Origin of the sequence: Lactococcus muris (genome assembly GCF_042849115.1) — a bacterium.
Taxonomy (GTDB): domain Bacteria; phylum Bacillota; class Bacilli; order Lactobacillales; family Streptococcaceae; genus Lactococcus; species Lactococcus muris.
In genome coordinates this window covers 1-57671 of record NZ_BAAFQO010000013.1, presented here as the reverse complement: position 1 = coordinate 57671, position 57671 = coordinate 1, and the positions used below count along the sequence as shown (strand labels likewise).

The 57671-nt window shown below is 37.8% G+C and carries 52 protein-coding genes, 8 tRNA genes, 1 rRNA gene, 1 pseudogene and 1 other annotated feature (1 of these 63 running past the window's edge); of the genes and pseudogenes, 17 read left to right on the top strand and 45 right to left on the bottom strand.

Annotated elements, in window-relative coordinates:
• A protein-coding gene (locus tag ACGHCK_RS08615) for a 1-phosphofructokinase family hexose kinase (RefSeq protein WP_251420461.1) crosses the window boundary here: on the top strand, positions 1-310 show its 3' portion. 641 nt of this gene lie to the left of the window's left edge; only the last 310 of its 951 coding nucleotides appear in the window; its start codon lies off the left edge, out of view; its stop codon occupies positions 308-310.
• Positions 311-351: 41 nt separating this feature from the next.
• Here the strand turns inward: ACGHCK_RS08615 and ACGHCK_RS08610 are convergent, their stop codons facing one another.
• The gene (locus ACGHCK_RS08610; RefSeq protein WP_251420464.1) at positions 352-1089 is read right to left on the bottom strand and encodes a MerR family transcriptional regulator; all 738 of its coding nucleotides are present in this window, start codon (positions 1087-1089) and stop codon (positions 352-354) included.
• 83 nt (positions 1090-1172) lie between these two features.
• Positions 1173-1658, bottom strand: a complete 486-nt coding sequence (locus ACGHCK_RS08605; protein ID WP_251420467.1) for a YkgJ family cysteine cluster protein — start codon at positions 1656-1658, stop codon at positions 1173-1175.
• A gap of 269 nt (positions 1659-1927) precedes the next feature.
• Between ACGHCK_RS08605 and ACGHCK_RS08600 the strand changes: the two genes are divergently transcribed.
• The 3 genes from ACGHCK_RS08600 to plsX all read left to right on the top strand — a co-directional run bounded on the left by ACGHCK_RS08600 (position 1928) and on the right by plsX (position 5549).
• Positions 1928-3556: an ABC-F family ATP-binding cassette domain-containing protein gene (locus ACGHCK_RS08600; protein WP_202230089.1), complete on the top strand. Its 1629-nt coding sequence runs from the start codon at positions 1928-1930 to the stop codon at positions 3554-3556.
• 75 nt (positions 3557-3631) lie between these two features.
• A complete protein-coding gene (locus tag ACGHCK_RS08595) occupies positions 3632-4441 on the top strand; it encodes a Cof-type HAD-IIB family hydrolase (RefSeq protein WP_251420470.1) in 810 nt (269 codons plus the stop codon).
• A gap of 115 nt (positions 4442-4556) precedes the next feature.
• Positions 4557-5549 (top strand): phosphate acyltransferase PlsX, encoded by a 993-nt coding sequence (gene plsX, locus ACGHCK_RS08590; protein ID WP_202230091.1) that lies wholly within the window; start codon positions 4557-4559, stop codon positions 5547-5549.
• 120 nt (positions 5550-5669) lie between these two features.
• Here plsX and mgtA read toward each other — a convergent pair whose 3' ends face one another.
• Positions 5670-8267: a magnesium-translocating P-type ATPase gene (mgtA, locus tag ACGHCK_RS08585; RefSeq protein WP_271328094.1), complete on the bottom strand. Its 2598-nt coding sequence runs from the start codon at positions 8265-8267 to the stop codon at positions 5670-5672.
• Between the two features lie 386 nt (positions 8268-8653).
• Positions 8654-9094 carry an OsmC family protein gene (locus ACGHCK_RS08580; protein WP_251420476.1) on the bottom strand — a complete coding sequence of 147 codons (441 nt, stop codon included), beginning with the start codon at positions 9092-9094 and terminating at the stop codon, positions 8654-8656.
• A 125-nt stretch (positions 9095-9219) separates the two neighbouring features.
• Positions 9220-9442, top strand: a binding site (T-box leader).
• A gap of 68 nt (positions 9443-9510) precedes the next feature.
• Here ACGHCK_RS08580 and trpS point away from each other — a divergent pair.
• The 8 genes from trpS to lpdA all read left to right on the top strand — a co-directional run bounded on the left by trpS (position 9511) and on the right by lpdA (position 18352).
• Entirely contained in the window at positions 9511-10542 is a 1032-nt protein-coding gene (gene trpS, locus ACGHCK_RS08575) for a tryptophan--tRNA ligase (RefSeq protein ID WP_251420479.1), read from the top strand.
• A gap of 16 nt (positions 10543-10558) precedes the next feature.
• Entirely contained in the window at positions 10559-11197 is a 639-nt protein-coding gene (locus ACGHCK_RS08570; RefSeq protein ID WP_251420481.1) for an HD domain-containing protein, read from the top strand.
• Positions 11198-11216: 19 nt separating this feature from the next.
• Positions 11217-11984 carry a glycerophosphodiester phosphodiesterase gene (locus tag ACGHCK_RS08565; RefSeq protein WP_271328095.1) on the top strand — a complete coding sequence of 256 codons (768 nt, stop codon included), beginning with the start codon at positions 11217-11219 and terminating at the stop codon, positions 11982-11984.
• A 207-nt stretch (positions 11985-12191) separates the two neighbouring features.
• Positions 12192-13187: a lipoate--protein ligase gene (locus ACGHCK_RS08560; RefSeq protein WP_202230097.1), complete on the top strand. Its 996-nt coding sequence runs from the start codon at positions 12192-12194 to the stop codon at positions 13185-13187.
• A gap of 33 nt (positions 13188-13220) precedes the next feature.
• Positions 13221-14345 (top strand): thiamine pyrophosphate-dependent dehydrogenase E1 component subunit alpha, encoded by a 1125-nt coding sequence (locus ACGHCK_RS08555; protein WP_251420483.1) that lies wholly within the window; start codon positions 13221-13223, stop codon positions 14343-14345.
• Positions 14346-14347: 2 nt separating this feature from the next.
• Positions 14348-15328, top strand: coding sequence for an alpha-ketoacid dehydrogenase subunit beta (locus tag ACGHCK_RS08550; RefSeq protein ID WP_251420485.1), 981 nt, complete (start codon positions 14348-14350; stop codon positions 15326-15328).
• The gene (locus ACGHCK_RS08545; RefSeq protein ID WP_271328096.1) at positions 15321-16907 is read left to right on the top strand and encodes a 2-oxo acid dehydrogenase subunit E2; all 1587 of its coding nucleotides are present in this window, start codon (positions 15321-15323) and stop codon (positions 16905-16907) included. The genes ACGHCK_RS08550 and ACGHCK_RS08545 overlap by 8 nt, the downstream gene beginning before the upstream one ends.
• Positions 16908-16930: 23 nt before the next feature.
• A complete protein-coding gene (gene lpdA / locus ACGHCK_RS08540; protein ID WP_202230101.1) occupies positions 16931-18352 on the top strand; it encodes a dihydrolipoyl dehydrogenase in 1422 nt (473 codons plus the stop codon).
• 31 nt (positions 18353-18383) lie between these two features.
• Here lpdA and recO read toward each other — a convergent pair whose 3' ends face one another.
• The 16 genes from recO to ACGHCK_RS08460 form a co-directional block, all read right to left on the bottom strand.
• Positions 18384-19151 (bottom strand): DNA repair protein RecO, encoded by a 768-nt coding sequence (recO, locus tag ACGHCK_RS08535; protein ID WP_251422133.1) that lies wholly within the window; start codon positions 19149-19151, stop codon positions 18384-18386.
• Between the two features lie 277 nt (positions 19152-19428).
• Positions 19429-19821 (bottom strand): DUF722 domain-containing protein, encoded by a 393-nt coding sequence (locus ACGHCK_RS08530; RefSeq protein ID WP_251422136.1) that lies wholly within the window; start codon positions 19819-19821, stop codon positions 19429-19431.
• Positions 19822-19910: 89 nt separating this feature from the next.
• On the bottom strand, positions 19911-20210 hold the full coding sequence (locus ACGHCK_RS08525) for a hypothetical protein (RefSeq protein ID WP_251422139.1): 300 nt from the start codon (positions 20208-20210) through the stop codon (positions 19911-19913).
• Between the two features lie 182 nt (positions 20211-20392).
• On the bottom strand, positions 20393-20836 hold the full coding sequence (locus tag ACGHCK_RS08520; RefSeq protein WP_251422142.1) for a hypothetical protein: 444 nt from the start codon (positions 20834-20836) through the stop codon (positions 20393-20395).
• Positions 20837-20841: 5 nt separating this feature from the next.
• Positions 20842-21447, bottom strand: coding sequence for a hypothetical protein (locus tag ACGHCK_RS08515; RefSeq protein WP_251422145.1), 606 nt, complete (start codon positions 21445-21447; stop codon positions 20842-20844).
• A gap of 184 nt (positions 21448-21631) precedes the next feature.
• A complete protein-coding gene (locus ACGHCK_RS08510) occupies positions 21632-21775 on the bottom strand; it encodes a hypothetical protein (RefSeq protein WP_251422148.1) in 144 nt (47 codons plus the stop codon).
• Positions 21776-21861: 86 nt separating this feature from the next.
• Complete coding sequence (locus ACGHCK_RS08505) at positions 21862-22308, bottom strand: hypothetical protein (protein WP_251422151.1); 447 nt, start codon at positions 22306-22308, stop codon at positions 21862-21864.
• A 543-nt stretch (positions 22309-22851) separates the two neighbouring features.
• The gene (locus tag ACGHCK_RS08500) at positions 22852-24276 is read right to left on the bottom strand and encodes a VapE domain-containing protein (protein WP_271328097.1); all 1425 of its coding nucleotides are present in this window, start codon (positions 24274-24276) and stop codon (positions 22852-22854) included.
• Positions 24277-24284: 8 nt separating this feature from the next.
• Positions 24285-25058 carry a bifunctional DNA primase/polymerase gene (locus ACGHCK_RS08495; protein ID WP_251422157.1) on the bottom strand — a complete coding sequence of 258 codons (774 nt, stop codon included), beginning with the start codon at positions 25056-25058 and terminating at the stop codon, positions 24285-24287.
• A complete protein-coding gene (locus ACGHCK_RS08490) occupies positions 25055-25384 on the bottom strand; it encodes a hypothetical protein (RefSeq protein ID WP_251422160.1) in 330 nt (109 codons plus the stop codon). Before ACGHCK_RS08490 ends, ACGHCK_RS08495 begins: the two co-directional genes overlap by 4 nt.
• Positions 25381-25572 (bottom strand): hypothetical protein, encoded by a 192-nt coding sequence (locus tag ACGHCK_RS08485; RefSeq protein WP_251422163.1) that lies wholly within the window; start codon positions 25570-25572, stop codon positions 25381-25383. The genes ACGHCK_RS08490 and ACGHCK_RS08485 overlap by 4 nt, the downstream gene beginning before the upstream one ends.
• 203 nt (positions 25573-25775) lie before the next feature.
• Complete coding sequence (locus ACGHCK_RS08480) at positions 25776-26045, bottom strand: transcriptional regulator (protein WP_251422166.1); 270 nt, start codon at positions 26043-26045, stop codon at positions 25776-25778.
• A complete protein-coding gene (locus ACGHCK_RS08475; protein ID WP_251422169.1) occupies positions 26042-26191 on the bottom strand; it encodes a hypothetical protein in 150 nt (49 codons plus the stop codon). Before ACGHCK_RS08475 ends, ACGHCK_RS08480 begins: the two co-directional genes overlap by 4 nt.
• Positions 26188-26367 carry a DUF1655 domain-containing protein gene (locus ACGHCK_RS08470; protein ID WP_271328098.1) on the bottom strand — a complete coding sequence of 60 codons (180 nt, stop codon included), beginning with the start codon at positions 26365-26367 and terminating at the stop codon, positions 26188-26190. The genes ACGHCK_RS08475 and ACGHCK_RS08470 overlap by 4 nt, the downstream gene beginning before the upstream one ends.
• Before the next feature lie 73 nt (positions 26368-26440).
• Positions 26441-27130 (bottom strand): BRO-N domain-containing protein, encoded by a 690-nt coding sequence (locus ACGHCK_RS08465; protein ID WP_251422172.1) that lies wholly within the window; start codon positions 27128-27130, stop codon positions 26441-26443.
• 75 nt (positions 27131-27205) lie between these two features.
• Complete coding sequence (locus ACGHCK_RS08460) at positions 27206-27403, bottom strand: hypothetical protein (protein ID WP_251422175.1); 198 nt, start codon at positions 27401-27403, stop codon at positions 27206-27208.
• A 262-nt stretch (positions 27404-27665) separates the two neighbouring features.
• Between ACGHCK_RS08460 and ACGHCK_RS08455 the strand changes: the two are divergent.
• The 5 genes and pseudogenes from ACGHCK_RS08455 to ACGHCK_RS08435 all read left to right on the top strand — a co-directional run.
• Positions 27666-27851 (top strand): annotated as a pseudogene (locus tag ACGHCK_RS08455) (helix-turn-helix domain-containing protein); the annotation flags it as partial.
• Between the two features lie 681 nt (positions 27852-28532).
• On the top strand, positions 28533-28772 hold the full coding sequence (locus ACGHCK_RS08450; protein ID WP_251422178.1) for a hypothetical protein: 240 nt from the start codon (positions 28533-28535) through the stop codon (positions 28770-28772).
• Between the two features lie 69 nt (positions 28773-28841).
• On the top strand, positions 28842-29714 hold the full coding sequence (locus ACGHCK_RS08445) for a KilA-N domain-containing protein (RefSeq protein WP_271328099.1): 873 nt from the start codon (positions 28842-28844) through the stop codon (positions 29712-29714).
• A gap of 719 nt (positions 29715-30433) precedes the next feature.
• Positions 30434-31615: a tyrosine-type recombinase/integrase gene (locus ACGHCK_RS08440; protein ID WP_251422184.1), complete on the top strand. Its 1182-nt coding sequence runs from the start codon at positions 30434-30436 to the stop codon at positions 31613-31615.
• Between the two features lie 270 nt (positions 31616-31885).
• Positions 31886-32518, top strand: coding sequence for an ABC transporter ATP-binding protein (locus tag ACGHCK_RS08435; RefSeq protein ID WP_251422188.1), 633 nt, complete (start codon positions 31886-31888; stop codon positions 32516-32518).
• Between the two features lie 289 nt (positions 32519-32807).
• Here ACGHCK_RS08435 and ACGHCK_RS08430 read toward each other — a convergent pair.
• The 25 genes from ACGHCK_RS08430 to ACGHCK_RS08305 all read right to left on the bottom strand — a co-directional run bounded on the left by ACGHCK_RS08430 (position 32808) and on the right by ACGHCK_RS08305 (position 57404).
• Positions 32808-32880, bottom strand: a tRNA-Lys gene (locus ACGHCK_RS08430).
• A 650-nt stretch (positions 32881-33530) separates the two neighbouring features.
• Positions 33531-33604 (bottom strand) — tRNA-Asn (locus tag ACGHCK_RS08420).
• Positions 33605-33606: 2 nt separating this feature from the next.
• Positions 33607-33722 (bottom strand): 5S ribosomal RNA (gene rrf / locus ACGHCK_RS08415).
• Between the two features lie 2 nt (positions 33723-33724).
• A tRNA-Ile gene (locus tag ACGHCK_RS08410) sits at positions 33725-33798 on the bottom strand.
• 41 nt (positions 33799-33839) lie between these two features.
• Positions 33840-33910 (bottom strand) — tRNA-Gly (locus ACGHCK_RS08405).
• A 3-nt stretch (positions 33911-33913) separates the two neighbouring features.
• A tRNA-Phe gene (locus tag ACGHCK_RS08400) sits at positions 33914-33986 on the bottom strand.
• A 16-nt stretch (positions 33987-34002) separates the two neighbouring features.
• Positions 34003-34076: transfer RNA gene (locus ACGHCK_RS08395), tRNA-Met, on the bottom strand.
• A gap of 9 nt (positions 34077-34085) precedes the next feature.
• Positions 34086-34175 (bottom strand) — tRNA-Ser (locus tag ACGHCK_RS08390).
• A gap of 10 nt (positions 34176-34185) precedes the next feature.
• A tRNA-Glu gene (locus ACGHCK_RS08385) sits at positions 34186-34257 on the bottom strand.
• Positions 34258-34673: 416 nt separating this feature from the next.
• A complete protein-coding gene (ftsH, locus tag ACGHCK_RS08380; protein ID WP_202230104.1) occupies positions 34674-36713 on the bottom strand; it encodes an ATP-dependent zinc metalloprotease FtsH in 2040 nt (679 codons plus the stop codon).
• Between the two features lie 96 nt (positions 36714-36809).
• Positions 36810-37364 (bottom strand): hypoxanthine phosphoribosyltransferase, encoded by a 555-nt coding sequence (hpt, locus tag ACGHCK_RS08375; RefSeq protein WP_202230105.1) that lies wholly within the window; start codon positions 37362-37364, stop codon positions 36810-36812.
• Positions 37357-38607 carry a tRNA lysidine(34) synthetase TilS gene (gene tilS / locus ACGHCK_RS08370; RefSeq protein WP_251422191.1) on the bottom strand — a complete coding sequence of 417 codons (1251 nt, stop codon included), beginning with the start codon at positions 38605-38607 and terminating at the stop codon, positions 37357-37359. The genes hpt and tilS overlap by 8 nt, the downstream gene beginning before the upstream one ends.
• The gene (locus ACGHCK_RS08365; protein WP_251422194.1) at positions 38604-39905 is read right to left on the bottom strand and encodes a class A beta-lactamase-related serine hydrolase; all 1302 of its coding nucleotides are present in this window, start codon (positions 39903-39905) and stop codon (positions 38604-38606) included. The genes tilS and ACGHCK_RS08365 overlap by 4 nt, the downstream gene beginning before the upstream one ends.
• Before the next feature lie 186 nt (positions 39906-40091).
• Positions 40092-40373 (bottom strand): S1 RNA-binding domain-containing protein, encoded by a 282-nt coding sequence (locus ACGHCK_RS08360; RefSeq protein WP_251422197.1) that lies wholly within the window; start codon positions 40371-40373, stop codon positions 40092-40094.
• Positions 40370-40741, bottom strand: a complete 372-nt coding sequence (locus tag ACGHCK_RS08355) for a septum formation initiator family protein (RefSeq protein WP_202230109.1) — start codon at positions 40739-40741, stop codon at positions 40370-40372. Before ACGHCK_RS08355 ends, ACGHCK_RS08360 begins: the two co-directional genes overlap by 4 nt.
• Positions 40742-40768: 27 nt before the next feature.
• Positions 40769-41041 carry an RNA-binding S4 domain-containing protein gene (locus tag ACGHCK_RS08350; protein ID WP_202230110.1) on the bottom strand — a complete coding sequence of 91 codons (273 nt, stop codon included), beginning with the start codon at positions 41039-41041 and terminating at the stop codon, positions 40769-40771.
• A 123-nt stretch (positions 41042-41164) separates the two neighbouring features.
• A complete protein-coding gene (gene mfd, locus ACGHCK_RS08345; protein ID WP_251422200.1) occupies positions 41165-44650 on the bottom strand; it encodes a transcription-repair coupling factor in 3486 nt (1161 codons plus the stop codon).
• Positions 44647-45219, bottom strand: coding sequence for an aminoacyl-tRNA hydrolase (pth, locus tag ACGHCK_RS08340; protein ID WP_251422203.1), 573 nt, complete (start codon positions 45217-45219; stop codon positions 44647-44649). The genes mfd and pth overlap by 4 nt, the downstream gene beginning before the upstream one ends.
• A gap of 109 nt (positions 45220-45328) precedes the next feature.
• A complete protein-coding gene (ychF, locus tag ACGHCK_RS08335; RefSeq protein ID WP_251422206.1) occupies positions 45329-46444 on the bottom strand; it encodes a redox-regulated ATPase YchF in 1116 nt (371 codons plus the stop codon).
• Between the two features lie 118 nt (positions 46445-46562).
• Positions 46563-46766 carry a DUF951 domain-containing protein gene (locus ACGHCK_RS08330; RefSeq protein ID WP_251422209.1) on the bottom strand — a complete coding sequence of 68 codons (204 nt, stop codon included), beginning with the start codon at positions 46764-46766 and terminating at the stop codon, positions 46563-46565.
• Between the two features lie 2 nt (positions 46767-46768).
• Positions 46769-50332, bottom strand: coding sequence for a helicase-exonuclease AddAB subunit AddA (gene addA, locus ACGHCK_RS08325; RefSeq protein ID WP_271328100.1), 3564 nt, complete (start codon positions 50330-50332; stop codon positions 46769-46771).
• The gene (gene rexB / locus ACGHCK_RS08320) at positions 50332-53649 is read right to left on the bottom strand and encodes an ATP-dependent nuclease subunit B (protein ID WP_271328101.1); all 3318 of its coding nucleotides are present in this window, start codon (positions 53647-53649) and stop codon (positions 50332-50334) included. The genes addA and rexB overlap by 1 nt, the downstream gene beginning before the upstream one ends.
• Before the next feature lie 43 nt (positions 53650-53692).
• On the bottom strand, positions 53693-54835 hold the full coding sequence (gene dnaN, locus ACGHCK_RS08315; protein ID WP_251422218.1) for a DNA polymerase III subunit beta: 1143 nt from the start codon (positions 54833-54835) through the stop codon (positions 53693-53695).
• Between the two features lie 166 nt (positions 54836-55001).
• Positions 55002-56360, bottom strand: a complete 1359-nt coding sequence (gene dnaA, locus ACGHCK_RS08310; protein ID WP_202230118.1) for a chromosomal replication initiator protein DnaA — start codon at positions 56358-56360, stop codon at positions 55002-55004.
• A gap of 258 nt (positions 56361-56618) precedes the next feature.
• Positions 56619-57404: a ParB/RepB/Spo0J family partition protein gene (locus ACGHCK_RS08305; protein ID WP_251422221.1), complete on the bottom strand. Its 786-nt coding sequence runs from the start codon at positions 57402-57404 to the stop codon at positions 56619-56621.
• Positions 57405-57671: the final 267 nt, after the last annotated feature.

The following is a 57671-nucleotide window of genomic DNA, read 5'->3' as shown; positions in this document are numbered from 1 at the left end:
GCACCACTCTTGTTTTGATGGGATTAAATTTGTCATTGCTTCTCTTGGCGAACAAGGCGCCGTATGTCGAATTAATGATATTTACTATGATGTCCGCATCCCCAAAATTGAAATCAAGAGCACAACGGGTTCAGGAGATGCAACGGTTGGGGGCTTTGCTTATGCCTTGGAGCAAAACTTCGATACTAAGCAAATGCTGAAGTACGCTATGGCTTGCGGGATGTCTAATGCCCAACATGAAGAATCAGGTAAAATTTGTCAAGAAGATGTGTTAGCTTTCACTCAATTCATCGAGGTTACAACCATCTAACACAATAAAAAATACACAGACAAAATTCTGTGTATTTTTTATTATTTATAGTGGTTTTGGATAGCCTGAAGAAAGTACTCAGGCAACTGCTCGTGTTTTTGGTTATAATTCGCTCGAAAACGTTCGTCTGCTACATACATCTGTCCCAGATTGATATGTGCTTCTGGACTGATCGTTTCTTCTGGCCAAAAAAGTTCCAAGATTTCCTTGTGGAGGAGAATAGCTTGGTCTGCCAAGTCTTCATCCTGCGTTTCATAAGCCTTTTCTAACATTTGCACGACTTGAGCATGAGATTCTTGCCAGTGCTTAATCTTCTCTTGATCGGCTTGAGCATATTTTTTATAGGATTGTTCCACGCGCTCATCGCCCCATTTTTGCCGGATTTCACTCCCGTATTTTTCTTCATTTTCTTTAAGTTGTTTACTTTTTAACAGTTCAAAATCTTTTTCATTCATGTGATATTCTCCTTTATCTAACTTCAATGATAAATGTTCCACCAATTTTTCCAAACGACTCATTTGTTCATTCAACCGCTTTAGATGTTGACTCAAAGCTTCCTTTTCATTTAATCCTTCCGACAACACAGCTTTAATCCGCTCGAGAGGAAGATCAAATTCTCGTAAACTCATGATATAAAATATACGCGCAATATCTGTATCAGAATATAAACGATAATCGTTCTCATCCCTTTGGGGCTCCAGAAGTCCAACAGCTTCCCAGTACCGTAAAGTTTTAGAGGTTAAACCAGTCATTTTTGTGACGCTTTTTATGTTTTTCATAGGCCTCCTTTCAGCTTATAAATTCATTATATATCTTGACCTAAGGTCAAGGTCAAATAAAAAAGACTCCAACTGAGACTTTTTTACTCTATTTTCTTCCGTAGTCTTTCTACAAAAAGATAGGCAGCCGGGCAGGTCACTGTATTTTTTAAAGTCAGATGATTGATTTGATAAATCTTTTTCCTATCTGTATGGGGAAATTCACGGCAAGCTTTGGGACGTACTTCATAAATGCTACAGAGGTTATCACTGCCAAGGAAAGGGCAGGGCATCGTTTGAAAAACTTTGTCACCATCTTCATCTACCCGTAGATATTGGGCTTCAAAATCGGCGGCTTTCATGCGAAGGTACTTCGAGATGCGGGTAATATCGGCTTCTGTAAAAAGTGGGCCTAAGCTCTTACAGCAATTTGCACAAGCCGTGCAATCTATTTCAGAAAAAACTTCTTCATGAGTTTCCTTGACGATGTAATCTAGATTTTTAGGTGCTTTTTTCTTCAATGTTCCTAAAAACTTTTTATGCTCCTTCTTTTTTTGGAGCGCAAGGTCTTTGTAATATTCGATATCCATTTCTGCTTCATTATAACAAAAAATGCTTCGGGAAGTCCGAAACACTCTTTGCTTTTTAGGAGTAGGTTTTATGAAAAATTTTATTGGAATAAGGATATTATAATGGACACGACTTAAGCTAGGCTAAAGCCACACTGAAATAAAACTAAATGTGGACTTTCTCCCAAATTACGCTGTTTCAAAAAGACTGAAAATATGATAGAATAAGGCGATACCTTTATAAAAGTTAACTTTTATAAACCAATATATCCTAGGAGAAAAATATATCCATGCTTACAGTTTCTGATGTTTCATTACAATTTTCTGACCGCAAGCTTTTTGATGACGTTAACATTAAGTTTACGGCAGGAAACTGCTATGGTTTGATCGGTGCCAACGGTGCCGGTAAATCAACTTTCTTAAAAATCTTGGACGGTGAGATCCAACCCACAACTGGTCACGTTTCAATGGGACCGAACGAGCGTATGTCTGTCCTTCGTCAAAATCACTATGACTATGAAGATCAAACACCGCTTGATGTTGTCATGATGGGTAACGAAAAACTTTATGCCATCGCCCAAGAAAAGAATGCCATCTATATGAAAGAAAACTTTTCTGACGAAGATGGGATGCGTGCTGCTGAACTCGAAGCAGAATTTGGTGAAATGGGCGGTTATGAAGCCGAAGCCGAAGCCGCTCAACTCCTTCAAAGCTTAGGCATTAAGACTGAACAACACTATGACCTCATGGCGAATTTGACAGCTGGCGAACACGTTAAAGTCCTTCTGGCACGCGCTCTTTTCGGTAAGCCGGATGTTCTTCTCTTAGACGAGCCAACCAATGGTTTGGATATCCAAGCGATCAGCTGGTTGGAAGAATTTTTGATTAATTTTGAAAATACAGTTATTGTCGTCTCTCACGACCGTCACTTCCTCAATAACGTATGTACATACATGGCAGACCTTGATTACGGTAAAATCAAACTTTACCCTGGTAACTACGATTTTTGGAAAGAATCTTCTGAACTTGCCCTCCGCCTCCAAAACGATGCCAACCGTAAAGCCGAAGAAAAAATCAAGGAATTGCAAGACTTTATCGCCCGCTTCTCTGCCAACGCTTCGAAGTCAAAACAAGCGACATCACGTAAGAAAATGTTGGATAAAATTGAAGTTGAAACTTTTGTCCCTTCTTCACGTAAATATCCATTTATAGGTTTTGAGCAAGAGCGCGAAATCGGAAATGACCTGCTCCGCGTTGAAAACTTATCTGTGGAAATCGATGGCGAAAAAGTCATCGACAACATCAGCTTCATCTTGGCACCTGGTGACAAAACTGCCTTTATCGGTCAAAATGACATCCAAACGACTGCTTTGATTCGTGCCTTGATGGGCGATATCGAATATACAGGTGAAATTAAATGGGGGGTAACTTCATCACGTTCTTACCTTCCAAAAGACAACAGCCGTGATTTTGCGACAGACGAGTCTATCTTGGACTGGCTTCGCCAATTTGTCTTGACTAAAGAAGAAGACGATAATACTTATCTCCGTGGTTTCTTGGGGCGTATGCTCTTTAAAGGGGAAGAATCACTCAAATCTGTTTCTGTCCTTTCAGGGGGGGAAAAAGTTCGTGTCATGCTTTCTAAAATGATGTTACAGCGTGCAAATGTTTTAGTTCTTGATGATCCAACCAATCACTTGGATTTGGAATCAATTTCAGCACTTAATGATGGACTGAAAAAATTCAAAGGCAGCATTATCTTTGCTTCACATGACCATGAATTTATCAATACATTAGCAAACCACATCGTCGTTATTTCTAAGAACGGTGTCATCGACCGTATCGGAGAAACTTACGATGACTTCTTGGCTAATGATGAAGTCCAAGCTAAAGTTAAAAAACTTTGGTCTGAAGACTAAGATAAACTTCAAAAGAAAAAATTGTTGCTCCGCCAAGATTATCTTGAAGCGGAGTATTTTTGGTAAGGGGACAAAATGAATAAGCAATTAAAAGTATTTGCGACAGATATGGATGGCACTTTTCTCGATGAGAACCGTTCCTACGATAAAAGTCGTCTACGTGATATCTTAAAAGAATTTAAAAAGAGAAACTATCTTTTTTGTGCAGCAAGTGGTCGTCAACTCTTGGCTTTAGAAGAGCTCTTTGACGAGTTCCAAGATCAAGTCGCCTTCTGTGCGGAAAACGGCGCACTGGTTAAATACCAAGGCGAGATTCTCTACAGCAGCATTTTAGGACAAGATAAAGCCAACAAACTCGTTGATCTTGTCCGTCAAAATCCTCATATGCACCGTGATGTTGTTCTCTTTTCAGGACTGAATGGTGCTTATGCCCTTCAAACCGCTGATCCGCAATTTGTCGAATTTGCCAATATTTATTATTCTGATTTGAAATTAGTAAAATCCGTCCATGATATCGAAGATGAAATCTTAAAAGTCTGTGTGGAGTTTCCACCAGAAAAAATCCGTGAATGTGAAGACTGGATAAATGCACAAATGACTGATATTCGTGCAACAACGACTGGTTTCCGTTCTATTGACATCATGTCCGCAGGAATCAGCAAGGCAACAGGTCTCTCTCACTTACTCACACACCTCCAATCAAGTCCGGAGGCACTTACAGCCTTTGGCGATCAAAGCAACGACTTAGAGATGTTAGAATTAGCAGGTACCGCTATTGCTGTTGAGAATGCTATTCCTGAGGTATTACAAATTTCCGATAAGGTTATCGGTCACAATCGTGATGCGGCTGTCTTGAGTGAGCTTGAGGCTATTTTGACACATTAATCAAGAGTATGAGCCGTGTCTCATACTCTTTTGAGTGTTTTCAACCTCAATCAATATTGGCTAAAACAAGAGATTTTCGTTATAATTGAACAGAGAAATTATCGGAGGATAAACTATGAGAATCGCAATTGATGCTATGGGTGGCGACTTTGCACCCGAGTCAATCGTTAAAGGAATCAATTTAGCAAAAAAAGAATTTCCAAATATTGAGTTTCAGCTCTACGGAGAACCTGAGGCTATTAAAGCACATCTAGAAGATGAAAAAAATGTAAAAATCATCGCAACAACTGAGCTTATCGACTTCCACGATGAGCCAGTAAAAGCCATTCGCAAGAAAAAAGATAGCTCTCTCGTCCGTGCGGTTAAAGCAGTCAAAGATGGTGAAGCTGATGCTGTTCTTTCCGCTGGAAATACCGGAGCTCTACTTGCTGCTGGCTTATTTATTGTCGGCCGTATCAAACAAATCGACCGTCCTGCGCTTATGAGTACCCTCCCTACTGCAGATGCTACAGGCTTTGATATGTTAGATTTAGGTGCTAACGCTGAAAATAAACCTGAACATCTGGCTGACTTCGCTGTTTTAGGAAGCTACTATGCAGCCAATGTACGTGGTGTTAAAAATCCTCGTGTAGCTCTTCTCTCCAACGGTGCTGAAGAATCTAAAGGATCCACAATGATCAAAGAAGCACACGCTTTGCTCTCAGATATTGAAGATATTAATTTCATTGGTAATATTGAATCGCGTGACATCTTGACTGGAGCAGCTGATGTCGTTGTCGCTGATGGTTTCACGGGAAACGCTGTGCTTAAAGCCATTGAAGGTACCGCAAGTGTTCTGATGCGCCAAATTAAAAACGGCATCATGAATGGAGGCTTTATCACTAAAATCGGTGGTGCTCTTGTGAAAAAGGAACTCAGCAAGCTCAAAGATACGATGAGTACAGATAGCGCAGGCGGTGCAGCTTTAGTAGGTGTCAAAGCACCAGTTATCAAAGCCCACGGTAATTCTAGCCCTGAAGCTATCGTTTCAACGATTCGCCAAATCCATCGGATGCTCGAAACAGATGTTACTGGCCAACTGGTCAAACATTTTGAAGATAAAGAATAATAAAAGAGTCTGGGACAAAGGTCCAAAACTAAAAAATCAAAATCGCTCAACCACGACATTCTTAATGACCGTGATTGAGCGATTTTCCATTATTTTGGACTTTTTTCCTAGCCTCTTTTGCTAGTTGTAGCTCTTATAATATAAATTTTTGACAATCTGTAAAGACAAGAGGTAAGCAAGGATAATGATGAACCAGTAGAAGAAGAATTGAACAGGCAAGTGTGCCAAATCAATAATTGATCCATATGAACTTAAAATCAATGTAAAGCCAACGACGAATGCGCCAATTGTGGAAAGGATAACCGGCAACGAAGGCTTACTTTGTAAGAAGGGGACTTTTTTGGTACGCAAGATATGGAAAGCCAAAGCTTGTGTGCCTAAGCTAACTGCGAACCAACCTGCTTGGAAAAGGTTAGCATGGGCAACTGTATTAAAGCCAAAGACATACCACAATACAAGGAAAGTGATGATGTCAAAGATAGAAGACACGGGTCCAACAATAAATGCAAAACGGGCAAGACCTTTAGTTTGCCATTTCACTGGACGAGCAATGTCTTCTTCGTCAACATTATCCCAAGGGATTGAAAGTTGACTCATGTCATAAATCAGATTCAAAGTTAAGATTTGTAAACTGAGCATGGGCAAGAAAGGCAAAAAGGCGCTGGCCACCAAAACGGAAAAGACATTCCCAAAGTTTGAAGACAAAGTGATACGAATATACTTCATCATGTTTGTAAAGACTTTACGTCCTTCAGTTACACCAGTTTCCAAGACCTGTAAACTTTTCTCGAGTAGGATAATATTTGAGGCATCTTTAGTGATGTCGGCTGCAGTGTCAACTGAAATCCCGATATCTGCCGCACGTAAACTTGGGGCGTCATTTATTCCATCTCCCATAAAGCCGACAGTATGAACCTTACGGATAAGCTCAATAATACGTGCTTTTTGCATTGGATTTAATTTTGCAAAAAGATGCACTTCCATAGCCGTGTTGAACAGTTCCTCATCATCCATAAGATCAATCTCACTTCCGATACAATAACGGTCAACTGGAATTCCAACATCTTCACAAACCTTTTGCGCGACAATGGCGTTATCACCTGTCAACACTTTTACAGTTACACCGTGATTTTGTAAACTATGGATTGCTTTTGCTGCAGATTCTTTGGCTGGATCAAGGAAACCGATAAAACCGACAAGGGTCATATCACGCTCACTGGCAGCATCAAAATCTTCGAGTTCTTCATCTGAAATGATTCGCTCCGCAATGGTGAGAACACGCATGCCTTGCATATTCATTTCACGGTTAACTTCTTTCATCTCTGCTAAACGCTCTTCCGTAATTTCAACACGTTTCCCGTCTTCCATCACATGCGTACAGATGGCTTGCATCTCCTCAACTGCGCCTTTTGTGACCATCAAGTTTTTATTGTCAGTTTTCACAACGACAGACAAAAGACGGCGTGAGAAATCAAAAGGTATCTCATCAACTTTTGTAATATTTTCATCGGGAAATTCGCGTCCTAGTTTTTTGAAATAGTCAATCACAGCAACGTCCATCAGATTTTTCCAGCCAGTTTGGAAGTTAGAATTGATAAAGGCTGAATTTAATACTTCATCTGCCTTATTGCCACGTGAGTTTACATATTCAACCATGACGACACGGTCTTCTGTAATCGTACCTGTCTTGTCTGTACAGAGGATATCCATTGAGCCGAGATTTTGAATAGCCGATAAATTTTTGACAATAACTTTTTCTTTACTGAGTGCTACTGCGCCTTTAGCCAAGTTGGCATTGACAATCATTGGCAGCATTTCGGGTGTAAGACCGACAGCTACAGCGATTGCAAAGAAGAATGATGTTTCAAAATCTCCCTTAGTTACCCAGTTCAAAATTAATACGATAGGAAACATGATAGCAACCATGGTCAAAAGCATGCGGCTCACACGGCTCAAACCTTTATCAAAGGATGATTCAACCTTTGTAGTAGTTGCCTTACTGGCAATATCGCCAAACATAGTTGAAGCACCAGTTTTAACGATTAAAATCTCTCCATTTCCTGATAAGACATCGGTCCCCATAAAGAGAACATTGGGCGCATCAAGCGCAGAGATTACTTTCCAGTCAATTTGCTCGTCTTCATCTAAATCTTCGGGTAAACGCTTCTCCACAGGGAAAGATTCACCGGTTAAAGAGGCTTGATTGATAAAGAGGTCACGGTGTGAGAGAAGAATAGCATCCGCTGGAATCATATCTCCCGTTTGAAGCTGAATGATATCTCCTGGGACAACTTCATCCATGGGGATTTCAAAACTCTCCGCTCCGCGCTTAACATTTGTAGTGTTCTCAATCATCTCACGCAGAGCAATTGAAGCCTTTTGTGATTTGTATTCCTGCACAAAACTTACACCAGCAGATACGGTAATCATGAGCAACATATAAAGTGCCCCCTCCATATCTCCTGTCAATGCCGAAACAGCTGCTAAAAAAGCAAGGACAAGAACAAAAGGATTTTTAAAAGCATGAAGCAGTATGATATACCAGGGAATGGGTTGCTGACTCGCAACCACGTTCGGTCCATATTCGTCTAAACGTTCCTCAGCCTGTTCAGCGTTCAAACCCGTAAAGCTCGTGTTTAAACGTTCAAAAAGCTCGTCACGCTTCAACTGTGCCAACTCTTTAAGCACTTCGTTTTTGTTTGTTTTCATTTTTTGCATACGTGCACCTCCCTCATCTCTAGGGCGTAAACCTTTAAAAAGTTTACTTTTCTTTTTTTATGGTGTGGTTTGCGAAATTCCTCTCTCTATTCTACTATAAATATCGAAAAAATATTGAGAAGTCCTCTTATGAATATTAAGGAAACAGTCTGATTTTATCTCCAAAAGCCTCCTTATGCTCTTAAATTCGGTACACAAAAATAAAAAAGCACTATTACTAGTACTTTTAATTACAATTTATCTGTCACTTCTTTATGAAGTACTTACTGTAAATTAGGTTAACACTTGATTGACAGTCTGCAACATATTTCTAACTCTCTGACAACGGTGCAAAACTCCTTTTTTATCTGCCGTTTCCTATCTTACCTGCAGTTGGTCACTCTAAACTAGGAGAGCAATTCTGCTTCCAACTCGATAGGAACTGAAATCAAAGCTTTAGAAACCGGACATGTTGCTTCGATTTCTTTTGCTAACTTTTGAAATTCGTCATCAGAAATCCCAGCAATTTTCGATTGGTTTTTCAGATGAATCTTTGTAATTGCAGGACCGTCTGCTGTTACCGCAAAGGTCACATCTGCTTGGGTGTAAATGTTATCGACTTTGTAACCTTTTTCGCTTAAAAGCAATGAGAATGCCATGCTAAAACAAGCGGCATGAGCTGCACCCAGAAGTTCTTCAGGTGTTGTTATGGATGCTGAATGCTCTGCACGCGCTTCAAAATTATAGGGCGTATCAGTAAATACCTGTGAAGAGTCTAGACTGATGGTACCTGAACCATTTTCTAAATCCCCTTGCCATTGTGCGGATGCTGTGGATACATTTGCCATATATTTCTCCTTTTCATATTATAAATAGTTGGATAGCCTATAGCCCAAGTATAGGATTTTATTATGGCCTTTTCAAGAGATTGGACTCAGACATATTTGACATTATGTGAAAATAAATGTAGAATTTGAACTATCAGAAGAGTAACTTTTCAAAGAATTCTTTAGGAAGTTGGCGGTAGTGCAAGCCAGTGTTTTCAGAAAAGTGAATGGACTGATAATAACAAAATGATTTTAAGCAATATAAATCACGGCTGCTCCCGTTAACAAAGCACTCGTTTCTATGACGAGCTCGAGGAAATTCTTAAAGAATTTCGAATTACGGTGGTACCGCGTGATAACGCCCGTAAAGTATTTTTACAATGCTTTACGGGCGTTTTTGTTACAAAAATTTGTACCTCAAAAAGGAGAGAACTATCATGAATAAACCTACAATCCTAACTGGCGATCGTCCTACGGGCAAACTCCATATCGGACATTATGTTGGCTCACTTAAAAATCGTGTGCTACTACAAAACACAGGAAAATATAACATGTTTGTTTTCCTTGCCGACCAACAAGCTCTCACCGACCATGCCAAGGAACCTGAAAAAATTATCCAATCTGTTGGAGACGTGGCTTTAGATTATTTGGCTGCTGGTCTCGATCCAGAAAAATCAACCATTTTTATCCAGTCCCAAATTCCTGAACTGGCTGAACTTTCAATGTATTACATGAATTTGGTTTCCCTAGCACGACTTGAACGTAACCCTACCGTTAAAACAGAAATTGCGCAAAAAGCCTTTGGCGAATCCATTCCTGCCGGTTTCTTAGTTTATCCTATCGCTCAAGCCGCAGATATTACAGCCTTTAAAGCCAATCTGGTTCCTGTAGGGAACGACCAGAAACCAATGATTGAACAATGTCGCGAAATTGTACGCTCTTTCAATAATGCATACAACTGTGATGTCTTGGTTGAACCTGAAGGACTTTATCCAGAAAATGAATCGGCAGGACGTCTTCCTGGCCTTGACGGGAATGCAAAAATGTCTAAATCGCTTGGTAATGGCATATATCTGGCTGATGATATGGATACGCTTAAAAAGAAAGTGATGAGCATGTATACAGATCCCGACCATATCAAGGTTGAGGATCCAGGTAAAATTGAGGGCAATATGGTCTTCCATTATCTTGATGTCTTTGGACGTGAGGAAGACGCTACTACTATCGCTGAGATGAAAGAGCATTATCAAGCGGGCGGCTTAGGAGACGTAAAAACTAAACGCTATTTATTAGACATTCTCGACCGTGAACTCTCTCCAATTCGTGAACGCCGCATCGAATTCGCTAAAGACATGGGGGCTGTTTATGACATGCTTAAAGATGGCTCTGAAAAAGCACGTGCTGTTGCTGCAAATACCTTATCTGAAGTAAAATCAGCGATGGGCCTTAACTACTTTGATGCCAAATAAAAGAACACAAAAACTTATGACAACTCAAGAAAAAATTGCTGCCTTTGCCAAAAAAATCTATGAGAACAACTATGACGGACATGGCTTTGATCACGTCAGTCGTGTTGTCAAGCTCGCAAAACAAATCCTTGCTACGGAACCCCTTGCAGATTCTGATTTAGTTATTGCTGCTGCTTACCTGCACGATACCTATGATGAAAAGATCTGCTCCGATGTCGCCCAACAAAAACAAGAGGTTGCAGCCTTCTTAACCTCCTTAGATTTTTCTAAAGAGAAACAGGATAAAATCTTTTACATCATTGATAATATGAGTTATTCTGCCAATCTTTTAGAGAAAAAAGAACTCGACATCAATGGTCAAATCGTCCAAGATGCCGACCGCATTGATGCGATGGGCGCTTGGGGCATTGTGCGGACTTTAGAATATGGCTGGTCCAAAGGTCGCACCTTATATGACCCCACCATAAAACCTCAACATTTTTCTAGTAAAAGCAACTATCATCAAAGTGAAGGGACAACGCTCAATCATTTTTACGAAAAGCTCTTTCTGCTCAAAGATTTATTGAATACAGCGCATGCTAAAAAATTAGCCCAGAAGAGAGATAAAATTATGCGTGATTTTGTCACTGCTATTGAGGAAGAATATGATAGCTAGAAAGGCAGATGTTTTAACTGTGAATTTTGAAAAAAACTCTCCTCCTCAGGGCACGTGTCTTATCTTTGCCCATAGAGGTTCAAAATGTAATCGACCTGAAAACACTTTGGCAGCTTTTCAGGAAGCTCTGCATGTAAACTCAGACGGTATCGAACTCGATGTCCACCTGTCTAAAGATAATCATCTGGTCGTCATTCATGACGAAAAAGTTAATCGAACAACTTCTGGAAGAGGCCGTGTTTGTGATATGACCCTAGCCCAATTAAAACAACTCGATGCTGGCTCTTGGTTTGACAAGGCTTTCTACAAAGAAAAAATACCCACTTTAGAAGAAGTTCTGAATTTGCTGCTAAAGGAAAACTTTGCAGGTTATCTGAACATAGAGATTAAGACCGATATCATAAATTATCCTGGTATTGAAAAACAGCTCTTTACTTTGATGAACACTCAAACTTTTCCCTTTAAAGTCATCTACTCTTCTTTTAATGTAAACACACTTCGCAACTTACACGCACTAGGCATTAAAGACGAAATCGCCTATCTTGCAGGAAAAACTTTTCAAAGAGTGGATCTCTCCGTAGTAGGAAGCTTTATCACAAGCCTTCATTTGAAAAAAAATTATGTTTTTAGACATAAGAAACTATTAGCACCGGGCAGTAAACCGATTCGGCTTTGGGGAATTCATTCAGAAAAAGACATGTACTCAGCTTTTCAGCATAACATATCTGGAATTTTCACAGACTTTCCTGAAAAAGCGCTCAAAATTCGAAAAATCAGTCAAAAGTAAGATAAAACTCCTCTCATTGTAAACATGCTCTACGCATGTTTTTTATATCCAGAAAAAATTCACAAACTTTATCATAAAATTGTACAATAGTCGCTTATGATAGCGGAGTCATTTTCCTTTACTTTCTATTTCACAAGGGATATAATGAGTTTGTATGTGTTAAATGGGAAATACATTTGACATATATTTCTAATGAAAGGAGAATCTATGCAATATATTAATTATCTCGGGCAGGATGCCTATACCAACATTGCGATGGATTCTTGGTTATTAAATAATCTGAAGGCAGAGGAGCCTGTTTTTGCCCTTTGGCAAAACAAGCGTGCTGTTATCGTCGGACGTAACCAAAATACTTTTGCTGAGATAAATCAAGATTATATTGATCAACATGATGTGCAAGTTGTACGGCGCGTATCTGGTGGCGGTGCTGTCTATCATGACGAGGGAAATATTTGTTTTACATTTTTTGTCCCTGTAGCCAGTTCAGCCCAAGTTAACTTTCATCAATTCGTGAAACCCATGTATGATGCGCTTCGTTCTCTTGGTATTGAAGCTGAAATTACTGGAAGAAATGATCTTGAAATTGCTGGAAAGAAAGTTTCTGGTAATGCACAGCGTTACGCCGGTGGTTACCTTATGCATCATGGTACTTTGCTCTGGGATACTGACGTGGAGGCGATGATTCGTTCACTCAATGTCTCTGATGAAAAGTTTGTCTCTAAGGCTGCTAAATCTGTACGCGCACGTGTCGGAAATATCAAGGACTTTGCACCTGATTTGAATTTAGATACTTTTATTGATGCACTCAAATATTACTTAACCAATCAGGGTAAGGATGGCGAATATGTTCTGAATGATGAACAGCTGGCGGGTATAAAAGCTGCACGTGATGAGCAATTTTCGACTTGGGATTGGAATTACGGTGAAAGTCCTAAGTTCAGTTTCAATAACCACGCCAAATTTACTGGTGGATCAATTGATATCCAAGTTGATGTCAATAATGGTCTGATTACTGATATTAATTTCTTGGGGGATTTCTTGGGTGTCCGCGATTGGCGTGACATCAAACAAGACTTTATAGGTCTTCCGTTTAATCCAGATGCTGTACTTAAGGTTCTAGAAAAGAATAAAGAAGGACAATATTTTGGAACAATTGAAAACAATGAACTTTCACAGCTTTTCAAGGCTGATGAATTGGTTTAAAAAAACGAGAATGAAGAAGAAAGGGAGATATTTATGTCAAACAGCACAAAAATCCTCGATTTCAAAAAACAATTAGAATTACAAGACAGCGCGTTTCCGACGCTCCAAATCTTAGACGAAAACGGAAAAATCGTTGACGAAGAGGGTCTTAAGCGCGCCGATCTTTCAGATAAAGATTTAGTAGAACTCTTTAAAAACATGCTGCTTAGCCGTCAAATCGACATCCGTTGCATGAAACTTGCAAAACAAGGTCGTATGGGATTCTTTGGACCCACTGCAGGTCAAGAAGCTTCTCAAATGGCTTCTGCTTTTGCATTCACTGATGAAGACTGGCTTTTCCCAGGTTACCGTGACTTGCCACAGATTTATGCTAAAGGCTGGCCAATCTGGAAAGGGCTCCTCTGGTCTCGTGGACACCAACTCGGTAACGAGTATACAACAGACGAAGGCGCTGAAGTAAAATCTTGGTTCCCACAAATCATTATCGGTGCACAATATATTGAAGCGGCTGGTGTCGCTTTAGGACTGAAAAAGCGTAAAAAAGATGCCGTTGCCTTTGTTTACACTGGTGATGGTGGTTCTTCTCAAGGGGACACTTATGAAGGGATTAACTTTGCTTCTGCTTACAAAGCACCACTTGTTGCCTTTATCCAAAATAATGGCTATGCAATTTCAACACCACGTGAACTCCAAACAGCGGCGCCTCACTTGGCAGCTAAAGGTTGGGCAGCTGGTGCACCATCTATCGTTGTCGATGGTAACGATGCTATTGCGATGTACTTGGCAGCTAAAGAAGCACGCGCTTGGGCTGTTGCTGGTAACGGTCCAGTCGTTATTGAAGCCCTTACTAACCGCTTGGAGCCTCACTCAACAGCTGGTGATGACCCACTTCGTTACCGTAGCCAAGAAGGCCTTGATGCTTGGTGGGCGAAAGAGCCATTGCTCCGTATGCGCACTTACTTGACTGAAAAAGGTATCTGGGATGAGGCTCAAGAAGAAGCTTATATCGCTGAACTTGATGCGCGTATCGATGCAGACATCAAGAAAGCAAACAATGTTGAAAAACAAAAAATATCAAGTTTTTTGAAAAATACACTCGAAGTACCTAGCCAAGTAATGGTTGAGCAAATTGCAAAATTTGAAAGTGAGGGCAAGTAAACATGGCAGTAAAAACTTATATTGCAGCAATCACAGAAGCGCTTGACTTGGCGCTTGAACGTGACGAAAATACATTAATCTTCGGTGAAGACGTTGGGCAAAATGGTGGGGTATTCCGTGCAACTGATGGACTCCAAGCAAAATATGGTGAAGACCGTGTCTTCAATACACCACTTGCCGAATCTGGTATTGGTGGTTTGGCAATTGGTCTCTCAACTCAAGGCTTCCGTCCAATCATGGAAATCCAGTTTGGTACATTTGTTTATGAAGTTTTTGACTCCATTGCTGGACAAATGTCTCGTACACGTTACCGTTTCAACAATACACGTCATAACCCAATTGTTATCCGTACACCTTATGGCATCGGTACAAAAACACCTGAAATGCACGCCGACTCTATCGAAGGGCTCTTTGCTCAAATTCCTGGACTTCGTGTCGTTATGCCATCAAATCCAGCAGATGCTAAAGGACTTCTTTTGGCTGCCATTGAAAACAATGATCCAGTAATGTACCTCGAAAACTTGCACCTTTACCGTTCTATGAAAGGAGAAGTTCCGGAAGGCTACTATACAACACCTTTGGATCAAGCAGTCGTTGCCAAAGAAGGTTCAGATGTTTCGATTATCGCTTACGGTGGTACAGTTCCTCTGGCTATCAAGGCTGCTGAACAACTCGAAAAAGAAGGGATTAGCGCTGAAGTTCTTGATTTGCGTACCGTATCGCCTCTTGATATCAAATCAATCGGTGAGACAGTAGAAAAAACCGGACGTGTTGTTGTCGTTCAAGAAGCACAACGTACAGCGGGTATTGCTGCTAACGTTATGGCGGAAATCTCAGAACGCTTTGTTCTGTCACTTAAAGCACCTATCGGCCGTGTAGCTGGGCCAGATTCTATCTTCCCATTTGCTCAAGCCGAAAATGACTGGGCAGTTAAAGCAGACGATATTGTGAACAAAGTGAAAGAGGTAGTAAATTATGACTGAAATTTTTAAAATGCCTGATATCGGCGAAGGCATGCATGAAGGCGATATCGCTAACTGGCTTGTAAAAGTCGGAGATGTCGTTAAAGAAGATGATCCTGTGGCTGAAGTACAAAACGACAAATTGATGCAAGAAATCTTGTCTCCTTACTCTGGTACGGTAACAAAACTTTTCGTTGAAGCTGGAACAACTGTTGAAGTGGGTGCTCCGCTTATCGAATATGATGGAGATGGCTCAAGCGAAGTTGATACTGCTGAAGCGGCACCCGCTGCTGCTTCTGAAGCTCCTTCAGGTGAGACTCAAATCTTCACCATGCCTGATATCGGTGAAGGTATGCACGAAGGTGACATCGCTAACTGGCTTGTAAAAGTTGGAGACGATGTCAAAGAAGATGATCCTGTGGCTGAAGTACAAAACGACAAATTGATGCAAGAAATCTTGTCTCCTTACTCTGGTAAAGTTACAAAACTCTTTGTTGAGGCTGGAACAACTGTTGAAGTCGGCGCTCCACTTATCGAATACAACGGTAATGGTGCTACAGCCGCTCCTACATCAGCTCCGCAAGCAGCTCCAACAGCAACTGCCGATACAGCAGCTTCTGCTCCTAAAACTGAGGGTGGTGCTACAACACGTACGACTGCAGACGGCCGTGTTCTTGCGATGCCATCTGTACGTCACTATGCGCGTGAACACGGTATTGATTTAACTCAAGTTCAAGCTACAGGTCGTCATGGCCATACAACCTTGGCAGATGTCAAAGCCTTTGCTTCTGGCGCAGCTGCTCCTAAAGCTGCAGCTTCCGCTGAAGCTAGACCAGCTCCTAAGGCTGATGCAGCTAAACCTGTTGCTCCTAAACCAGCTCCAGCCCCTGTACAAGCAGCCGAAGGCGATCGTCGTGAGCCAATGACACCAACGCGTAAAGCTATCTCAAACGCGATGAGTACACAAAATGCAAATATCCCTGCGGTTACTAACTTTGACCAAGTGGAAGTCTCTAAACTTGTTGCTCACCGTAAAGAGTACAAAGAAATTGCGGCTAAACAAGACGTTAAACTTACTTACCTTGCTTACGTGACTAAAGCCTTGGCTGCTACAGCTAAGAAATTCCCAGAAATTAACGCTTCTATCGATGGTACAGATATCGTTTACCATAATGATGTAAACATCGGTATCGCCGTAAATGCGCCAAGCGGACTTTATGTGCCTGTGATTAAAAATGCCGATAAGAAATCAATCTTTACCATTGCTAAAGAAATTTCTGAACTTGCTGAAGCGGTACGTACAGGTTCTATCAAACCAGACCAAATGCGTGGCTCAACAATCACAATCTCAAATATTGGTTCTGCCCGCGGCACTTGGTTTACACCAATTATCAATGGCTCTGACGTTATGATTCTCGGTCTTGGTTCAATCGTTAAAGAACCTATCGTTAACGCTGAAGGTGAACTAGCTGTTGGTCAAAACATGAAGCTTTCTGTGAGCTATGACCACCGTCTCATCGATGGTATGCTCGGACAAGGTTCATTGAACTATCTTAAGAGTCTTTTGGCTGACCCAGCTTACATGCTCATGGAAGTTTAAGAAGAAAAGAGGAAAGAATAATTATGGTTGTTGGTGCACAAGCCACTGAAGTAGATACAGTTGTCATCGGATCAGGCCCTGGCGGTTACGTTGCGGCCATCCGTGCGGCTGAACTCGGTAAAAAAGTTGTTGTTATCGAAAAAGATAACGTAGGTGGGGTCTGCCTTAATATTGGTTGTATCCCTTCAAAAGCCTTGATTAATGTGGGTCACCACTATCAAGACGCCCTTAAACAAGAAGCAGGCAAAAGTCCGTTTGGGCTTTCTAACGGTGAAGTAAATCTTGATTGGGCAGCTGCTCAAGCATGGAAAGATGAAAAAGTTGTGAAGCAACTCACTGGCGGTATCGCAATGCTTCTGAAAAAGCATAAAATTGAGTTGATTAAAGGAACTGCTGAATTCATTGATAATGAAACAATCAACGTAGAACAAGAAGACGGTTTCCAACTCTTGAACTTCCAAAATGCAATTATTGCTACAGGTTCACGTCCAATTGAAATCCCAAGCTTCCCTTACGGCGGACGCATTATTGACTCTACAGGTGCGCTTAACCTTAAGGAAATTCCTAAACACCTTATCATCGTTGGTGGTGGTGTTATCGGTTCTGAACTTGGTGGGGCCTACCGTATGTTGGGTTCTAAAATCACTATCGTTGAAGGCTTAGACCACATCTTAAATGGTTTTGATAAAGAAATGTCAGACATCATTGCTAACCGCGTAAAAACTGCTGGTTCAGAAATCTTCACTTCTGCTATGGCAAAATCTGCGACTCAAACAGATACAGATGTTACTTTAACTTTCGAAGTAGACGGTAAAGAACAAACAGTTACTGGTGACTACTTGCTCGTATCAGTAGGTCGTCGTCCAAATACTGACATGTTAGGTCTTAACAATACTGACGTTAAGTTGACAGATCGTGGACTTATCGAAGTCGACGATTCATTCCAAACTTCTGTACCACACATCTATGCTATCGGTGACGTTGTTCCTGGACCAATGCTCGCACACAAAGCATCATTCCAAGCAAAGATTGCTGCTGCTGCCATTGCGGGCGGAGAAGACGCTGTTGACTTGCATATCGCCCTCCCTGCTGTTGCTTATACCACAACAGAGTTGGCTACTGTAGGTGAAACACCTGAATCTGTAAAAGATCGCATGGATCAAGTTAAAATCAGCAAATTCCCATTTGCAGCTAACGGTCGTGCTATCTCAATGGATGATACAACTGGTTTCATCCGTTTGATTACAGACAATAAAGAAGGTGCCGTTATCGGTGCTCAAATCGTTGGTCCTGGGGCTTCTGACTTGATTTCAGGTCTTGCTCTTGCGATCGAAAACGGCTTGACTTCGAAAGATATCTCATTGACTATCCAACCTCACCCAACACTTGGTGAAGCGATTATGGATACAGCTGAGATTGCTGACGGATTACCTATACATATCTAAGTACATAAAAAAGCATCGAATTGATGCTTTTTTATGTAGGTCCGTTTTTCATAACATCGGCCCAATCTTTCATACTGTCTAAAAATTTCTTAGATTTCAAATGAATCCCCACATATTCATCATAGAGTCCATCAATAAATAAACGAATTTTCTGCTTCATCTCCTCCTTAACAGAGATTTTTTCAAGCTGATCTAAAGATATTTCTTGAAAAAGGTTGACCAAGTAAATAACATTAGGATCCAGCTGCAAGCGTCGCATATCCTCATCAAAATGATTTTTGCAAAGGCAAGCATTAAACTTATAGGAATAATCAAAAGGACCTTGCTGACTATGACAAAAAGCACATTCCTTACAGTTCAAACTAACCCCAAAACGATTTAAAACTTGTAACTCAAAAATATTCGTAATAATTTCCTTATCAAATCCTTGGTTCAGCAAATCCAAACATTTAATCAAAAAACCATATAAGGCTGAATCATATTGGTTATCAGGTATAGCTGCATCAGCCAAACTAATGATATAGGAAGCATGAGCATTAAGAAAAATATCCTCGCTGATATGCTTGTACATGACTGTTTCACCTACATCATCAAGAAAAGAAAGACCTACATCATTGATTGTCCCTGTAAAATTAGAGGAAGTAAAATTTTGAAGACTACTAGAATACTTAGAATGCGCGAAATTTTTGACAAAAAACATGCGCTTGCCAAAAGACTCTGTAAAAATCTTGACCAACTTGTCCTTTTCACGATAATTTTTAGTATACAGGACAAGCCCGCGGGTTTCAACACTCTTCATTCTTATATTTTACCACACCACTAAAATAAGGTCTAATGAGTGTCACTAAACGTAAAATATCGGTGATAATGCAAAATTAAGTCTAAATAACATACAATGAATTTCAACTAAAACGTAGTTAAAAACGTAACTATTTTTTGTCAGGCAAGGGGCTGTATATCGTTGATATACGGCTTTTTTCATACACAAATCACGCGCATTTTTATTTTTCTAAATATGGCTTTCTAATCTAACATAGATAAGCAAGTCAGCACAGGAATTAAAATCGGAAGCCTGCTCAAATACTTAAAAGGTCTCTGATACTGTCTTTGAATTTGCAGTTAATTTTGTACAACGCTTTTCGGCTGATATACATTTCAATTGATACACCAGACCAGTTTAGCCCGCGCTTATGGTAAAGAGCGAGAGCCTCCTTTGTATCCTCGTCAGCTATTGACCAATAAATATCCAAGATTTCCTTTTGATACTTCAATTCAGCTAAACGATCGTCACTTTCCACACGTATATAGGCTGCTTCTTGCGGTGCGGTATTGTTGCGCTGAACTTGCACACCTAAGCTATCTTGGTGTTTTGGCCGTCTCAAATAAAGCTCACGCATCTTAATTGCTGCATCAAGCCGTCCAGTTAGATAGTCGCCTATCAAGCGATCAAGTTTATCTACTTTTGGCATCGTTACCTCCTCAAAAATGGTATAATAGATTTACAGTTTTTCGATGAAAGGACGTCGCCCATTGCGTGAGGGGTGGCGTTTTTTACGCCTTATTGTCTACCGTTCAATCGGCAGGCTGGGCTACAATAGACAGCCTCAGCTTTCACAGGCTCACCACACATGCGGCATTTCTTGGATTCAGTCGCTGAGGTAGATTTACCCTTTTCGGGACGTTGACCATTGCCTGAGCGACGTTCTCGCATATACTGCCTCATGTAATCAGGGTTTTTATTTTCCCAATTCTTGCGGACAGATTTTCTTGCTTCCTTACGGCAGGCATTGCTACAGTAGCGTTCTTGTCTGCCTGTAAAGAACAATTTCCCGCATATTTTGCACGGTCTTTGGCTCATTTTCGGGCCTCCTTTGTTAATGTTAAACACACGCATGAGAAAAAATGTACAGTGACGGCGTGAAGCTCGGGCTCATCCCAGGGGAGGGTGGTATCCCCCCCTCTTTTTGTTTTTTCTGAGTCGGTTTCAAGATTTTTAACGTGCCATTTTTTGAATGCTTAACAAAAATATTTTTTTAATAATTATTTTTTAAAAAGATTTTCTGTAAAGTTGCGATAAGCCTTATCTTTGTTAGTCTCATACGATTCAGACTCTGGAACTGGATCGGTTGAACCTGTAAGCAGTTTGCGATAAGCTGCGTCTCTGATTTTCTCAGCCTCAGACTTAACGCCTTGGTCATTATACTTGGCTTCAATCTCAGCAGTCATTCGCTGCTTCTCAAGTGCCATCTCCTCGGCTCGCTTGACCTCGGCTTCCTTGCGCTCAGATTCAAAGGCTTTTCGTGATAGTTCAATTACATCAGACCGTTCTTTTGTGTGCTTATCACTGAGTTTTTTGAAGTGATTGTGCATGCTTTCAGTCTGCTTTGTCTCGCGCTCCTTGCGCTCAGCTTCTGCATTTTTAAATAGGACAGGGATATTAATTTCAACTGACCCATCTTGATTCTGTTTAAGTGATGTTGCCATAATAATTACCCCCAGTATTTATTGTTACTATCGTTCTCGGTCTCGCCATTACGTTTGCCAAGATAGGATAGTTTAATTTTGGCTTTATAAAACTGATGTACCGTTTCATTTGGCTTGTACTCTTTGGGTTGAGTGAAGCGCCGACCATTCTTCGTGATAAAGCCTGCTTGATCTTTGTAAAGATCGTACTGCACTGTGTGCATGAGTTCATTTGCCTTTGAGGTAACTGATCGCGATTGGCCTGCAAGTGATTGCAGCTCGGCAACTAGGGCAGCAGCTTTTACATTCAATTCCTCTTGCATGTTGTCCGCGGTCTCTTTGATAACGTTCAGCATAGAAGTGTATTCATCTTTACCGACAAGCATCTCGTTTTCGAGTTTGCTCTTTTGCTTTTGATACAATTCTTTTGCGTGCTTAGCAGACCAGATTTCATCCTTAGCTTTGTTGTAAGCCGCAACGTCCACCACTTCCTCGGCAGCAAGTAAGGCTTTATCTGCTTTGGTTTGAGCTTGCTCAGCTTTTAGGATATTATCCGTTGCTACTTGAATAGCTGTTTGGTTTTCTGTTTTCAATGCTGAAAAGTGATTCTCAATTTGTTCAAAGTCATTCATTTATGTTTTCTCCATTTTTCTATTATTTTTGGTGTTCTTCAATATGTGTAGGTTCTCTCACTCTCATATCTGCTCTCTTTCTTATGGTAAGTATATAGTATAATCGGAAGTCGCTTAACAAGCTGTAACTCCTTTTGCTCACTGTATTTATAGCCCTTTAATAAAAATCATTAAAACAGCCTATTTATTCGAAAAGTTTTACCTCTCCTCCCTCTGTCTCACCCTCATATCGAACTCCATTCTTGCGTTGTAAAGGTCTTGCTCTAAAGCCCAAGAAAGAGTTATCGGCATTGAGTGGATCGCGCTTGTCTATCTGTTTCTGTGGCAATGGCTGGAACTCCTCAGCGAGTTGTTCCAGCCCTCGACTTGGTATGCCTGTGATGAAGTCACAGACTCTAATTATCTTGTCTATGATTATTCCTCCACTTTAGCGATGTATTTTTTTCTTTTGAACAGTCGCCAGTAGATGCTGATGATTTCTAGGATTGGACGTAATCCAATAACTAGCGGATTAGGATTGTGTGAATAAAGCCAATCCATGAAGCTATGGGCTTCTTGTTGGTCCATTCGGAGACGTTGAGCAATCTTTGAAACGCTTTTTTCATAGTGGGCTTTAAGCGCTGAATATTCTGCCTCTAATTGCTCCGTTTTTGCTCGTGTTTGCTCTAGCCGTTGCTTCAAATATTCACTTTCTGTTATTAGAAAGTCCTTGTAATCTTGCTCTTTGATGTATACAAGTTTGGGATGTTCTGCAAGTATCAACTCCATGACCTCCTTGTCAGCTCCACCAGATTTCACTGCATCGATTATTTTCAAATAGAGTTTGTCTTTCTGTTCTTGGGTTAGGTCTGTAAGTTCCATTGGTGTAATTTCCTTTTTTCTAATTTTTTTAATTTGCTAAGTGCGCTAAATGTTAACTTTTGTTAAGTCCTCGCAAATGACAGGTTTTGACAAGTTGCTAAAAATATGTGGTTTTCTGAGGTTGCTGACATCTATAAGCGCCTGCCTATTCTCACGTTCCCATAGTCATCTATACTAATTTCTGCCATATATTGCATAGCGGTAGAGATTTCTTCTAAGTTCTGGTTTAATGCGCTCATTTCTTCAAGAATTTTTTTCAAATTCAGTCATTTCTATTTTCCTTTCAATTACCCACCCCCTTGCCCTTTAATCCTGATATTGTTCCCACTCCCTACCAACACTACTACCTCTATAAAACCAGTAATTATAAGGTTTCAAAGGGTGTCGGTAGGAAGTAGGAGTATTTTCTCTATATATAAGGTATATTTTGGTATTTTAGTATATTAATATATATATAATTATTACTACTTTCCTACTAATAGCACGTAACCCCTTGCGTTTACTGGTTTTACAGTGGTGGGAAGAAATGATAAAAAGTAGGAATTATCGCAAATATCCGCTTGTAACTCGTTCACCAAACTTTATATTTTTCTTGTACTCCCAGCCATGGGAAGAATAATAAAGACGGATAGCATTATCTAGCTTTGAGTCTTTAATGTCTGGAAAAGCTTCGTGTTTTACATCTTTGATGTTGATGCGGTCACGTTTTTCTGTACCGACGATTTGCTCTGCCTTCTCTCTATCTTTATAGGCAACCCCACGGATTAATACTTGCTGGATATAATCATGCCTATCCCATTGCTCCCAACCGTGAAAACCTTTCGGCAAAAGGATAGATGTGTACTCGTCTAAGGTTTCGGTCACTTCATTGGAAGCTTTGAAATTGTCGCGGTTAGACTCAATAAGTTCGAGTTGCTCACTGCTTAAGTCAAAACTTGGGTTCTCTTTATATCGCGCTACCATACCACCCCAAAATTGCTCAAGTGCTTCTGTAGTCAGTTCAGAAAATTTCTTTTTATAACTGATTGATCGCTTGACAAGTATAGGGAGAAAACGGCGGTCGCCTGTACTGTCTCGTAAATGCTGTAAATTGTTGGTCGTACGTGCAATTACAAAATTTTTCATGACTTTAATTGTTTTTGCAGCATAGGGAGGACGGAACTCTATTTCAATCTGTGTGATGAATTTCTTTGTTTTCTCGAAAAGTGATTTTTTGCTTGCTGTCATTTCATCATCATTTGCTAGCCAGCTCTTTACCATGAGTGCAAAGTCATCCTTTTCATGAAATGTATAGAAGCCGTCAGTATAGTAAGGATTGAAAACTCGTGTCAGAAAATCAGTTTTCCCTGTACCTTGGTCTCCGACTAAATCCAGTACAAAATCAAATTTTTCATGAGGGTTAAAAACTTTAGCCACCGCCCCACGGAAGAATATATCGGTAACAAGACGTGTATACTCGGTTTCTTCAACTCCTAGGTAATCGCTAATAATTGTCAGTGGGTCACTCTTGCCGTCATATTTCTGGTAACAATTATTCAAATAGTCTTTAAGAGGATTGTAACTCCTTTCTCGTGACACGGTTTCTAATGTATCTTGTAAGATATGCTTTTTAAAGTCAACATAATAATTCTCAGCAATATATAAAATTACTGCTTTTGTGAAACTATCGTCAATTTTTCCCTTTTGAAAATGCACAGCCCCGACTTTAATCGATTGAGTCAGTTCAATATCATAAGTAAATTCATTATAAGCTAGACTATTCTTTAATGCGGGGTCATTCCGTAAGATGGTAGCTAAATTTCTAATATTTATCTTGACTGTATCTTTTTCGGTCAAGTCTAACAAATTTTCAATGACGTATTGAACCGTTCCTTGTTGCGCGGGTGGATGCTTTTTCTTTAGTTCGTCAGCTTCAAGTATTTCTGCACTTAAATCTATGGTTTGAACTTTTTCTTTATTTTCTTCCAAACTGTCTCCTATCTCCAAACACTTCGCCAAATAGTCTTGATTTCATCTTCATTAAGTGGTGGGGTATTGTGATTATTGAATATATTTATCAAATCTGCACAACTTTTAGGTTCTATCCCTACCTTTCGCCAATAGTGCAAAAGCTTGTTTGTGCTGTGGTTTCTCGCACCTTCAGGAGCTCCCTTTATAAAGAGTTCCCACATTTGGGAAGCGTAGGTCTTGCTAAAGTCGTTTTTAGCTCTCCAGTTGCTCTTGTCATAGCCTTTGCCCTCCATGATGTCCGATACTAACTGCATAGGCGCGGTGGCTATAGGTGTTTGATTGAGCCATTCATAAGCGCCTTTATCTGTCTTACTTGGCGCGACTAAGAAATAGTTATTTTTAGAAGCCTTGACATCCACACCAGGCAACCAACCTATGATTTGTTGTATTTTCATATCTTCACGTTTCAGATAAATTAGATGTTTCCCACCGCTTGCAGTCTTTGCTTCAAGTGTTGGAGGAAGTAAATGCTTATTTGGATATTTTTCTATGGAATCATAACCATTTACCCCCTCGCTGTGTCCTACATCAATATCAATAACAAAGAGCTTGTCCGTTGTGATGGCAATATTTGCAGTCGGGTATTTCGTCCACATTTGAATAACTTCCTCTCGGCTGAAGTACTTGTCTTTAAACTTAACAAGTGGTGTTTTATTCTTTGATGTGGATATAGGGATCACGTTTAACCCTTTATCATGGTAAAAGAGTGCCCAGTCTTTCATAGTTTTAGCTTCTGTCATACATTGCCCTCTAATTCCTCGAGCCAATCCAAACTTGCCATTCTATAGCCCATGACTGCTTTTTGAATAGAGAAACCTGTTTGTTCCTTTTTCGTAATTCCTGCAGTACGCTCTGCTTCATCAACTGGGATAAAATATCCGTTATCAATTGAGCCAATGGCGCACCCCATACTTTGCAATACCTCAATTCTTAATTGTAAGCCCCGCTCTGTAAGTCCAAGTTGTTGGGCTAAGGTATTAAGTTTAATGGCTCTATCAATGCCAATATGTGCCTTCATAGCCGAGATAATATTCTGGTCTGTCTTTGGAAAGTCTTTTAATTTCATTGTTTTACCTCCGCGTTTCGTTCCCAAATCTCATCAATCTTTGCATATAAAGCATTCGTAAATTCATCAGCCGTCCTATTCATGGCTTCGTACGTGCCTTCTGTGAAAGTTGTTCGTTTTTTCATAGATGTTAATGTCTTAAAAAACAACTTTTTTATATCTTTAATTTCTTCGTCTGCCATATTCATGTTGAGTTACCTCTTAATTTCGATTTCTACTCCGTACAAGTCCATGAGATGAACTTATACAGATTTCTAAACTGTATCTAGTATTATTTATCGCCTAACAATGACAATCGCCAAATTTGCCATAATACGATAGTTTTTGCCGTGTGTTTTCTATACTTACTTTTTGTGTTCAAATTCTCTTAACTTTGCCTTGCCTGTTAAAGTTAATAATTAAATCGGTGTAATTCTTCTAAAAGATAGAAGATTGAACCACCTCTTACAATGCGATTTAGTCCGTTATTTTCCCATTTCGCCAAAGTATTGGGGGATATACCTAAATCTTCGAGTAGTTCACTTTGTCTGATCTCTCCTGTCTTGCTTTCACGCTTCAGCAGTTGTCTTTGTAGGTCTAGGCTCTCATTTAGCTTTTGACTTACTTCATCAACTAAGCCACGCGCCACCAATGCAGTTAAAGGATCGTGTTGTGTGCTCATGAAACACCGCCTTTTACAAGTTTGTACTTGAACTGTGGGCGCTTATCGGGATTGACTGCCATAACATACTTAAAAAGCGGGTGTGTCGGTCTCATCCACCAAACAGAAAGCGGTGCTGTGTATACTTCCATTGTCTTAAATTTCATTTCACACCTCCGATGCATTCGACTTGGTAACAATCGCCCATAAATGTAAATATAATTATGCTACGACCATCAAACAGCTTGTCTGTGTTGTCGTCCACTTCGATATGGTGGCGGGCTTTAGATAAGCACTGAGTGAATAATATTTTCGCTTCGTCTATGTTTATAAATTGTGTCATTGTAAAATTCTCCCATTGTGGTAAAATAAGAGCATGAAAGCACGTTGGCGCGTGAGTTCATGCTAAATCTAAATTAATCGGCTTCTGTGGTGGTTGACCGATTTTCTTTTGTCAAAAATTCAGCAATTTCATGATAATCAAATCCTAAATCGAGTAAGTGAGTAATGCTGGTTTCATATTTCTGTAAATTCTGCAAGTCTTCGGGACTGTCCAACATTTGTTTTAACTTTGCCTTAGGTCTTCCTAGGGCTTTTCTCATACCTACAACGCTGTTATATTTGCCATTGCTTACTAATTTAGCGAGAAGATTAGAGAAAATAATGTGATACTTTTGTTCAAAGTGTGGACTTTCATTGATTGCTTCTGCCAGAGTACGTCTAGTTCCAGTAGCTTTTGCCATTTCCTTAGCTTTGACTAGCTCGCCCTTGTAATAAGCATTAAGTACATTTCGTGTCCATTCACGGAACTTTCTAGCTGTTTCACTTTTTGGAGCAAGAAATAATATTTCCTTAATTCCTTCAAACGTGAATAAGCGGGTATCGTATTGTTTGCCGTCAGTTGCTGTCAATTTGGCACTAACTGAAAATTCTCTGTTTTTGAGATACTTATTTTTCTGTACTAGTTTTGTAATACCATATCTAGTTTGATATCCAATACATTGAGCGAGTTGTTCAGTAGTCATAAAAATTTCATGATTATCGTTTCGCCAAACATCACAAGTAATACCATTAAATAGTTCTTGATTGACTTTAATTAAGTTCATTTTTCCTCATTTCTAGCACAATCACGCGCGTGGTTCTCTGTTCGGACATAGCGCTTATAGCCTGCTGGGCTGTAATTAGTAGTTCTCAGCAATTACAGATACAACCGCAGTGAATACTTTATTTTTGACCTCTTGCGGTTCATTATCTCGTGTTAGACTTTGAGCAGTCTTTTCGGTTACGCCTAGCACGTTAGCTAGGTCTTTTTTAGTCATGAACTTATCAGCCTGTACACGGCGTAAAGCTCGCTTCATTTCTGGGGTTAATTGGGGCATTTGATACCTTCTTTCTTTTTGGATTTTACACTCTTAAATATTCTTTATTGACTTTTTCTATCCAAAAGAGTAAAATGTAAGTGCAATAAAAACCACAACGATCAAATTTATAAACCTGCTGGGGAGCTAGTCGAAAATTTGTCGGTGCAATATTTATTAAATGTCTTAACAAAATCAATTCTACTCTATTAGATAAAACAAGTCAAGTGTTTCTATCCAAAAAAGTAGAAAATGTTTTTATTGTATCATGAAAGGGCTTGATATGACTATATTTGAGAGAATAAAAAAACTTGCCGATAAGCAAGGGAAATCACTCCAAAAAGTATCCGCAGACCTAGGGTTTGGGGAAAATTATTTCTATACTTTGAAAAAACAGCAACCTAAAGCCGACAAACTCTCTCTGATTGCTGATTATTTCGGTGTTTCTGTCGATTACTTATTAGGGCGTAATACTCCTGACTTTATAATTGAAGATGTCCCTTTTACTATTGAGGTAAAAAGAAGATATAATTTCTCAAGTAATCAGAAAAAAGCAATAGACTTATCTATTACAGTAAATTATGATGAAGCAAAAGCAAGTAAAGAGCTAAATCTTCAAATTAAAAACTTAATCAAAACAGCGGAAGAACATTCAGATAGCCTATTTGAAAAATATAGTCATGACACAGACTTGTCATTGCAAGTAGAGTTTTATTTGGTTGCCGAGTTAATTGGTTTTGGATTTCCTGTTGAAATAGTTGGCCATGCAAAAGCCGAGGCATTTAATAGAGAATGGAATCAAGAAACCAAGAATGATTTACCCCACAAAAATACAACCATGTTAAATAATCCTGCATGGGTTCAGAATGTTTTGAGTTCTTTGGATTCAAAACAACTCTCTCAAATCACTAATATTTTCAATATTTTTTCTAACTTATCAGAAAAAAGCCAAGACGAACTTTTAAGTTACGCTGAGTACTTAGCCGTAAAAAGAGTGAATAGAGATTTAAGCTTTAATGAATATGATGGACTCTAGAATTTAAACGCGATAAACGTCCCACCTCAAGCGTGAGCTAATTGTTGGGGTAAACGAGATTATCTTGCTTTGACTTTTAAATTCTTACTCTAGCAAACAAAGAAAAATAAAAAAATGAAGAAAATTTTTACATTAAGCGCCGTACTTTTACTTTTTAATTTAGCGATTATTATTCTGTCCCCTTTGTTAGTGTGGTTGCTCGCTATGTTACATCCTTTAGGTAGTGAAAATGGCTTTGGGGATATTATTATCATCTTACTTATTCCTGCTGGTCTATCTCTTATAGTAACTGTACCGTTTTTTATTATTATGTTAATCACATATTTTTTATATAACCGTACAAGTAATAGATAGAGTCATAGATCAAGGATATAGTTTTAAAAATACAAAACAAAAAGCGCCTGGGCGCGTGAAAGGAAAATTATGTCAAAAGATATTAAAAATAAAATCGATGTTAATGGAGTTGAAATAGATATTTTAACCCATGATAATCAAGATTACATCAGTTTAACTGATTTGGCCAAATATAAAAATGCCGAATCTCCTGCCGATGTAATAAAGAACTGGTTACGTAGAAAAGATACTATCGAATTCCTTGGAGTATGGGAACAGCTAAACAATAATAATTTTAAACTGGTCGAATTCGACCAGTTTAAAAATAATGCTGGAACAAACGCCTTTACTCTAAGTCCGCAACAATGGATAAAGAATACAAATGCTATTGGTATTCAATCTAAATCTGGACGATATGGCGGTACTTATGCTCATTCAGATATTGCTTTAGAGTTTGCTTCATGGCTTTCTGCTGAGTTTAAACTATATGTTATTAAAGAGTTTCAAAGACTCAAACAAAGCGAAAGTTACTCTACTCAAATTGAGTGGAACGTTAAACGTGAAATTTCCAAAGCCACTTATTCATTACATACTGATGCAATTAAAGAATTTTTAATACCTAAGGAACTGTCTAGAAAGCAAGTTGGATATATCTATGCTGATGAGGCTGACTTATTGAATGTTGCTTTGTTTGGTATGACTGCAAGAGAATTCAAAGAGAAATTTCCAGACAAAGCCAAACATGGAAATCAACGTGATTATGCTACCATTGAGCAAAATATTATTATGGTAAACTTACAAAATAGTAACGCGTTATTAATTGAGCAAGGATTAGGACAGTCGGAAAGATTACAAACATTAAGGCATCTAGCTGTTAAGCAATTGGAAACTCTTACGGGGAATAAAGCTGTAGGACGAATCAAAGATGTTTCAGATAAACAAGAAAATAATTTATTGAACTGATAACTTTCTGCCACAAGTGGCAAAACCGAAAATATCGTTGTAAATCTTAAATTTGATGACCTGCTCTTTTTAATGCGTCCGACAAGTCCGAAATACCTCCCCAAAATCTCCCTAAATACCTTGCCTAATTCTAGCAATTTAATCGACGCCAAAGGTTGACATATTTATAAGAAAAAGGCGAAATAGTTGCTCAAGGATGTGATGTTAACTGGTCGTACCTTTTGAGTTTAGAACTTTAATAGTGCTAATCTATAACGTGCCGGTGCAGTCTTAAGGTCGGACAAACAGACCTTACTTAATCCGTTATGGCTCAAATCCATAGCGGAAATAGGAGGAGTAACTTTTTACCTAGCCATAATATAATCAAGTACACCAACCTCACGCGCTCTGTAATGCTCATAAAAGCGCGTGTCTGCCCCGCGTCTTGCGTGCAATACTGAACCACGTTAAAAGCTGATGCTAATTCTTCAATACAAATTATTTTAATGGCTTCAGTCATATTTTTATGTGTCCCCTTGTGGCTACTTTTCTTTGAGTATTGCCGTCAAACAGCAAAGCGACGGCTTTTGTCTGCTTTGCTGATAGCACTAATAACCTCCTTTAATCACAAATAAGCACAGTGAGCGCGTGATACAAAACTAACAATGTACCTCAATACATTATCATGTTCAAATTCTCTTAACTTTGCCTTGCCTGACAATAGAACAGGAGATACGAACATGAATATAAAAGAAATCACAAAAAAAGACGGTACAGTCATGTACCGCGCTAGTGTTTATCTTGGTGTTGATAGTCTGACAGGTAAACAAGTGCGTACAACTGCCACGGCTAAAACTCGCAAACAATGTGAAATCAAAGCCAACCAAGCTATAAATAAGTTTAACAAAAATGGCTGTACAGTAGCAAGAGAAAGAGTAGTATTTAAAGACTTTGAGGAGCTGGCTTTAAGTTGGTTCGATAGCTACAAATTGACTGTTAAAGAGAACTCCATAAGAGTTGGTAATAACCTTTTGAGAGTCTATATATTGCCTGCTCTCGGCTCATATAAGCTGGATAAGATAAATACCGTATTACTTCAAGGAATAGTCAATAAATGGGCTAAGAATGCAAATACAGCAACTATAACCAACGGACGACGTGGTAAAGGCAACTCTAAAGATTATAAGTTATTACTTAACTACATCAAGCGTATACTAGACTATGCTATTCAGCTAGGGGCGATAGATAGCAACCCAGCTAAACAAGTTATACCACCAAAACTAAAAGTAAGAACCTCTCAAAAGATTAAGTACTTTGATAATGGTGAACTTAAGAAATTTTTAAAGTACCTGGATAACTTAGAATTAACTGCAGAAAACCAAAGGATTATTACTTTATACAAGTTACTGCTTGCGACTGGATTACGTGTTGGCGAAGCATTAGTTCTCTCTTGGTCTGATATTAATTTTAAAGATCAATGCCTCGTTGTATCTAAAACACTGATACAAAAAAGTAACATGGCTCAAAATAGTGCTAAGACAAAAGGAAGTAACCGCACTGTATTTTTAGATATCGATACGCTCCAAATGTTGAAAAAGTGGCAGATTAAACAAAATGACGGTGCAATTCCTTTACGCGATTGTTTAGTATTTTCATATCGTCAAATAATGAAATACTACTCAACCGAAAGAGAAACTTTAATCAAGCATTTTAAGAAAGCTGATGTTCCTAATATAGGTTTTCATGGCTTTAGGCACACTCATGCAAGCCTTTTGATGAATAATGATGTCAACCCTAAAGAGATACAGCACAGGCTTGGTCATTCTGATTATGGTATAACCATGAATACTTATAGCCACCTTGCTAAACACAAAGAAAAAGATACTGCAGAGAAATTCAGCAATATCTTAAAAGCTCTTTGATTTTTTTAGTGAACGTAGTTAAAAGCGTAGTTAACTTAAAATAAAAATGGTATAACCCTATTAAAATAAGGGATATAAAGAGTTTTACTCTTCATTCTTATATTGTAAAATCTGCAGGATAGTTTTGTCAAGGGAATTGAACGATAGCCCAGCAGGATAAAAATGACACCCCTTTAGGAGAATACCACTTATTAAAATAATCCGAAAATCAATCCGACGTCAAATCTGGAAGAAAAGGTTTACTACTGGATGCATTAAAGGGAGAATAACATGATAAAAATTAAAAATCTTGAAAAAAGCTACAAGGGACATAAAATATTCGATAACTTTCACCTCGAAATCCCAAGTGGAAAGATGGTGGGTATTTATGGTCCGAGTGGCGCTGGAAAGTCTACTCTTTTAAATATTATCGGACTAATTGAGGATTATTATGATGGTGAATATTATTTTGATGGTAGCTTTGCGCCAGCATATAACAGTCCTCGTGCCTTGAAACTTCTCCGTCACCATATTTCTTACCTCTTTCAAAACTTTGCTCTGATTGAAGATGAGAGTATCGAAAAAAACTTAAACGTCTCCTTGATCTACGTAAGACTTTCTAAAAAAGAGAAACGTCGAAAGATGAAGACCATTTTAAGACAAGTCCAGATTAATCGTCCGCTAAATACAAAAGTTTATCATCTTTCTGGTGGAGAAAAACAGCGCGTATCACTGGCCAGAGCTTTATTAAAAGAGAGTAAACTTATCTTAGCAGATGAGCCGACCGGTTCTCTTGACCCAGACAATAAAAAGAAAGTCGTTGACTTATTAAAAGACGAAGTGAAAAAAGGAAAAACTGTCCTCATCGTCACACATGATCCTTCTATCAAAGAAGAATGTGATCTGATAATTAATATTGCTTAGAAGACAATGGTTGAGAGTTATAAAATAAATAGAAAAGCTAGAAAATCCAAGTAAGATTTAACTATACAAGAAAATAAAATCGTATGAGATAAATTTAGAAAAGGTCTAGGCATTGCAGTCATTGATAAAAATATGCGACGCAAAAATATTTCAGCATACCATTGATACATACAAGAATGAACTAAAAGAAATGCTAAAAAAAATAAAGCAACATGAAATGACTACAAGAATTTTAATTACTAAGCACAAAAATAAATAGCTTAACCATAGTGGCTAGGCTATTTTGATATGCCCCCTGCAGGGCTCGAACCTGCGACCCATAGATTAAGAGTCTACTGCTCTACCAACTGAGCTAAGGAGGCTTATTCACATATAACAACTTACTTTTCTAGTATAGCACTTTCAGCAAAAAATGCAAGAATTTTTGTATATCTTTTAATAAAAAACTGCATGATTTTCTAAAATATTTTTGAGCCTCATCACCGATTTATAAAGTTTTTTGCAGAAAACATATTTATTCGTCATAATCTGGTATTTATTTTTATGATAGCAAGAAACTCCATATTAGACTGTTTTAGCCCCTCATTATTTATTATACATCAAACTGTTCATCCTCGCTGTAAAAAGCCCATATGAGGCTTCTAGGAGCTTTCAAGCCAGATAAGAATTATCTCTTTTTATGACTGCCAAACTTGTGATAAAACCACAATAAAAAACACTGATTGAATGCCGTATGCTTACTCTAGTATTGAACCCGCCAAGAAGCCAGGTGGGTGTTCTCGCTTCGAATCAGCTGCTCCTACTCAATTCAGAGTCTTAACGCTATCGAATGTCTCTTGAACCCCTATGCAATACAAATATAGTCGGTCAAAAAAATGAATAAGCTCGCACATTCCAGTGCTTTTCTATATACATATACTAACATGTTCTACATTCTTTTTCAAGTGAAAGAGTTAGCGGTTTCATAGTTTCACAACAAAACAAAAAAGACAACCCTTAGATTGTCCTCAAACTGCGGATGTCAGACTCGAACTGACGACATCATGATTAACAGTCATGCGCTACTACCAACTGAGCTAATCCGCAATACTTGGCATTTACCTTATCTCACAAGGGGCAACCCCTAACTACTTCCGGCGTTATAGGACTTAACTTCTGTGTTCGACATGGGAACAGGTGTATCTCCTATGCAATCAATACCAAATATGGGAACACGAGGATTTGAACCTCGGACCCCTGCGTTATCAACACAGTGCTCTAACCAACTGAGCTATGCTCCCTTATATTTAAAAAACTTTCTATGAATTCTCATAAAAAATAAAGCGGGTGATGAGAATCGAACTCACAACATCAGCTTGGAAGGCTGAGGTTTTACCACTAAACTACACCCGCAAATGGCGCGAGACGGAATCGAACCGCCGACACATGGAGCTTCAATCCATTGCTCTACCAACTGAGCTACCGAGCCAAATGTGATTCATAAATTGCGGGAGCAGGATTTGAACCTACGACCTTCGGGTTATGAGCCCGACGAGCTACCTAGCTGCTCCATCCCGCGATAGTAAAAAGGAGGATGTGGGATTCGAACCCACGCACGGTTTTACCCGCCTGACGGTTTTCAAGACCGTTCCCTTCAGCCGGACTTGGGTAATCCTCCACAAAAAAAATAGTCCGTACGGGATTCGAACCCGTGTTACCGCCGTGAAAAGGCGGTGTCTTAACCCCTTGACCAACGGACCATCTTACTATTGCGCTGTCCTCTCGAACAGTACTTTTCTATTATACAATAATTTGAAAATATGTCAAGAATAAACTATGTTTTTTCAAAATATTTTCTTCTTAATTCGTGAATAGACAAAGTACGTCGAGTGACAACTATATTAGTATATCATATTTTTTATTTTTGTCAAAGAAAAACTTGAATATTTCACGGAAATTCCATAGCTTATTAAAAAGTTATAATAATCCCCTGGTAAAGCTTGATATAACACTATTTGTGATGGGAAATATGACACTGTCGTTACAAAGAGTACAGAAAAGGACAGCTACCTCGAACGCTTTCATTTACAAGTGTCTTTCTAGAAAATGAACGATTTCTCATAAGCCATGAAATTTCCGTGTGAATATTTGTATTTTTAGTCAAAAAAAAACAGCCTTATTCGACTGTTTTATCTTCTTTATTTTCAACTTCTTCTTGAGCTTTATTCGCATCTTCAAGGACTTCCTCGAATGATTTTGCTTCTACAGGCTCACTTTCATGTTCGATAACATCATCTGGCATTTTACCTGTCTTATAAAGAGACATGATTTGTTTAGCATCCAATGTTTCATATTTAAGAAGTGCAAGAGCAATGGCTTTATGTTGCTCACGATGTGCTTCAATGATTTCGACAGCTTTATCATAAGCTTCCTTAGTGATTGCACGAATTTCTTCATCAATAGCTTGTGCTGTTGCTTCAGAATAGGTTTTCGTTTGTCCATAATCACGACCAATAAATACAGCTTGACTGCCTTCATAACTGATTGTGCCCAGTTTTTCTGACATACCATATTGAGTGACCATACCACGTGCGATACGAGTCGCTTGTTCAAAGTCATTTGAAGCACCCGTTGTGATGGTATTAAAGATAATTTGTTCAGCTGCACGTCCTCCCATGAGTCCAGCAAGATTTTCTTGCATGTCTTCTTTGGAGAGGAGGAATTGGTCTTCTTTAGGAAGAGCAATCATGTAACCACCAGCACGACCACGCGGAACGATTGTAACTTTATGAACCGTATTAGCATTTGAAAGAACTAGACCAACGATTGTGTGTCCTGCTTCATGGTAAGCCACCATTTCGCGTTCACGTTCGGAAATCTTCTTATCTTTCTTAGCTGGTCCCGCAATAACACGGTCTTGTGCCTCATCAATATCTGATGCATCGATAACTTTTTTGTCACGACGAGCAGCCACAAGAGCAGCCTCATTAAGGACATTTTCAAGGTCAGCACCAACGAAACCAGGAGTTTGTTGAGCGACAACTTTTAGGTCAACACTTGAGTCAAGTGGTTTATTTTTTGCATGGACACGAAGAACAGCCTCACGTCCTTTAACATCAGGCGCCCCGACAAGAACTTTACGGTCAAAACGACCTGGACGAAGCAAGGCTGGGTCTAGAACATCTGAACGGTTCGTTGCTGCGATAACGATAACAGAATTTTCATTGTCTTGGAAACCATCCATCTCAACCAAAAGTTGATTAAGTGTTTGTTCACGTTCATCATTTCCGCCACCAAGACCAGCGCCACGTTGACGACCAACGGCATCAATCTCATCAATAAAGATGATTGACGGTGCTGTTTTCTTCGCATTTTCAAAAAGGTCACGTACACGGCTGGCACCAACACCGACGAACATTTCGACAAAGTCGGAACCAGAAATAGAATAGAAAGGTACGCCAGCCTCACCGGCAACAGCTTTTGCAAGCAAAGTTTTACCTGTACCTGGAGGACCCTCTAAAAGGACACCAGCAGGGATACGTGCACCAAGATCATGGTATTTTTTAGGATTTTTGAGGAAATCAACAACTTCAACAAGCTCTTGTTTTTCTTCTTCTGATCCTGCAACGTCTGCAAAGCGAACTTTTGAAGTTTTAGCATCTTGTTGTTTAGCTCGTGATTTACCAAAGCTCATTGGGTTGCCGGCACCGCCACCACCACGTGAGCCCATGCCACCCATCATCAACCAGAAAAAGCCGACCATGAGAAGCATTGGCAAGATGTATGAAAGGATTTGGATCCACATACCGCTTGTTGATGCTGCAATAACATTGACTTTAATTCCATTTTCATCTGCCGCCGATTGTATATCCTTGATGATACTGTCTGTTGGGATGATGAGTGCTTGGAAATTTGTCACTTTGGAAGTGTTTCCTGGTAAAAATGGGAAGTTATTGTTCCCTTCCACAGTTTTAGGATCTTTGTATTCGCCAGAAACTGTAAACAGACTATCGCTAGGCTGCATTTTCAGTGATTTTATATTGCCGTCTTTGATGTCACTCATCAGTGCACTGTAGCTGATTTTATCAACATTTGACTGATTGCCACCAAAGAAAGCATTAATACCGAAAACGATGACGATTACAAGCAAGACCCAACCTAGAGTGCTTTTAATAAAGCCTCCGTTTTTATTGTTGTTAGGATTTGGATTGTTCATATTTCCTTCTTTGCCTTTTATTTTTTATCTCTTAGTTATAGCATACTTACGCATCTTTTTCTATTGGTAAGTTTTACCATAAGCATTTTTCATACTTTAGTATGAGTTTTTTTGTTTGCTATAAACTTCTTCCTTTAAAACTCCTACATAAGGAAGGTTGCGGTAGTGGTTATCAAAGTCAAGACCAAAACCGACAACAAATTCATTTGGAATTGTGAAACCAGTGTAGTCTGCATCAATTTCAACAACACGTCCTTCAGGTTTATCTAAAAGAGTAACAATTTTCACCGTTGCTCCACGGTGTTCAAGAAGTTCTTTAAGATATTTCAAGGTGCGCCCTGTATCGATGATATCTTCAACAATAATAATCTCGCGACCTGTAACAGGAGTTGCCACATCAAGCAATAGTTTCACCTCTCCTGACGATTCTGTCCCCCCGTGATAGCTTGAAACTGTCATGAAGTCCATTTCTAATGGAATATCCATACGCTTAACTAATTCCGCAAGAAACGGTACTGATCCACGTAAAATACCGAGAAGCAATGGATTCTTGTCTTTATATTCATCAGCAAGAATTTTTCCAAGTTCAAGCGTTTTGCTCTGGATTTCTTCTTCTGAAATGAGTATTTTTTTTATGTCTTTTTCAAGCATTATCAATATCCTCTCTTATGATGGGTTTCACCCACAGCGTCCTTTTCATTTTATCATTTTTAAGGGCTTTACTCAAATCTGAAATTGTTAAATCAGTGATTGCATATATATCGTCTTCAACTAGGATTAATAAGTTTTCACGTTTTTCTAATGCAACATGTTGATCAATAAAAAATTTTCTAAGTTTCTTATGATGCCCATTGATGAAAATATAATCTCCCGGCTGGCGTTTACGTATCTTAACTTCTCCCGTCAGAGGGATATCTACCCGCATAAAAGTGGAATCTTTGGGATCATCTTCCCGTATATCAAGCTCTTTTTCTTTGAAAATAGCCTTAGGACGAATCATGAAATTTTTTTCATCTTTCACAAAAAGATAATCTTTTGACATTTCTGAACGATATTGTTGTGGTCTTTCGATAAGCCATAAAAGCTCTTCAAATTGAGGTTTAGATACCTGTAATTCTGGAAATTTTTCCAAATATTCTTGTAAAATAAAATACCGAAGCGCTTTTGATTGTTGTAGAAAAATTTGAGTTTCTATTTCATCCTGAATAATCCCTAAATCTATTATCTTCTCTTTGATAACTGAAAGGGCTAGGGATATCTCTTTGGACATGTCTATAACAGCATCTGAAAACTTTGGATTTTCAGACGTTAAAGCTGGTATATATTGATTACGCAAGCGATTACGTAGATAATCATTACCAGCGTTCGTCACATCTTCAAAATATACCTCAGCATCAAGAGCTGTCTTATCAAAAGTCAGAAGAGGGCGGATTAGCTCACCAGGGCCAAAAACTTGCCGTTCTGGAATGCCTGTCAAATGGCGTAAACGTCTTCCAGTAATTTGCCGCATCAAAATCGTTTCAACTTGATCTCCCTTATGATGAGCCGTGACTAAGGCAGTACACTTTTTATCTTCCATCACTTTTTTAAAGAAGTCATAGCGCATGATACGCCCTGCTTCTTCACTAAAATGTTCTTCTGTATAATGCGCAACTTCAAGTTCAATACCCAATGCTTGCATTTTTTGTCTTAACTCTTTTTCCTCCCAATTCGCTATATCCCGTAAACCATAGTTTACATGAGCTGTAAATAGTTCTATTTCTAGTTCTTTCTGATATTCATAGAGCCAGTTAAAAAGAGTCATCGAATCTTTACCGCCGGACAAAGCAATCAGAACGCGTGTATGATGGTTGAAAAATTCCTTTTTTTGAACAAGTTTCAAAAATTCATTCATTTTAACACCTCATAAACGTCTTTTGAAATTTGTGAAATGACATCATCACTTCCCCCTTTCGTTTCAACCACTAAAATATAAGGTTCACTCGAAAAGACAATCGCTGCATCGTGATTATAGGCATCAGCTGCTCCTATTTTATGAGCCACACGAACATTCTTAGGAACTCCAGCCTGAATTTTTGTATCATCAAACTGAGTGCCAAATAAAGCATTGAAAGAATAACCGCCTTCCTTATAAAGTGCTTCCAGTATTCTTCCGACCATTTCCGCAGAGGCTTCACGTTCAACAGGATCCCATGCTTGTCCTGCAATACTTTCAATTCCACTTCGAAATGCTGGAGAAAATTGTCCTGTCTCATAATAAGCCAAGAGATTACTCCCGACATTATCAGAGTTTTTAGCTGTACGGTCAATAATTTCAGATAATGAATAGTTAGCGTTATTAGCAATGACCGGTAAAATACCGGTACCTCCTGCCTCAAAGGAACCTTTAAAGGTGTTGATCGCCGTATTGTACTGCAAATTATCATTTAAAGCTGCTTTCCCCTCATTTAAACGCTTTTGTGTCCAATAAAGAATAGGAAGCTTTGATAAACTTGCTGCGTACATTTTTTTATCTTGGTTTACACCCACTGTAAACGAATCATCCAATTGTTTGACATAAATAGAATACTTTGAATCATTGTATTTTTTGCGCAACATGTCTTGTACTTGAAGCATCTTGGGGTTTTCTAGATTTAGATTTTCCGAATTAATCCATCCTGTTTGTCCGCCATTGAAGTTCACTTCATAATAGGTTCCCCAATATGTCTTTGCAATCTGATTTGTACTAAACTGCTGCCCTTTAGGAAGAGTGGTGTAAACTTCTTTGTCATATGTTGTAAAAGGATTATAATAAACTTCTGAACGTTGAGCAGTATAAACCGTTGTCTTCTTTATCTGTTTTGACAAAAGTGTATCTGAAACTATATTCTTTGTATCTGCTTTGATATATGTATGATTGGCCAGTTCAAATACATTATTTTTTAGTTTGATAATATCCAGTTGTTTCTGCTCGGGGAGCTCACCTGATTTTTGCTGTAAATTTTCATCTTTGTAAACAGGGATTGTGGTTAAAGTAACGGCACGAGAAGGTATCTCAGTATGATAAGAACTTTGATTTTGTTTTACTTCTTTAACTTTTGCCTCTGCACTTCCCTCTTTACTTTTTTGGGGTAAGACAAAAAAGGCTGGGATAATCATCACAATCATCACCAACCAAACAGCTAAGTTAAATTTATTTTTCAACTTTTGCATTCTCTATAACCCTATCAATCATCTTATACGTCACTTACTTTTGTAAATCTAAGTCTTCCATATTTTTGTAGAAGAGGAATATGAAAGAAGCACGGAGCCTCTCCTCTAAGTAAGAAACAAAATCAATGAAACTTCCCTACATGTACAATATATGCACGTTTCTCGGCTAGTTGTCGCCTTCTGCAATTATAATCTTTTAAGAAACTCATTTTTTGTTTTCAAAGATTTGAGACGATCTGTAGCTTCTCCTAAAAAGTGACCAAAACTCTCTTCAAAGTCTTTTTCGATGAATTTAAGTTCATATTTTCCATCTTCTCGCGCCTGCAAAATCTCTACACCTATAAGATCGCCTACCTTGTATTTACCCTGTCTTCTTGGTATGTTCGACCATCGTAAAAGGCCTGTTTTTTTGTCAGAAAAAAGGACAAAAAGCCCAAATTTACTGATTGATTTCACTTTTCCAATCAAGGTTCTATCCCACCATTAACCATTTCTGGAATACTAAAAACCTTCTCATTGGCTTGTGAATTATCCAGTTTTGCTCGCGCATACTTTGCTAAAAATGATGAATCCTTAAGCTTGTTCATGTCTGAGCTTTTAAGTGCAAGTTCATGATCCAATGCCGCATTTTTTTGCTCAGCTTGTGCCTCCATCTCAATTTGTTTTTGCAAATTTTGATAAGATTGAACCACACTAATGGTTGCCAAGCTGAATAATAACATAGCACCAATCAAAATAATACCTAAATGTTTGCGTTTAGGCAGGGGGTGCGAGACTTCTTCCATTCTTTTTGACTTATTATAATCATTTTTCAAATGAATAATTTTCTTGTCCATTTTTCCTCCGAAAAATATATGTATAAATTAAAGTTCAGTTTCAGCCGTGACTCTCGTTTCACTAAGGATTTTGTACATTTTATCCGCATCTTCTTTACGCGTGAATTCTTTAAGTTCCAAGACACTCACTTCTACAATCTTATTCCCAAAACGAATTTCAATAAGATCACCAAACTTAACATCACTTGAAGATTTCGCTATTTTTCCATTGATTTTAATACGGCCCTTATCCGCAACCTCTTTAGCTACAGGACGGCGCTTTATCAGACGAGAAACTTTTAAAAATTTATCTAATCTCATAGTGGTTATTATAACATACTTCAAGTCTTTTGGAAAATCAGTTGAAAATATTTCTGATAAAAGCCTAAATCTTTGAAATAAGACGCTTTTTCTATAAAAAAGAAGACCGTTTCATATGAAACGCTACTCCTTTTCGTGCTTGTCTCTCAGGTCAGAGAGTTTCTCTGTAAAATTCATGATTTCGCGGAGTAACACAACATCCTTTCGATTATCAATTTTGAATTGGAAAGTCATCTGCCCCGACTTCTCACCTACACTTGCTTTTAAAGCTGTTTCAGCTAAAGCTTCAAAGTATTCCTGAGGAATGTACATCGTATTGGCTGATTTAGCCATGCTTAGAATAAGCATCGTTTTATTCTTTTCAATTTTTTCCACCAAAGCGTTATCGGCAAATATTTTTAGCAAACCAATCTCCAAAAGATAAGCAACTTCATCTGGATACTCACCAAATCGATCGATCATTTCATCTTGGAGTTCTTCATAGCTTTGGCGACTATCTATTTGACGAATACGCTTATAAATCTCAATTTTTTGGCGTTCATCTCTAATATAGTAGCTTGGAATAAAGGCATCTAATCCTAGCATTATCTCTGCGTTGGTCTTCGCTTTAACTTTATCTCCCCCCATACGTTTATGGACAGCTTCTTCAAGAAGTTGCGAATAAAGTTCAAATCCAACTGAGTCAATAAATCCAGATTGTTCTGCACCAAGTAAATTTCCTGCACCTCGAATTGAAAGATCACGCATGGCAATTTTAAAACCTGAACCAAGTTCAGTGAAACCTTTTATAGCCTCTAAACGCTTCTCTGAAACCTCAGATAAAATCTTTTCTGGTTTGTACATAAGATAAGCATAGGATACCCGACTGCTTCGTCCAACCCGTCCACGCAATTGATAGAGTTGCGACAAACCCATCATATCCGCATTTTCAATAAAAAGTGTGTTGGCATTCGGAATGTCAACTCCAGTTTCAATAATCGTTGTCGTAACTAAAACGTCATACTCAGCATTGATAAAATCCATCAAGGTATTTTCCAGTTGAATCTCTGTCATCTGACCATGAATAAATCCAATTCTTGCTTCAGGAATAAGTTCTTCAAGTTGTGAAACTTTTTGCTCAATACTGTCAACACGATTGTGAACATAGTAAACCTGCCCTCCACGTGAAATTTCCCTCAATATAGCATCACGAACAACACCATAATTGGTTTCCATTACATATGTTTGGACAGGATAACGGTTTGTTGGAGGCGTTTCAATGACGGATAAATCACGAATACCTAACATGGACATATGTAGCGTCCTTGGTATTGGCGTTGCAGTAAGGGTCAGTACATCGACCTGTGTTTTTAGCTCTTTCAAACGTTCTTTGTGTTTTACACCAAAACGCTGTTCCTCATCAATAATCATTAAGCCCAAGTCAAGAAATTCGACATCCTTGGATAAAAGGCGGTGGGTACCAATGATTAAGTCCACACGCCCCTTCTTTAACTTATCTAAAATCTCCTTTTGCTGTGACTTGGTTTGGAAACGACTCAGAACAGCAATGTTTACACCGAAGTTTACAAAGCGTTCCATAAAGTTACTGAAATGCTGTTCAGCTAAAACGGTGGTTGGTACCAACACAGCCACCTGTTTACTGTCATTGATTGCTTTAAAGGCGGCTCTCATAGCAACTTCTGTTTTTCCAAAACCCACATCTCCTACTAAGAGTCTGTCCATTGGCCGTTCGAGTTCCATGTCTTTTTTTATTTCATTGATTGAACGTATCTGATCAGCAGTTTCTGGATAAGTAAAATCATTGTCAAATTCTTCTTGATTTGTATCATCAGGAGAAAAAGCATATCCTTTGAGAGCTTGTCGCGCAGAATAAAGCTTGATTAAATCTTCAGAAATATCTTCAACTTGCTTACTTACAGAAGACATTGTTCTACGCCAACGTCCATCATTCAGCTTATTTATCTTGGGCGTTTTTCCCTCTGCCGCCGAGTATTTACTTAACAGACTCAGATGGTCTACTGGAACAGATATCGTATCACCATTTTGATATTGAATCGTTAGATAATCACGGTGCATACCTGATACTTCAATAGTTTGGATCCCTAAGTATTTCCCAATCCCGTGATTTTTATGGACAACGTAATCGCCAACTTCAAGCTCGTTATAATCTTTTAGACGTTCCGCATTGGTAATATTTAAGCGCCGTGCTTTTTTCTTTCGTGCTTTGCCAAAAATTTCTGACTCGGTAATAATAACGAGTTTCTCATCAATAAAATTAAAACCATTATTAAGACTTAAATTCAGAAGGTTTACTTTTCCTTTTTGAATTTCTTCAGTAGATACAACCTGAAGATCTAAATCAAATTTTTGAAGCTCCGTGCGTAGTTTCTCTGAAGATACAGCTAGGACAACTGTAAACCCTTGCTTTACAAACCTGTCAACTTCTGTATAAAAAAGTTCCATTTGTCCGAAAAACTGTTGCATTGAATGTTGATTAAAATTATATAAAGCATCAAACTTTATATTACCTAAACCTTTTTGAAAATTGGAGAAAAAACTTGCTGGTTTGTGAGAACGTAACTTAGAAATAACATCCAAAAGATAGCTTTGCCCCTCAAAAGAGCGCCCCATACTTTTTTCCGAAACGATAAATTCTGCAAGTTCTTGCTCTGTTTTATTGTTGGCTTCGTTAATTTTCTGAAAATCATCAATGAAAATTTGAATATTTTTCGGAAAATAATTTAAAAGAGAGGCAGGTTTTTCATAAAAATATTCTGCAAACTTGCGCAAATCTTTATGATAGTAATGATTTTCTGCTGCTGCAATAACTTCTTCAAAGTAAGATTGCGCTATAGGATCCGTTATATTTTCTAGTTGAGCGATTAATTTTTTTACACCTTGATCAAATTCCCAGGGCATTAAAATAAAGTCGCTGGCTGGATATATTTCTACCTGATCCATATTTTCGAGGGAACGTTGAGTTTCACTGTCGAAAGAACGAATCGTATCTACTTCATCGCCAAAAAATTCTAGCCTTAAAGGCTGGGCTGCATCGAGTGGGTAAATATCCACGATGTCGCCACGGTGTGAAAACTCTCCGGGCATCATCACGCGCTGTGTCTTTTCATAACCTGCGCTAGTTAAAATAGCGAGTAGGTTTTCCATGTCAAACTCATCGCCTTGAGCTAGAAGAAGATAGTTTTCTTGGAAATTATCAGGCTGGGGCAAGATCGAACGTAAAGCCATGAAAGGAACAACTAAAAAGCCTGTTTGCTGTGCATCAAGCAGGAAATTTAGAGCTTCAAGACGATATGCTGTCCGGTCTTTACTTGCTATCGCAAACTCAGCATAAACATTGTCATCTGAAAAAAATTGGTAAACCTTCTCATCTTCAACAAGATGAGTCAGTTCATCATAAAGTTCATTGGCGTGGTATTGATTATCAGTGACAATCACGTACTTATCCGGATTATTCTCATAAGCATTTGCCATAACCATCGCCTGGGCAGTTCCGGAGAGACCGGTTAAAAGCGTACGCTCTGCTTTTGCAAAACTTCTCTGCCATGACTGTAAATCATGGTTTTGATCAAAAAATTCGTTTATTTTCATTGTCCGTTAAATTTATTCATTGCTTGAGAAAAATCATTTGATTCAATATAGAATTTCACTGCATCTACAGCCTTATTTATGCCATCCTGTGCAATTTCTACATTTTCTTTATCAAATTTAGATAAGACATGTGCAACTACTGTTTTTCCGTGTTCTGGACGTCCAATCCCAATTTTTACTCGATTGAATTGTTCTGTCCCTAGATGAGTGATTGTTGATTTAATACCTCGTTGACCACCGGAAGAACCTTTTTGACGTAGTCTCACGCGTCCGACAGCTGAGTCCATATCGTCAACAATGACTGTCAAATCTGCTGGATCCAGATTATAGTAAGTGAGTAAAGGTTGAATGGCGCGTCCTGATTCATTCATAAAGGTTTGCGGTTTTACTAAAAAAACTTTTTCACCGTTAACAAAAGTAGAAGCAACTTCGGCCATAAAGGTTTTTTCCAAACTAAAGTTTACACCATAGTCTTTTGCAAGTAAATCAACAGCCATAAAGCCCATGTTATGTTTTGTTTTCTCATATTTGTCGCCAGGATTTCCCAGCCCTACAATCATTTTTGTCATTTTTTCTCCTCTTTCCAAAAAATAGCAAAAGGCTGATTTATACAAATCAGCTCTTTTTAGTTATTGTAAAACTTTTTGGCTTATAGATTTAAAAGCTTGGGGAAGAGCCCTAAACGTTAAAGCGGAATTCCATGATATCGCCATCTTGTCCCACATATTCTTTACCCTCTTCACGTAAACGACCTGCTTCTTTGACGGCCTTTTCACTACCATATTTCATTAAATCATCATAAGACATGGTTACAGCACGAATAAATCCTTTTTCAAAATCACTATGAATGATTCCTGCCAGTTGAGGAGCTTTCATGCCACGTTTGAAGGTCCAAGCACGTACTTCTTTTTCACCAGCTGTAAAATATGTTGCAAGTCCCAGTAAGTGATAAGCAGCTTTTGTTAATTTATCAACACCAGATTCTTCTAAACCAAGTGCTTCAAGAAACTCTGCTTTGTCCTCATCGTCAAGTTCTGCAATCTCTTCTTCAGCACGCGCTGAAATAACGACAACTTCTGCATTTTCAGTCGCTGCAAATTCACGAATTTGTTTTACATACTCAATGTCATCTTGAGCACTTACTTCATCTTCACCTACATTAGCGACGTAAAGGACAGGTTTTGTCGTCAGCAAGAAAAGTTGCTTCACAATTTTTTGCTCATCTTCATTAAATTCTACTGTTCGCGCAGATTTTCCCTCTTCCAAAACAGGCTTGATTTTAGACAAAACATTGAATTCTGCAATTGCATCCTTGTCCTTAACTGTACGCGCAACCTTTTCAACACGCGCATAGCGCTTGTTTACTGACTCCAAATCGGCCAAAATCAACTCTAAATTAATTGTTTCGATATCTGCCAATGGGTCAACAAAAGAATCCTCACGGTTATTTTCCCGCATCACATTTTCATCATCAAAAGCGCGAACCACGTGCACGATTGCATCCACCTCGCGAATGTTAGCCAGGAACTTATTCCCCAAACCTTCACCTTTAGAGGCACCTTTTACAATCCCTGCAATATCTGTAAATTCAAAAGTTGTAGGAACTGTCTTTTTAGGTTTGATTAATTCTGTGATTTTAGTCAAGCGTTCATCGGGAACTTCAACCATACCTACATTAGGCTCGATGGTCGCAAAAGGATAGTTTGCTGCTTCAGCACCCGCTTTTGTAATTGCATTAAAAAGAGTAGATTTTCCGACATTAGGAAGGCCGACAATACCTGCTGTTAAAGCCATGTTTATTCATTTCTCCGTCAAATTTTATAGTCATCCAATTATACCGTAAATCATGAAAAAAGACAAAAAAGCATATTCTATCAGCTTCTTTAGATAAAACTGAACAAAAAGATTGTGACTACTTTGTCACAACCTTTTTTATTTTTTTATTGAAATCATTACGCTTCATCATAACTATGTGTTCACAATTCGTACATCGGATTTTGATATCTGCGCCCATGCGAATAATTTCCCAACTGTTCGCTTTTTTCCCTGTTGCTTTTATTGTACAGGCATGAGGTTTTTTCATTTCAACAATTGAGCCTAAGTCATAATCTAACATTCCTAAATCCTTTCTACAACGACTTTTCGAGGACCACCTAATAAAATCAAATACTTGTCAACTTGATTGACACCATATGCCTTTCTTAAAGCATCTGCATAAAGTTCCATCTGAACTTCATAATTCTTCTTGATTTCAGAAATTTGATCATTACTGCGGAAATAATCTGTCTTATAGTCAAACAAGATAATCTTATCTTCAAATTTGATAAAGCCATCACATATTCCTCGAACAATATATTGTTCTTGTGCAACTTCATCTGTTTTCAACATAGAAAAAGGGGCTTCCTTGATTGTACGCTCCACGTTATCAACCAGCACTTTACCAAAATCTGTGTCAAATAAAGTCAGGATTTTGGGTAAATCAATTTTATTTTTCACTTCATCATGAAGTTCCATTTGATCCAGTGTTTGTTGGAAGTCAAACAAATTTGGTCTTGAAAAATCTGCACGTTGCATAAAACTATGTGTAGCCGAACCAATTTCTGCTGCAGTAATTTTATGTTGGTCAAGATCCAACAATTCAAGTTGTTTCACACGCACGTACTCACTTGTAGGCAAAATATTACCAAGTTCCAATTGCTTTTCATAGCTTTTCTTTTTCACTTGACTTGGTGTTTGAATACTAGACAATTGTGTTGCTGCCTCTTTTGGATATTCATAATCCATTACTGCACGCGCCTGTTTTACTTCATCAATAGTGTCCATTATTCTGTCAAATTTTTTTGAGTCTTCTGCTAATTTTTTAAAGTTGGGACGTACTGTAAACTTTTTATTGGTATCCTGTAAATCAGAAGAAGTATTTATTTTAATAATCATCGGTAAAGAATGGGCTGTTTGAAGCGCCAGAAGCCAATGTTGGTAGCCAGTTGCTGACCGACGATATTTGTCTGGAAGAATACCATTTTCCAGATGTATATCCGCATATTTTTCTAATTCTTTCTCCTTGATTTTTCCCACCATGTAAAGTTTTTTCCTTGCACGCGTAAATGCGACATACAATACACGCATCTCTTCAGACAGTGTCGCATTTCGTTTCAACTCCTTATTCACAAGATAAGGCAGTGTATCCATCTTGACTAAAGCATAAGGAAAGTCCGTTTCAACAGCCTCTTCCTTTTTTAAATCTGCTGTATATTTCATCCCCAAGCCATTTTCACGTGTCAATATTACAGATTCTTTTAAATCTCTTTGATTAAACTTGGTTTGTAAATTCATCAAGAAAACAACATCAAACTCCAATCCTTTGGACTTATGAAATGTCATTACTCTTACAGCATTTTGAGACAACTTGATATTTACAGAAGCAAGATCATTATTTTGTTCCATAAATTTATCAATCATTTTTATGAATCTAAAAAGGCCCTTATAACCTGATTTCTCGTACAATTCTGCACGTGTTGACAAGGCTTGAAGATTTGCTTGACGCATCTCACCATTTGGAAGGGCACCAACATAGTCAAGATAGTAGGTTTCCGTATAAATTTTCCAAAGCAACTCATGAATCGGAAGCTCGTTTACAAGTTTACGCCATGATGTAAACTTGTTCAAAAACTGAGTGATTTTTTCTTTAAGAACAGGTGTTATCATTTTCCCATCTGACATCTGTAACTTTTTCCAAAATCGTGTATCAGAACCAGCATTAAGACTTATTCGGGTAAGCTCATCCTCTGTAAAATTAAACATAGGTGAACGCAATGTTGCAACCAAAGGAATATCATAGAGTGGATTATCAACCGCACGCAAAACATCCAAAATCAATATTACTTCAAGTGATTTTAGAAAATCAACTCGCCCCTCATCAAGTACAACCGGAATATCGTAATCTCTAAGAATATCTTCTATTTTGTTATTTTGGGACTTTGAACGTACCAACAAAGCAATATCTTTATAGTTCAACTTTGCATCTGAAGCCATTAAATTTTTAATTTGTTGAGCAACAATCTTAATTTCACCATCACTGATTTGATCTCTTTCATCTTCAGTTGAATCTTCCTCATAAAGAAGGAGCTCTGGATAATAATTTTTTTCAAGTTTCTCTGGGTAATCTACCAGATTTCCTTGAATGAGCTCTTCTTCCTTACCATAGATCATTTCACCAATTTCTTCATTCATCAAATGTCTAAAAACTTCATTTGTGAATTCAAGAACCTCTCCACGAGACCTAAAATTTTCCTTCAAACGTATAAGTTGATGAGGATTATCTTCCCTAGCATAAGCATGATATTTTTTTAGAAAAAGGCTCGGATCAGCTAAACGAAAACTATAGATAGACTGCTTTATATCGCCAACCATGAATAGATTGTCGGATCCATCTCCGTTTTTACTTAGTAATCTTAACATCGCTTCTTGAACATGACTAGTATCTTGATACTCATCAATCATTATCTCGCTGTACTTGGTACGATATTCCCTTACTACATCTGTATTTTCTTCCAAAATTTTAATTGCAAAGTGTGCAATATCCGAATATTCAAAAGCATTTTCCGAATATTTTTTATCCAAATAAGACTGATAAAAATAAAGAACAAATTTTTGTAGATTTTCAGCCAAATTTTTTGCTTCAGGCTGATATTTTTCAATCGTTGACAAATGCTTGATTTTTTCTAAAAATTCACGAACTAAGCCCGGATTACTCTTTGTTCCAATTACTGTTTTAAAAACTTCTGATAAAATTTCATCCTTTTTAAGAGACCACCGAGAAAAGTCTAGTGATTTAAAAACTTCTGCAAATTGTTCATAATCACTAACTCTTAAACTTTCAATCAAATACTCTCCATTATCCAAAACAATCTGTGCTTTCTCTAAAGTTTTAGCCGTCAGATTTTTTTCCTCTAAAGCTTTCTCTAAAAAGAGAAGAAATTCCTCCAATTTACACATTACATCGTGTGCAAATTTTTCGGGGATATCGGAAAATTTTTGGTATAAATCAAATCCTTTGAGAAAATCATTTTTTAACCATTTTTCCGGATTTTCTGTTGCTGAAGCAAATTTATAAACCGTATAAACTACATCTTGAAAACCCTTGATATTCCTATCTTTTGAGAAATTTTTAACCAATTTTTCAAATATTTTTTTAGGTATTTTGGCTCTTTTTTCAATCCCAGAACTCTCCGAAAGGTATTGTTCAACAAGGTCTTCAAAAACCTCTTGCTTTAGAAGATCACTTTCTGTTTGATCTGCTAAAATCCTAAAATTAGGATCTACATTAACACGATTAAAGTGCGTGCGTAATAGCTTTTGAGTAAAGCTATCCATTGTTCCAATATCTGCGTGAGCCAAATCTTGTAAGGCTGTTTTTATCCTCTGTTTTTCAACTACATCTTGAGTTTTATGACTAGCCTTTTTCAAATCTTTTTCTAGACGTATTCGCAGTTCAGTTGCTGCCTTTCTAGTGAAAGTAGAAATAAATAAGCTTTCTATGGCAATTCCGCTTTTTACCTTTTCAACAATACGATTAGCCATGACAAAAGTTTTACCAGAGCCAGCACTTGCTGACACAAGTATATTATGACCTTGACTATATATAGCTTCTTGCTGTTCTGCTGTCAATTTCACATCAGTCATTAGCTTTTTTCTCCTTTCAATTCATCAAGAATTTCTTTTCGACTTTTTTGATCTACCTCACGTGTATAGTCTTTCATATGTCTATTAGCCTCAAAACGACAGATGGACTTCAAAGGACAATATCGACAACCATGTACATTACCTGTCTTATCAATTCCTTCCTTAGTCATCACAGGATTGATAGCAATTTCACCTGCACGAATACGTTGTCCAGCTCTAATATAATGTTTTTTATTAAGTTCAAGCAAACTTTCAAATTCTCTCTCACTATAAACATTATTTCGATTGATATTTACAAGATTGATTTCCTCACTTATCTTATCCCTATACTCCTCAAGAATAAGTCCCTCATAGCGCATATTTTTAGATAATAAGGCCGCGATTTCACCTAAAGAATTCACATCTGAAAGATTGATACTCTCATTTTTTAATTGCAGATAAAGCGCTCCCCATAATTTTTGATTTTCAGCCGTCTGTTTTAGGACATCGAGATAAGTAAGAAATTGTAAACTTGTTCCATCATAGGCAGAAACCAAATCAAATTTATGCTGACTTGATTTGTAATCAACGGCTCCCACACTATTCTCAAAAAATTGATCTATTCGGTCAATTCGCCCTCGAAGACTAATTTTATCTATAGTAAACTCACCCAGTTCACTATGTGGGAAACCAAAAGCACCCTCAGTTGATAAGGTTTTTATCTGGCTATTCTCTAAGCCTTTTTTCAAAATAACTGCTGTCTGCTTTACAATTTCTCCCAGATTTGCCCAAGTAAATTGTGCAGTAGCATCTTGTGTAAAGTAGCGCGCATAATTATTGTCAACTTCCTGTAAAACTCGTTCTAAATGCTGATCGAAATTTTCACTTGTCAAACTTGGACTTAATAAAAGTTTTTCAAAAACTTCGTGAAAGAAATTTCCAACTACTTTCGAATTTAAATCAATATTTTCAAAAATTTCAAGATTTAAAGTTTTTTCTAAAAAATACTGATACTCACAATTATAAAAACGTTCAAAACTGCTGACAGAGGCATAGATTTCATCACTGTAAACTTCTTTTACCGTATCTGCTGCTAAGGCTACAGGAGCTATATCTTGATCTAGGTTGTGAATCAGACTTTGAAAATCTGAACTTTCTTTAACTAGAATTCGAAATAAGCTTGACCAAAAGTTGCGTTTATCATTTTCTACTTTTTCTTCCTCTTGGGCAAGCAAGTGCTCAATTTTACCAATGTTTGAAATCAAAGAACGTTTATTACCTATATGTTCCACGGTTTCTAAAAGATTAACCGAAGAAATCTCACGCTTGATATTTTCTCCCGCTTTTGTATGTTTAATAAATAGCTGTAATAGGGGCGAAATTTCATCTTGAACATTGGCATAAATTTGTGGCGTTGAAAGAACAAGTTTATCCGTGGCAGCATTAATTAAGGAAAGACTTGTAAAAGTATTCTTACTAGAGTTTGTCACATTTAGCTGTTCAATAAAGCGAAAATCATCATGAGATACATTCTGATTGATGGAAGCACGTTCTTCATCGGAAAGTAGACTAGAATTTTGCTTTACTTTTGGAAAGTTAGTCAAGCTTAAACCTATAGCATATATATATTTATTGGTCCTTGCTTCGACAAGCTCATAGTCTTTAACATTTACAACATCAACATTTGCTGGAATTTGACGATATTTGGCATTTTTTAAACCAGATAAAATCAAGTCTAGAAACTCTAAAACTTTCATCTTTTGCTCAGAAAAAATAGACTTAAACTCCATTAGGTTAGACAAGAGTAACTTCCAAACTTGCTCGTGCTTGTCCGCCAATCCATGATTGTTTTCATGCTCTGCTTGATTGTAAAGACTGTTCATATTTTCTAAAACATTCCCTTTTTGGAGAAAGTTTTGAAAACTGTTAAGCCATGCATTACCTGTTTTTTCTGAATTACCTTTTAAAAATACTTGCAAAGCCGAGTGCTCTCCAAAAAGTGTTTCTCTCAAAGCCTCAACTTTATCTCTTTCTAAAAATTCACTCGCATCAAAAGAATTGACAAACTTCTTTTTTCCTCGAATTTTATATTTATTGACATAGTATTCAAAATAATCTAAGCTCTCTTGATCAAAGTTTACATCTCTGTAAATATTGCTCTTTAGCAAATTGACCACATCATTAGTCCGATAGTTATTCTTTTTAATCGCATAAAGACTCTCTAAAAAAATAATCAAGGGATGCTGACTCATAGATTCTTCTTGGGCATAGAAAAAAGGAATCTCGTAAAGTTCAAAAGTTTCTTGAAGAGGTATAGCATATGTATCAACATCACCTACCAATACTGTAAAGTCTTTAAACGAGGCACCTCTGGTGATTTTCTGACGAATCTCTTTTGCAACAGCCTCTATCTCTGCCATCTGATTTTCAGCTTCCCAAATTTCAAAATGACGTTTATCTTGACTATCCAACTCAATTTTCACATTGTCCTGGAGAAAATTTGTTTCCATTTTTAGCAAATCCGTCAATTTATCATAAACTGTCTCTGCTTTTGGTTTGCACATATACTTTATTTTAGCCGAGAATTTGTTTTGAAATCGTTCAAGCATTTCTAAGGAATTTTTGTAAACTGACAAGGAAAAGTCTGTCAACTTGTAGTCAACTTCACTGGCATATGTCCCAATTATTATTTCTGAAACTTCTTCTTGAATAGCAGAAATAAAGCTTTCTTCCTCAGCATTGAATCGAGTATAACCGTCAATTATAAGCACTGTATTTTGTAAATCTTGAGTAAACTTTCCCTCTCTTATATTTTGAGTGAAATCTTGGAACTCTGAAAAATTAGCATAAGAAGCCCTTAATTCCTCCTCAAAGCGATGCAAAATGGCAGATAATTCTGCGTTTTTAGGGCTTTTAGGCAAATCTTCAAAGGTCAAATTTGCTGTAATTAACTCTGCACGTAAATTAACCAGCATTTCTAGAAAAGCTGGCGAATTCTGTAAACTGTAATAAAAAGGTAACTCTTCTTTAGAAAAAGACTTCAAGACTTTTCGAAAAAGCATACTCAATCCTGATTGAGTGAGTTCTACTTTCCCTTGCAACGTTATATCTTTTCGATCAAAATAATAGGGAAGTTGCTTAAATCTCGTAACCAGTAAGTCAAAAACTGCGGTATCTTCCCCTGAAGAAATACGTTCTAATATTTCTTTCTCCTTTTCAAAAGACATTGAAGATGGAACAATATAATAAACTTTTTTTCCTTCTCTTAATGCTTTTTTTGCTCGCTCAAGAAGAAAAGCTGTCAAATCTTGTGTAATTTCAGTATAAATGATTTCCATAAAAAAATAGACCTCACTTTCGTTAAGTCTATTCTAACATTTTTTAGTTTGTTCTGACAGGTGTAATAAGCTGTATGAAACTGTCTGTATCATTCTTAGGAAGAAGTGTAAAAGGACGAACATTTGAAATGAAACGGATACGAACTTCTGGTTCTTTTATGACACGAAGCGCATCAATCAGATATTGTGGGTTGAAGCTGATTGCAATATCTTCACCATTTTTTTCAATCGCTGTCAACTCTTCATGAACACTCCCAACCTCAGGTGAATTAGCTGTTGTAATGACTGAGTCTCCTGATACTGTAAGTTTGACTGTGCCATTTGCTGTAGCATTTGATAAGAGACGTGCACGTTCCATTGTACGACGTAAAGCTGCAACATCAAAGACCAAGTTCAAGCTATAGTCATCTTCATTAGGAATTAAGCGGTTTGTATCAGGATAAGTTCCTTCGATTAGACGGCTATAGTAGCTGATGCGTTCATTACGAAAAAGAATTTGATTATTAGCCAATGAGATATCAAGATCTTCTTCATCATTACTAAAAACATTTTTGAAGTTTTGAATAGATTTACTTGGTAAAACAACATCAAAATCCGTTCCTTCATTTTCGAGAACAAGAAGTCGTTGACTCATACGGTGCGAATCTGTCGCAACAGCTTTAAGGTTTACTTTATCGGATAAAGTCAAATGAACCCCAGTAAAAATAGGACGACTTTCCTGTGTACTTACAGCAAATACTGTTTCCGTAAAAATTTCTTTCAAAAAGCCAACATTAATCTTAAGCGGGTTTTCCTGAGAAATTTCTTGAATACGAGGATAAATCTCTGCATCTTGTCCTTTTAATGTGATTTCTGATTTACCTGAGGTTAAAAGTACTTGCTTTTGTTCCAATTCTTTAAATTCTAAAGCAAGTTCAGGCATTTGACTGACGACACTTTCAAAGAAAGAAGCTTCTAATAAGATACTTCCTGTATCAGAAATATGCATACCAGCATCTCTATCAGTTGCTGGTAAAAAGTTTTCAATAGAGATTTGACCATTTGAACCAGTTAAAGTAATTCCCTCTGTTGTAACCTCAATTTTTAATTTTGTTAAAGCTGGAATAGTTACCTTAGAACCAATGGCTTGTTTGGTAATTTTTAATGCATTTTGAAAAGCTACTTTGTTAATTGAAAATTTTATCATGAGAGTCCTTTTCTTTTATTTATTTATATAAATATATTAGTAATAGTAGTAGGCTATGTGAGTATGGGGATAAACGCTAAAATATGAATTAAGCTAAGTTTTCCACTGTGAATAACTGGAGGATAACTTTAGGAAATTTACAAAAGTTTTCCACAGTAATAATTTCTTACTGGAAGAGACGTTTGATGGCATCAACATCTTTTTGAACATCAATGTCATTTTTCATTTTCTCACTGATTTGCTTGTGCGCATACATGACCGTTGTGTGATCACGTCCCCCAAACTCATTTCCAATAGCAGGGAGGCTGAGAGCTAAAAGTTCACGAATTAAATACATTGCAATTTGTCTCGGAAATGCAATTTCTTTTGGCCGTTTAGGACCGACTAAGTCTGCCGTTGAAATATGATAGTATTTTGCAACTTCATCTTGAATTTTTTTGACTGTAAGATTTGATAAAGGTTGTTGCATATTACTCTTTAGGGACCGTAAAGCTTCGCTGGCAGTATCAATATTAACAATCGTCTGATTATTTGTTTTGGCAACAAACTCAACGCGATTGAGCGCACCTTCAAGTTCTCGGACATTGGAATCAATTTGACCAGCAATATAGCTCAGTGTTTCCTGAGGAAATTCAAGATTACTACTCTCAGATTTTGTCTGTAGAATAGCCATGCGTGTTTCATAGTCTGGAGCAGTGATGTCAGTAGTCAGTCCCCAAGAAAAGCGAGTAACTAAACGTTCTTCAAGCTTATTTAATTCTTGTGGGATACGATCTGAAGTTAAGACAATCTGGGCACCACGATCATGAAGAGTATTGAAAGTATTGAAGAACTCATTTTGAGTACCTTCTTTATCACTAAAGAACTGAACGTCATCAAGAAGAAGTATATCTAAATTACGATAGGTTTCTTCAAATTTCGCCATTTGTCCCTTGCGTGTTGCATTGACATAATCATTGACAAAAGTTTCTGCAGACACGTATTTTACCTTGGAATGAGGATTATCTTTTAAAATTTCATTACCAATAGCGTGCATCAGATGAGTTTTTCCTAGCCCTGATCCTCCGTAGATAAAGAGAGGATTATAGACATCACCTGGTTTGTCAGCTACAGCAAAAGCTGCTGCTTTCGCCCACTTGTTACCTTCACCTTGAATATAATTGTCAAAAACATACTTTGGATTTAATCTTGTAAATTCAGGAGTAGCAAGTGCTGGAGCTTCATCCAAACTATCTGGCTCATTCATTTCTTGTTCAATTTTTTCTGAAACTTCTTCTTCTGAAAGTAAATTGAAACGAATTGGACGATCAAAAACTTCAAACCCTGCTGTACTGATAAGACCTTCTTGACTCCGCCAAAAATCTTTATGAAATTTTGCACCAACGATGATGGTAGCAATGTCATTTTCAATTTCTAAAAGTTGGGCAGGCTCAATGAAAAAGTCATAAGACTGTGGTTTGATATTTTTTTTCGCTAATTCCTTTACTCTCGTCCAAAATTCCTTTTTTTCTTTTTGGAGAGTCATATTTTTCCTCTAAATATATTAAAATTAAGTAGAATCTATTATATCATGTTGATAACTATTTATCCACCGTTGTTAAAAAAAAATCACAAGTTTTCCACAAAAGTGGAAAACTATTCACAAAATTGTGGATAATGTGGATAGAGGGGAAGTTTTCCACAAGGTGAACGAGGGTTATTACGGCGTTTAGTTACTTTTCCACAAAAAAGGAAAATTGAAAATATGTGAATAAAGTTTGGGATAAAAAAATTCACAGTCTCTTTACTGTGAATTTTTTGTGAGTATTTCCAAAATATCTTCTAGTTTTTCTAAGCTATCAAACTGGAGTTCAATTTTCCCTTTTTGTCGTTTTTTATCATACGAAATTTTATTACTTATACCTAGATATTTTGTAATTTCTTTTTCCTTTTCTTCTATATAAATGTTTTTCTTATTGTTTATCTTTTTATTTGATTTTCTATAAATAATATCCTCAAGTTGACGAACATTAAGCTTTTCTTTGACAATTTTTTGTGCCAAGAGAACTTGTTTTTCTTCATTTTCTTCAGCAAGAAGCGTGCGAGCGTGAGCTAAACTTATTTTTTTATCTCCTAGTAATAGAAGGATGCTATGAGGAAGTTTTAAAATTCTGAGAAGATTTGAAATATAAGAACGAGACTTACCAAGATACTTGGCTACTTCATCATGTGTCATGGAACTTTTATCGATGATTTTTCGAATACTTTTCGCCTCATCCAAAGGACTCATATCATCACGTTGAAGATTTTCTAAAATAGAAAGAATCATCATATCATCATCTGAATACATCCGAATAATTGCAGGGATCTTATCGAGATTTGCCAATTTTGCAGCACGTAACCGCCGTTCTCCCGCAAGAAGTTCATAACCAAAGAGACTACTCTTACGAACTATTATGGGCTGCAGTACACCACTTACTTCTATGGATTGGGCTAACTCCCTTAATTTATCACTATCAAAATTTTTACGTGGTTGATATGGATTTTTACTGATTTCTTCTATATTTAATTGATAAATTTTTTCTTCCATGCGCTAATGATACCACAAAATAGAAAAAAGAAGTAAAAAGCATAAAAATACTAGTTCAGAAATTAGACAACAGCGGGGATATCCGAATACATATAAAAAAATAAGGGGAAAAGGAAAGTTTATTCTTGACAGTTTGTAAGTAGTTTGGTAGAATATAATAGTTGTCGCAAGCGAGGGACTTGTGAGAATGATAGACCATTGAAAACTGAATAAAGTAGAATGACTATATGCGAGAGGGAGACCTCTTGTATAGACCTGTCGATTCAA

What these genes read in the sequence shown, in the direction of transcription:
- ACGHCK_RS08460 (WP_251422175.1), bottom strand. Translation starts at nt 27,403, where the DNA reads ATGCCCCAATTAACCCCAGAAATGAAGCGAGCTTTACGCCGTGTACAG.
- ACGHCK_RS08350 (WP_202230110.1), bottom strand. Translation starts at nt 41,041, where the DNA reads ATGAGATTAGATAAATTTTTAAAAGTTTCTCGTCTGATAAAGCGCCGT.
- ACGHCK_RS08610 (WP_251420464.1), bottom strand. Translation starts at nt 1,089, where the DNA reads ATGAAAAACATAAAAAGCGTCACAAAAATGACTGGTTTAACCTCTAAA.
- dnaN (WP_251422218.1), bottom strand. Translation starts at nt 54,835, where the DNA reads ATGATAAAATTTTCAATTAACAAAGTAGCTTTTCAAAATGCATTAAAA.
- ACGHCK_RS08365 (WP_251422194.1), bottom strand. Translation starts at nt 39,905, where the DNA reads ATGCAAAAGTTGAAAAATAAATTTAACTTAGCTGTTTGGTTGGTGATG.
- mgtA (WP_271328094.1), bottom strand. Translation starts at nt 8,267, where the DNA reads ATGCAAAAAATGAAAACAAACAAAAACGAAGTGCTTAAAGAGTTGGCA.
- ACGHCK_RS08435 (WP_251422188.1), top strand. Translation starts at nt 31,886, where the DNA reads ATGATAAAAATTAAAAATCTTGAAAAAAGCTACAAGGGACATAAAATA.
- ACGHCK_RS08550 (WP_251420485.1), top strand. Translation starts at nt 14,348, where the DNA reads ATGGCAGTAAAAACTTATATTGCAGCAATCACAGAAGCGCTTGACTTG.
- lpdA (WP_202230101.1), top strand. Translation starts at nt 16,931, where the DNA reads ATGGTTGTTGGTGCACAAGCCACTGAAGTAGATACAGTTGTCATCGGA.
- ACGHCK_RS08580 (WP_251420476.1), bottom strand. Translation starts at nt 9,094, where the DNA reads ATGGCAAATGTATCCACAGCATCCGCACAATGGCAAGGGGATTTAGAA.
- ACGHCK_RS08595 (WP_251420470.1), top strand. Translation starts at nt 3,632, where the DNA reads ATGAATAAGCAATTAAAAGTATTTGCGACAGATATGGATGGCACTTTT.
- addA (WP_271328100.1), bottom strand. Translation starts at nt 50,332, where the DNA reads ATGACTGATGTGAAATTGACAGCAGAACAGCAAGAAGCTATATATAGT.
- ACGHCK_RS08505 (WP_251422151.1), bottom strand. Translation starts at nt 22,308, where the DNA reads ATGGAACTTACAGACCTAACCCAAGAACAGAAAGACAAACTCTATTTG.
- ACGHCK_RS08355 (WP_202230109.1), bottom strand. Translation starts at nt 40,741, where the DNA reads ATGGACAAGAAAATTATTCATTTGAAAAATGATTATAATAAGTCAAAA.
- ACGHCK_RS08490 (WP_251422160.1), bottom strand. Translation starts at nt 25,384, where the DNA reads ATGAAATTAAAAGACTTTCCAAAGACAGACCAGAATATTATCTCGGCT.
- ACGHCK_RS08475 (WP_251422169.1), bottom strand. Translation starts at nt 26,191, where the DNA reads ATGAAATTTAAGACAATGGAAGTATACACAGCACCGCTTTCTGTTTGG.
- mfd (WP_251422200.1), bottom strand. Translation starts at nt 44,650, where the DNA reads ATGAAAATAAACGAATTTTTTGATCAAAACCATGATTTACAGTCATGG.
- ACGHCK_RS08605 (WP_251420467.1), bottom strand. Translation starts at nt 1,658, where the DNA reads ATGGATATCGAATATTACAAAGACCTTGCGCTCCAAAAAAAGAAGGAG.
- ACGHCK_RS08465 (WP_251422172.1), bottom strand. Translation starts at nt 27,130, where the DNA reads ATGAACTTAATTAAAGTCAATCAAGAACTATTTAATGGTATTACTTGT.
- ACGHCK_RS08480 (WP_251422166.1), bottom strand. Translation starts at nt 26,045, where the DNA reads ATGAGCACACAACACGATCCTTTAACTGCATTGGTGGCGCGTGGCTTA.
- ACGHCK_RS08600 (WP_202230089.1), top strand. Translation starts at nt 1,928, where the DNA reads ATGCTTACAGTTTCTGATGTTTCATTACAATTTTCTGACCGCAAGCTT.
- ACGHCK_RS08545 (WP_271328096.1), top strand. Translation starts at nt 15,321, where the DNA reads ATGACTGAAATTTTTAAAATGCCTGATATCGGCGAAGGCATGCATGAA.
- ACGHCK_RS08530 (WP_251422136.1), bottom strand. Translation starts at nt 19,821, where the DNA reads ATGCCAAAAGTAGATAAACTTGATCGCTTGATAGGCGACTATCTAACT.
- trpS (WP_251420479.1), top strand. Translation starts at nt 9,511, where the DNA reads ATGAATAAACCTACAATCCTAACTGGCGATCGTCCTACGGGCAAACTC.
- rexB (WP_271328101.1), bottom strand. Translation starts at nt 53,649, where the DNA reads ATGGAAATCATTTATACTGAAATTACACAAGATTTGACAGCTTTTCTT.
- plsX (WP_202230091.1), top strand. Translation starts at nt 4,557, where the DNA reads ATGAGAATCGCAATTGATGCTATGGGTGGCGACTTTGCACCCGAGTCA.
- hpt (WP_202230105.1), bottom strand. Translation starts at nt 37,364, where the DNA reads ATGCTTGAAAAAGACATAAAAAAAATACTCATTTCAGAAGAAGAAATC.
- recO (WP_251422133.1), bottom strand. Translation starts at nt 19,151, where the DNA reads ATGAAGAGTGTTGAAACCCGCGGGCTTGTCCTGTATACTAAAAATTAT.
- ACGHCK_RS08470 (WP_271328098.1), bottom strand. Translation starts at nt 26,367, where the DNA reads ATGACACAATTTATAAACATAGACGAAGCGAAAATATTATTCACTCAG.
- ACGHCK_RS08450 (WP_251422178.1), top strand. Translation starts at nt 28,533, where the DNA reads ATGAAGAAAATTTTTACATTAAGCGCCGTACTTTTACTTTTTAATTTA.
- ACGHCK_RS08495 (WP_251422157.1), bottom strand. Translation starts at nt 25,058, where the DNA reads ATGACAGAAGCTAAAACTATGAAAGACTGGGCACTCTTTTACCATGAT.
- ACGHCK_RS08330 (WP_251422209.1), bottom strand. Translation starts at nt 46,766, where the DNA reads ATGTTAGATTATGACTTAGGCTCAATTGTTGAAATGAAAAAACCTCAT.
- ftsH (WP_202230104.1), bottom strand. Translation starts at nt 36,713, where the DNA reads ATGAACAATCCAAATCCTAACAACAATAAAAACGGAGGCTTTATTAAA.
- tilS (WP_251422191.1), bottom strand. Translation starts at nt 38,607, where the DNA reads ATGAATGAATTTTTGAAACTTGTTCAAAAAAAGGAATTTTTCAACCAT.
- ACGHCK_RS08445 (WP_271328099.1), top strand. Translation starts at nt 28,842, where the DNA reads ATGTCAAAAGATATTAAAAATAAAATCGATGTTAATGGAGTTGAAATA.
- ACGHCK_RS08560 (WP_202230097.1), top strand. Translation starts at nt 12,192, where the DNA reads ATGCAATATATTAATTATCTCGGGCAGGATGCCTATACCAACATTGCG.
- ACGHCK_RS08515 (WP_251422145.1), bottom strand. Translation starts at nt 21,447, where the DNA reads ATGAATGACTTTGAACAAATTGAGAATCACTTTTCAGCATTGAAAACA.
- dnaA (WP_202230118.1), bottom strand. Translation starts at nt 56,360, where the DNA reads ATGACTCTCCAAAAAGAAAAAAAGGAATTTTGGACGAGAGTAAAGGAA.
- ACGHCK_RS08555 (WP_251420483.1), top strand. Translation starts at nt 13,221, where the DNA reads ATGTCAAACAGCACAAAAATCCTCGATTTCAAAAAACAATTAGAATTA.
- ACGHCK_RS08305 (WP_251422221.1), bottom strand. Translation starts at nt 57,404, where the DNA reads ATGGAAGAAAAAATTTATCAATTAAATATAGAAGAAATCAGTAAAAAT.
- pth (WP_251422203.1), bottom strand. Translation starts at nt 45,219, where the DNA reads ATGACAAAAATGATTGTAGGGCTGGGAAATCCTGGCGACAAATATGAG.
- ACGHCK_RS08485 (WP_251422163.1), bottom strand. Translation starts at nt 25,572, where the DNA reads ATGAATATGGCAGACGAAGAAATTAAAGATATAAAAAAGTTGTTTTTT.
- ACGHCK_RS08520 (WP_251422142.1), bottom strand. Translation starts at nt 20,836, where the DNA reads ATGGCAACATCACTTAAACAGAATCAAGATGGGTCAGTTGAAATTAAT.
- ychF (WP_251422206.1), bottom strand. Translation starts at nt 46,444, where the DNA reads ATGGCTTTAACAGCAGGTATTGTCGGCCTTCCTAATGTCGGAAAATCT.
- ACGHCK_RS08570 (WP_251420481.1), top strand. Translation starts at nt 10,559, where the DNA reads ATGACAACTCAAGAAAAAATTGCTGCCTTTGCCAAAAAAATCTATGAG.
- ACGHCK_RS08525 (WP_251422139.1), bottom strand. Translation starts at nt 20,210, where the DNA reads ATGAGCCAAAGACCGTGCAAAATATGCGGGAAATTGTTCTTTACAGGC.
- ACGHCK_RS08440 (WP_251422184.1), top strand. Translation starts at nt 30,434, where the DNA reads ATGAATATAAAAGAAATCACAAAAAAAGACGGTACAGTCATGTACCGC.